This window comes from Niallia sp. M35 (assembly GCF_050971705.1).
GTDB lineage: Bacteria > Bacillota > Bacilli > Bacillales > Cytobacillaceae > Niallia > Niallia circulans_A.
In genome coordinates this window covers 288,358-346,028 of the sequence record NZ_JBPCEP010000001.1, presented here as the reverse complement: position 1 = coordinate 346,028, position 57,671 = coordinate 288,358, and the positions used below count along the sequence as shown (strand labels likewise).

52 protein-coding genes, 1 pseudogene and 1 riboswitch (2 of these 54 only partly in view) are annotated in these 57,671 nt (G+C 34.5%); of the genes and pseudogenes, 15 read left to right on the top strand and 38 right to left on the bottom strand.

The window, feature by feature from the left end; genetic code table 11:
* The 8 genes from NiCM35_RS01635 to NiCM35_RS01600 form a co-directional block, all read right to left on the bottom strand.
* Positions 1–978: the 5' portion of a BlaR1 family beta-lactam sensor/signal transducer gene (locus NiCM35_RS01635; protein ID WP_433778381.1), read on the bottom strand. Its footprint begins 813 nt before the window's first position; only the first 978 of its 1,791 coding nucleotides appear in the window; the start codon lies at positions 976–978; its stop codon lies beyond the left edge, outside the window.
* A complete protein-coding gene (locus NiCM35_RS01630) occupies positions 978–1,367 on the bottom strand; it encodes a BlaI/MecI/CopY family transcriptional regulator (protein WP_095329304.1) in 390 nt (129 codons plus the stop codon). Before NiCM35_RS01630 ends, NiCM35_RS01635 begins: the two co-directional genes overlap by 1 nt.
* A 65-nt stretch (positions 1,368–1,432) precedes the next feature.
* The gene (gene pbp4, locus NiCM35_RS01625; protein ID WP_433778379.1) at positions 1,433–3,469 is read right to left on the bottom strand and encodes a penicillin-binding protein PBP4(5); all 2,037 of its coding nucleotides are present in this window, start codon (positions 3,467–3,469) and stop codon (positions 1,433–1,435) included.
* 70 nt (positions 3,470–3,539) lie between these two features.
* Positions 3,540–5,645: a peptidoglycan D,D-transpeptidase FtsI family protein gene (locus NiCM35_RS01620; protein WP_433778377.1), complete on the bottom strand. Its 2,106-nt coding sequence runs from the start codon at positions 5,643–5,645 to the stop codon at positions 3,540–3,542.
* Positions 5,646–6,268: 623 nt separating this feature from the next.
* On the bottom strand, positions 6,269–6,910 hold the full coding sequence (locus NiCM35_RS01615) for a DUF1349 domain-containing protein (protein WP_123257527.1): 642 nt from the start codon (positions 6,908–6,910) through the stop codon (positions 6,269–6,271).
* Between the two features lie 161 nt (positions 6,911–7,071).
* The gene (locus NiCM35_RS01610) at positions 7,072–7,806 is read right to left on the bottom strand and encodes an SDR family NAD(P)-dependent oxidoreductase (RefSeq protein WP_341122808.1); all 735 of its coding nucleotides are present in this window, start codon (positions 7,804–7,806) and stop codon (positions 7,072–7,074) included.
* Between the two features lie 291 nt (positions 7,807–8,097).
* The gene (gad, locus tag NiCM35_RS01605; protein ID WP_433778375.1) at positions 8,098–9,567 is read right to left on the bottom strand and encodes a glutamate decarboxylase; all 1,470 of its coding nucleotides are present in this window, start codon (positions 9,565–9,567) and stop codon (positions 8,098–8,100) included.
* Positions 9,568–10,063: 496 nt separating this feature from the next.
* Positions 10,064–10,762 carry an aspartate/glutamate racemase family protein gene (locus NiCM35_RS01600; protein WP_433778373.1) on the bottom strand — a complete coding sequence of 233 codons (699 nt, stop codon included), beginning with the start codon at positions 10,760–10,762 and terminating at the stop codon, positions 10,064–10,066.
* A gap of 318 nt (positions 10,763–11,080) precedes the next feature.
* Between NiCM35_RS01600 and ppsA the strand changes: the two genes are divergently transcribed.
* A complete protein-coding gene (ppsA, locus tag NiCM35_RS01595) occupies positions 11,081–13,684 on the top strand; it encodes a phosphoenolpyruvate synthase (protein WP_433778371.1) in 2,604 nt (867 codons plus the stop codon).
* 422 nt (positions 13,685–14,106) lie between these two features.
* Here ppsA and NiCM35_RS01590 read toward each other — a convergent pair whose 3' ends face one another.
* Positions 14,107–15,129, bottom strand: coding sequence for a C45 family autoproteolytic acyltransferase/hydrolase (locus NiCM35_RS01590; protein ID WP_433778369.1), 1,023 nt, complete (start codon positions 15,127–15,129; stop codon positions 14,107–14,109).
* Positions 15,130–15,354: 225 nt separating this feature from the next.
* Between NiCM35_RS01590 and NiCM35_RS01585 the strand changes: the two genes are divergently transcribed.
* On the top strand, positions 15,355–15,945 hold the full coding sequence (locus NiCM35_RS01585; RefSeq protein WP_123259551.1) for a DUF1349 domain-containing protein: 591 nt from the start codon (positions 15,355–15,357) through the stop codon (positions 15,943–15,945).
* A gap of 337 nt (positions 15,946–16,282) precedes the next feature.
* Positions 16,283–16,765, top strand: coding sequence for a hypothetical protein (locus tag NiCM35_RS01580; protein ID WP_123257520.1), 483 nt, complete (start codon positions 16,283–16,285; stop codon positions 16,763–16,765).
* A 275-nt stretch (positions 16,766–17,040) separates the two neighbouring features.
* Here the strand turns inward: NiCM35_RS01580 and NiCM35_RS01575 are convergent, their stop codons facing one another.
* The gene (locus NiCM35_RS01575) at positions 17,041–17,724 is read right to left on the bottom strand and encodes an ArsR/SmtB family transcription factor (protein WP_123259552.1); all 684 of its coding nucleotides are present in this window, start codon (positions 17,722–17,724) and stop codon (positions 17,041–17,043) included.
* A 91-nt stretch (positions 17,725–17,815) separates the two neighbouring features.
* On the opposite strand from NiCM35_RS01575, the gene NiCM35_RS01570 reads away from it, so the two are divergent.
* Positions 17,816–18,292 carry a DinB family protein gene (locus NiCM35_RS01570; RefSeq protein WP_433778365.1) on the top strand — a complete coding sequence of 159 codons (477 nt, stop codon included), beginning with the start codon at positions 17,816–17,818 and terminating at the stop codon, positions 18,290–18,292.
* Positions 18,293–18,621: 329 nt separating this feature from the next.
* On the opposite strand, the gene NiCM35_RS01565 is transcribed toward NiCM35_RS01570, so the two are convergent.
* A complete protein-coding gene (locus NiCM35_RS01565; protein ID WP_123257516.1) occupies positions 18,622–18,744 on the bottom strand; it encodes a hypothetical protein in 123 nt (40 codons plus the stop codon).
* A gap of 104 nt (positions 18,745–18,848) precedes the next feature.
* Positions 18,849–18,994: riboswitch (cyclic di-AMP (ydaO/yuaA leader) on the top strand.
* Between the two features lie 148 nt (positions 18,995–19,142).
* On the opposite strand from NiCM35_RS01565, the gene NiCM35_RS01560 reads away from it, so the two are divergent.
* Positions 19,143–20,969 carry an APC family permease gene (locus tag NiCM35_RS01560; RefSeq protein WP_123257515.1) on the top strand — a complete coding sequence of 609 codons (1,827 nt, stop codon included), beginning with the start codon at positions 19,143–19,145 and terminating at the stop codon, positions 20,967–20,969.
* Positions 20,970–21,361: 392 nt separating this feature from the next.
* Here the strand turns inward: NiCM35_RS01560 and NiCM35_RS01555 are convergent, their stop codons facing one another.
* The 8 genes and pseudogenes from NiCM35_RS01555 to NiCM35_RS01520 form a co-directional block, all read right to left on the bottom strand.
* The gene (locus NiCM35_RS01555; RefSeq protein ID WP_123257513.1) at positions 21,362–21,802 is read right to left on the bottom strand and encodes an NUDIX hydrolase; all 441 of its coding nucleotides are present in this window, start codon (positions 21,800–21,802) and stop codon (positions 21,362–21,364) included.
* A 180-nt stretch (positions 21,803–21,982) separates the two neighbouring features.
* Positions 21,983–22,858: a MerR family transcriptional regulator gene (locus NiCM35_RS01550; RefSeq protein ID WP_123257511.1), complete on the bottom strand. Its 876-nt coding sequence runs from the start codon at positions 22,856–22,858 to the stop codon at positions 21,983–21,985.
* 61 nt (positions 22,859–22,919) lie between these two features.
* Positions 22,920–23,156: a YbaK/EbsC family protein gene (locus NiCM35_RS01545; protein WP_433778472.1), complete on the bottom strand. Its 237-nt coding sequence runs from the start codon at positions 23,154–23,156 to the stop codon at positions 22,920–22,922.
* 2 nt (positions 23,157–23,158) lie between these two features.
* The gene (locus tag NiCM35_RS01540) at positions 23,159–23,368 is read right to left on the bottom strand and encodes a hypothetical protein (RefSeq protein WP_433778361.1); all 210 of its coding nucleotides are present in this window, start codon (positions 23,366–23,368) and stop codon (positions 23,159–23,161) included.
* Positions 23,369–23,665: 297 nt separating this feature from the next.
* Positions 23,666–23,737, bottom strand: a pseudogene (locus tag NiCM35_RS01535) (YjcZ family sporulation protein); the annotation flags it as partial.
* Positions 23,738–24,014: 277 nt separating this feature from the next.
* Positions 24,015–24,869, bottom strand: a complete 855-nt coding sequence (locus NiCM35_RS01530; protein WP_433778359.1) for a protein-glutamine gamma-glutamyltransferase — start codon at positions 24,867–24,869, stop codon at positions 24,015–24,017.
* A gap of 222 nt (positions 24,870–25,091) precedes the next feature.
* Positions 25,092–25,541, bottom strand: a complete 450-nt coding sequence (locus NiCM35_RS01525) for a collagen-like protein (protein WP_249878688.1) — start codon at positions 25,539–25,541, stop codon at positions 25,092–25,094.
* A gap of 210 nt (positions 25,542–25,751) precedes the next feature.
* Positions 25,752–26,192: a cell wall hydrolase gene (locus NiCM35_RS01520; protein ID WP_123257508.1), complete on the bottom strand. Its 441-nt coding sequence runs from the start codon at positions 26,190–26,192 to the stop codon at positions 25,752–25,754.
* Between the two features lie 294 nt (positions 26,193–26,486).
* On the opposite strand from NiCM35_RS01520, the gene NiCM35_RS01515 reads away from it, so the two are divergent.
* Both NiCM35_RS01515 and NiCM35_RS01510 read left to right on the top strand, forming a co-directional pair.
* Complete coding sequence (locus NiCM35_RS01515; RefSeq protein WP_433778357.1) at positions 26,487–27,011, top strand: TetR/AcrR family transcriptional regulator; 525 nt, start codon at positions 26,487–26,489, stop codon at positions 27,009–27,011.
* A 70-nt stretch (positions 27,012–27,081) separates the two neighbouring features.
* Positions 27,082–28,038, top strand: coding sequence for an NAD-dependent epimerase/dehydratase family protein (locus tag NiCM35_RS01510; protein ID WP_123257507.1), 957 nt, complete (start codon positions 27,082–27,084; stop codon positions 28,036–28,038).
* A gap of 266 nt (positions 28,039–28,304) precedes the next feature.
* Here NiCM35_RS01510 and NiCM35_RS01505 read toward each other — a convergent pair whose 3' ends face one another.
* The 6 genes from NiCM35_RS01505 to NiCM35_RS01480 all read right to left on the bottom strand — a co-directional run bounded on the left by NiCM35_RS01505 (position 28,305) and on the right by NiCM35_RS01480 (position 32,407).
* Complete coding sequence (locus NiCM35_RS01505) at positions 28,305–28,499, bottom strand: DUF5661 family protein (RefSeq protein WP_275068612.1); 195 nt, start codon at positions 28,497–28,499, stop codon at positions 28,305–28,307.
* 32 nt (positions 28,500–28,531) lie between these two features.
* Positions 28,532–29,407 carry a helix-turn-helix transcriptional regulator gene (locus tag NiCM35_RS01500; RefSeq protein WP_433778354.1) on the bottom strand — a complete coding sequence of 292 codons (876 nt, stop codon included), beginning with the start codon at positions 29,405–29,407 and terminating at the stop codon, positions 28,532–28,534.
* Positions 29,408–29,982: 575 nt separating this feature from the next.
* The gene (locus NiCM35_RS01495) at positions 29,983–30,498 is read right to left on the bottom strand and encodes a DinB family protein (RefSeq protein ID WP_206427984.1); all 516 of its coding nucleotides are present in this window, start codon (positions 30,496–30,498) and stop codon (positions 29,983–29,985) included.
* A gap of 133 nt (positions 30,499–30,631) precedes the next feature.
* Positions 30,632–30,988, bottom strand: coding sequence for a YunG family protein (locus NiCM35_RS01490; RefSeq protein WP_433778352.1), 357 nt, complete (start codon positions 30,986–30,988; stop codon positions 30,632–30,634).
* Positions 30,989–31,099: 111 nt separating this feature from the next.
* On the bottom strand, positions 31,100–31,441 hold the full coding sequence (locus NiCM35_RS01485; RefSeq protein ID WP_123257498.1) for a cupin domain-containing protein: 342 nt from the start codon (positions 31,439–31,441) through the stop codon (positions 31,100–31,102).
* Positions 31,442–31,516: 75 nt separating this feature from the next.
* A complete protein-coding gene (locus tag NiCM35_RS01480) occupies positions 31,517–32,407 on the bottom strand; it encodes a LysR family transcriptional regulator (RefSeq protein WP_433778350.1) in 891 nt (296 codons plus the stop codon).
* Positions 32,408–32,564: 157 nt separating this feature from the next.
* Here NiCM35_RS01480 and thrC point away from each other — a divergent pair, with 157 nt between their 5' ends.
* The 3 genes from thrC (at position 32,565) to NiCM35_RS01465 (ending at position 36,246) form a co-directional block, all read left to right on the top strand.
* Positions 32,565–33,839: a threonine synthase gene (gene thrC, locus NiCM35_RS01475; RefSeq protein ID WP_433778470.1), complete on the top strand. Its 1,275-nt coding sequence runs from the start codon at positions 32,565–32,567 to the stop codon at positions 33,837–33,839.
* Positions 33,840–34,051: 212 nt separating this feature from the next.
* Positions 34,052–34,978, top strand: a complete 927-nt coding sequence (locus tag NiCM35_RS01470; RefSeq protein WP_433778348.1) for a bifunctional helix-turn-helix transcriptional regulator/GNAT family N-acetyltransferase — start codon at positions 34,052–34,054, stop codon at positions 34,976–34,978.
* 23 nt (positions 34,979–35,001) lie between these two features.
* A complete protein-coding gene (locus NiCM35_RS01465; protein ID WP_433778347.1) occupies positions 35,002–36,246 on the top strand; it encodes an MFS transporter in 1,245 nt (414 codons plus the stop codon).
* 107 nt (positions 36,247–36,353) lie between these two features.
* Here NiCM35_RS01465 and murI read toward each other — a convergent pair whose 3' ends face one another.
* Entirely contained in the window at positions 36,354–37,139 is a 786-nt protein-coding gene (gene murI, locus NiCM35_RS01460) for a glutamate racemase (RefSeq protein WP_123257494.1), read from the bottom strand.
* Between the two features lie 254 nt (positions 37,140–37,393).
* A complete protein-coding gene (locus NiCM35_RS01455) occupies positions 37,394–39,124 on the bottom strand; it encodes an ABC transporter ATP-binding protein (RefSeq protein WP_095329273.1) in 1,731 nt (576 codons plus the stop codon).
* 135 nt (positions 39,125–39,259) lie between these two features.
* On the opposite strand from NiCM35_RS01455, the gene NiCM35_RS01450 reads away from it, so the two are divergent.
* The 3 genes from NiCM35_RS01450 to NiCM35_RS01440 are packed head-to-tail and all read left to right on the top strand — an operon-like array spanning position 39,260 to position 44,081.
* A complete protein-coding gene (locus tag NiCM35_RS01450) occupies positions 39,260–40,720 on the top strand; it encodes an ABC transporter permease (protein ID WP_433778344.1) in 1,461 nt (486 codons plus the stop codon).
* 13 nt (positions 40,721–40,733) lie between these two features.
* Positions 40,734–42,248, top strand: coding sequence for an ABC transporter permease (locus NiCM35_RS01445; RefSeq protein WP_095329271.1), 1,515 nt, complete (start codon positions 40,734–40,736; stop codon positions 42,246–42,248).
* 30 nt (positions 42,249–42,278) lie between these two features.
* Positions 42,279–44,081, top strand: coding sequence for an ABC transporter substrate-binding protein (locus NiCM35_RS01440; protein ID WP_433778342.1), 1,803 nt, complete (start codon positions 42,279–42,281; stop codon positions 44,079–44,081).
* Positions 44,082–44,320: 239 nt separating this feature from the next.
* Here the strand turns inward: NiCM35_RS01440 and psiE are convergent, their stop codons facing one another.
* Complete coding sequence (gene psiE / locus NiCM35_RS01435) at positions 44,321–44,749, bottom strand: phosphate-starvation-inducible protein PsiE (RefSeq protein ID WP_249878698.1); 429 nt, start codon at positions 44,747–44,749, stop codon at positions 44,321–44,323.
* A 454-nt stretch (positions 44,750–45,203) separates the two neighbouring features.
* Between psiE and NiCM35_RS01430 the strand changes: the two genes are divergently transcribed.
* On the top strand, positions 45,204–45,797 hold the full coding sequence (locus tag NiCM35_RS01430) for a DedA family protein (RefSeq protein WP_164463791.1): 594 nt from the start codon (positions 45,204–45,206) through the stop codon (positions 45,795–45,797).
* Positions 45,798–45,998: 201 nt separating this feature from the next.
* Positions 45,999–46,139 carry a hypothetical protein gene (locus tag NiCM35_RS01425; RefSeq protein WP_433778339.1) on the top strand — a complete coding sequence of 47 codons (141 nt, stop codon included), beginning with the start codon at positions 45,999–46,001 and terminating at the stop codon, positions 46,137–46,139.
* A gap of 91 nt (positions 46,140–46,230) precedes the next feature.
* Here the strand turns inward: NiCM35_RS01425 and NiCM35_RS01420 are convergent, their stop codons facing one another.
* The 10 genes from NiCM35_RS01420 to NiCM35_RS01375 all read right to left on the bottom strand — a co-directional run.
* Complete coding sequence (locus tag NiCM35_RS01420) at positions 46,231–47,037, bottom strand: EcsC family protein (protein WP_433778337.1); 807 nt, start codon at positions 47,035–47,037, stop codon at positions 46,231–46,233.
* Between the two features lie 969 nt (positions 47,038–48,006).
* The gene (locus tag NiCM35_RS01415; RefSeq protein ID WP_095329266.1) at positions 48,007–48,177 is read right to left on the bottom strand and encodes a sporulation protein Cse60; all 171 of its coding nucleotides are present in this window, start codon (positions 48,175–48,177) and stop codon (positions 48,007–48,009) included.
* A 645-nt stretch (positions 48,178–48,822) separates the two neighbouring features.
* On the bottom strand, positions 48,823–51,441 hold the full coding sequence (locus NiCM35_RS01410) for a glycosylhydrolase-like jelly roll fold domain-containing protein (protein WP_433778334.1): 2,619 nt from the start codon (positions 51,439–51,441) through the stop codon (positions 48,823–48,825).
* A 199-nt stretch (positions 51,442–51,640) separates the two neighbouring features.
* Complete coding sequence (locus NiCM35_RS01405; RefSeq protein ID WP_433778332.1) at positions 51,641–52,927, bottom strand: PTS sugar transporter subunit IIC; 1,287 nt, start codon at positions 52,925–52,927, stop codon at positions 51,641–51,643.
* 77 nt (positions 52,928–53,004) lie between these two features.
* On the bottom strand, positions 53,005–53,307 hold the full coding sequence (locus tag NiCM35_RS01400; RefSeq protein ID WP_095329263.1) for a PTS sugar transporter subunit IIB: 303 nt from the start codon (positions 53,305–53,307) through the stop codon (positions 53,005–53,007).
* A gap of 73 nt (positions 53,308–53,380) precedes the next feature.
* Positions 53,381–53,692, bottom strand: a complete 312-nt coding sequence (locus NiCM35_RS01395; protein ID WP_095329262.1) for a PTS sugar transporter subunit IIB — start codon at positions 53,690–53,692, stop codon at positions 53,381–53,383.
* Between the two features lie 14 nt (positions 53,693–53,706).
* Entirely contained in the window at positions 53,707–53,997 is a 291-nt protein-coding gene (locus NiCM35_RS01390) for a PTS sugar transporter subunit IIA (RefSeq protein WP_433778467.1), read from the bottom strand.
* A 181-nt stretch (positions 53,998–54,178) separates the two neighbouring features.
* Complete coding sequence (locus NiCM35_RS01385) at positions 54,179–56,095, bottom strand: BglG family transcription antiterminator (protein WP_095329260.1); 1,917 nt, start codon at positions 56,093–56,095, stop codon at positions 54,179–54,181.
* A gap of 403 nt (positions 56,096–56,498) precedes the next feature.
* Positions 56,499–56,831: a hypothetical protein gene (locus tag NiCM35_RS01380; protein WP_095329259.1), complete on the bottom strand. Its 333-nt coding sequence runs from the start codon at positions 56,829–56,831 to the stop codon at positions 56,499–56,501.
* A 377-nt stretch (positions 56,832–57,208) separates the two neighbouring features.
* Positions 57,209–57,671: the 3' portion of a hypothetical protein gene (locus NiCM35_RS01375; RefSeq protein WP_141231329.1), read on the bottom strand. Its footprint extends 26 nt past the window's final position; 463 of the gene's 489 nt are visible here — the last part of the coding sequence; its start codon lies beyond the right edge, outside the window; its stop codon occupies positions 57,209–57,211.

The window sequence follows — 57,671 nt, the reverse complement described above, 5'->3', positions numbered from 1 at the left end:
AATAACTTTACTCTTCCATTTTAGTAATGGAGAATCCACTCTATAGTTAGCTATACTCTGAATTCGTCGTTTAAGTTGTTCTTTCGTTCCTCCTATTCCAGTGGAAAACTGTTTATATGGTCGGTTAAACTTTTTATCCGCAAAATGAATGATTGTATAGCCATATTCGGTGTATCTACTTTCATCCAAAAGACTTAGAACAGAAGCATCACATGCTAACTCTCGATCGATTCGCATTTTTTTTAAAGCCAGCCATACTAATGGATTAAACCAATAAATAATTTGAACTAACCACATTAGGTAATTAACGAAACTATCTTTACTTTTTTGATGGCATAATTCATGTAAAAAGACATATTTTATTTTACTTAACGAGAATTCTTCTTTTGTTTTTTGGGGTAAAAATACATATGGCTTCCACAATCCTAATGTAATAGGAGAGTTAATAAGCGCGGTCTCCCGTAAAATTATTTTTCTTTTTACCCCGACAATCTCCTTGCACTCTTCTAACAATTCATTTATATTTTGATCTTTAATGCTCGTAGATGACTTTTTAATTTGCCTAATTTGATAAATTGCATAAATGGCACTCGCAATGAAAACCATGATGCCAATGATCCAAATTACAAAAAAGAACTGTTGAAAAAATTCTGTATTTGTTTTATTCACAGAAATAGAGAAATCATTCAAAAAATCATGATTGGATGTCTGTGAAATGTCCAAACCACTGAACGTTTGATTGCCCCTAGTTATCTCTTTCTCGTTGAATAGTAAGTTTTGCATATATTGAAATATTTCTTGAAACCGTAAAAAATCCCATGGAATCACGCAAGTAATTATTGGAGCAAAAAGAAAATACCAAATTTTATAATGTGATTGCTGGGATAACTGGTTGTAAAATACTCTTTTGCTTAACAGAATTATTAAAATAAGGAGGGATACAACAAGCGTACTTAATAATAACCGGGTTACAACCATTATTTTTCCCCTTCTTTCTTATCCCTCTCAGCTAAGATGCTCTTTAGTTCTGAAATGTCTTCCTTTGATAGCTGTTCATTTTCAATAAAATTTAATACCATTGAGTTTAATGTACCACCAAAAAATTGTTTCAGGAAAGATTTACTTTTCTGTTCCACATATTCGTTCTCTTTAACAAGTGATGTATAAATAAATGCTCTGCCATCTTTTCTTGTTTGTAATACTTTTTTCTTCACTAGACGTACAAGCATTGTATGAATTGTATTCGGCTTCCAATCGCTATTTTTTAATACTTTCTCCACGATTTCAGGAGTGGAAATCGGTTCATAGTTCCAGACTACCTTCATCACTTCATATTCAGCTTCAGAAATTTGCGGAATTTCCTTCATCATGACCCTCCTGCTTTTACATTTGTAGTATTTATTATAGCAGGTTGACCCAAATTATTAAAGCATCAGAAGGACTGAAAATATTCATACAACTCATCAATGAATGATTTATTTAATTGAGTAGCCGAACCACCTTTTGAATAGTGTTCCACTAATGAAAGTAAAAGAAACTGATCATTCCCTGTATCAAAAGCTAGTAAAAAGCTATTTTCATCCCCTTTCTCTCCTTGGTTCATCTTTAATTCAGCGGTACCCGTTTTGGCTGCTAACTGATACTGTTGATTATAGAGTAGATGAGCCGTTCCATTTGGGTTGCTCACAACAGCTTCTAAAAAGGTTCTCATTTCATTTGCTGTTGAAGGGGTAATCGCTGATTTAGTTTTTGGCCTGCTATTGTCTTCTAGCAATCTCGGATAAACGATTTTTCCTTCGTTTTGGAAAACAGAATACATGGCAGCTTGTTGAATAGGTGAAAGTAATAATTCTCCTTGTCCATATCCTGTATCAGCAAGAAGGATATCTGAATTAAATGTCCTGTGATTTGAAATTTGCGCTGGATTCATTGCGATTGGTAAATCTAATTCCTCGCCAAAGATAAATTTATCCAGCCCATTTCGAAACGTTTTTTCTCCCAGTTCTAACGTTTCTTGAGCAAAATAAATATTATCGGAATAAATAAGTGCCTTTCTCATATCGACATGTTGTACATTAGAAACACGAGTAACGGAATACCCTCCCCAAGATTTATCCTTTTGCCAACTAAACCCATTTATTATTCTTCGCTTTTCTGGATATGTCACACCCGCATCAATCCCGATACTAGCTGTAATCGTTTTAAAAGTGGAGCCTGGAGCATAAGCTGAAGCAAACCTTGAAAGAAATGGCTTGTTTTCATCCTTAGCATATTTATCATATTCATTCTGTGATATGCCACGAACCATTTTGTTCGGATCGTATGAAGGAGAGCTAACTACAGCATAAAGACCACCTTCTTTCGGATTCATGACTACAGTAGAACCTGGATTTTCTTTCAAATGATTGTATGCCTCCATTTGAATATAAGCATCAATGGTTAGTTTAATATCTTTTCCATCTATTTTTTCAGCTTTTTGAATTGTTTGCTTGGTTTTGCCATTTTCATCGACAATCAGAATTTCTCCACCATCTATCCCACGCAGCTCTTTATCAAGAGCTCTTTCTAATCCGGCTTTCCCTATCATGTCTCCTTCTTTCAAATCAGAATTTTTATCTAAATCTTCCCTTGTTACTTCTCCGATATAACCAATTAAATGTGCCGCAGCTTCTTTTAAAGGGTAATAACGGAGGTTCGTATTTTGATAGGAAATCCCAGGTATGACTTCCGCATTATTGGCTTCGATAATTTTAAGAGGAACAAATAGGTTATCCTTTACCCATCCTTGTTTCAGTTTTTGTTGAATCTCTTCTATAGATATATTTAATTGTTTGCTAATGTTTTGCAGTCGCTTCGTTTTTTCATTTCCTTTGAGTAAGTCTTTCGGAACAATCCCTGCCTCCTTAAAGTTTTCATTCACGGCAATGCCATTGCCAAGGCGATCTTTAATTTCTCCACGTTCTGCTCTCCATTGATGAAAAGCTACCTTATCTTTTCCCTCCATATTAGGAAAAATTAATGAAGGGTCCCATTTTATCAAATACTGATCTCCTGATTTGATAATCCTTGCTTGGTAATTAATTTTATCTAATCTACCTAAAGGAGTTGTTAAGCTTAATTGATAGGTTAACTCTTGCTCATTGCGATTAATTCTTTTTAGGTCCATATTGGATGCGTGAATCCCATCAATATTAATTCCATTAAATATATGATCATATTTGTCGATCACTTCCTTCAACGTATAACCTAATGAGTCGTATGAGTCTTTTTCGAGAACTTCTCCTAATTTTTCATACTCTTTGTTCACTAATATTTGAATAAAGGCATTAGCAGCTTTTTGTCCTTGGCTATTCTCACTATTATTCGTAATCATATATAGACTTAAACTGATAATCCCAGCTAAAGAGATCAATATCAATATGATATAGGGTCTGATTCTTCTCTTTTTTCTTTCTACTCTGCTACTCAACTCTCTTCCCCTCATTTCCTTGCACTTAATTACTACATTTGTAGTAATTAAGGTAAATTAAACACAATAATTATTCAGAATCATACCGCTTTTCCTTTAGTTCAAAGTAAGCTTTAAACACATCATTCGCTATTTCTAAATTAACATGTGATTGGTCTGTTCGTAACCAAGGGACAGTGACAGAAACAGCAATTTCCGGGTGATCATAAGGTGCATACCCTCCAAATGTAATATTCCAGAGCATTAGGCCTTGGCTATGTGGTAACGGGCCATTATATAACGCCTGTGCAGTCCCTGTTTTCCCAGCAATCTTATATTCTTTGTTCTTTATTCCATATCCGGTTCCAAGTGGCTCATTCACTACTTGCTTAAAGCCAAGCTGCACACGTTTAATCCACTCTTCCTTCATGTCAATTTTATTGTACACCTTTGGTTCCATTTCCTGAATAATAGGTCCCAATTCATTTGCTTGGTTAGGTTCACGTACTTCCTTGGCAATATGCGGCTGGATTCGATATCCCCCATTTGCAATAGTGGAAATATATTGGACAATTTGCAATGGAGTATATGTATCGTACTGCCCAATCGCATAGTCTAATACTTTTCCGGATTCAGGAGGAATTTGACCGCCACCATAACCACTGTGTTCACCAGGTAAATCAATTCCTGTTCTTACTCCTAGCCCAAATTGAGAGAAATTGTATCTGAATGTTTCAATCGCAGACACTTTATCAATACTTAATAGTCCATTGGGAATATAGGTTTGCTGTCCACCTAATTTCATGGCCGTTAAAAACATATATCCATTAGAAGATCGTTTCAATGCATAAAGATCATTAATTGGACCGAATCCTGTCTTATTCCAAGATTTTTTTGCATTCGTTCCTAAAAATTTTAAAGGTCGATCATTAAGTACCTCACCTGGAACAATTGCACCTGTTTGATAACCCGTTAATACAGTAGCTCCTTTCACAACTGATCCCATTTCATATGAGGTCGTTATATTTCCTAATGCAAAATCATTTACTTCCGTTTTACCTGTTTTTTTATTTTGCTCAAATTGTTTTCCCGCCATGGAAAGAACTTCACCGGAATACGGATTCATAACAGTAACAAATGTTCGATCGAGATAAGGCTCACCAATTCTAGCTTTACCTATTTTTTCTGCAATTATCTTTTCAATCTCCCGCTGTAAATCGATATCAATTGAAAGGATTAAATCATCACCTCGTTTTCCTTCTTGCACAACTTCAGACTCTAATATATTTCCGTTTTTATCGATTATGTTTTTGATTTTTTCTTTCTGCCCTTGCAATACATCCTCATATTGATTTTCAATATAACTTTTTCCTACTCGATCATTTCTGCTATAGCCTCTTGCTAAATAATAATCAATAGAATCTTTAGGCAAGCCTTCTTTAGAAGAGGAGACTTTACCAATGACTGAGTCTAAAGTTTCATTCCCTTCTGTATCTTTATAAAGATTATAGCGATCCCAATCTATCGTTGTATCAACACCAGGCAGGGAATCTAAATTTTCACTAATCATTGCAACTTCTTTAGTTGTAGCATCTTTTTTGATAATCTGTGGTGTTAACGGATATCCGCTACTCATTTCACGATAAATAGCTAATACTTCTAGTTCTTGCTTAGTAAATGAGTTTACTTCTTTACTTGTTATACGGTCTAAGGTTAGCTGATAAATTTTTGTATCGTAATGTTCATCATGTTTAAGCTTTTTCTTGTCAGCTACAGTAATTTTCGCTTCTGCTTCATTTGGGTGTTTTATCATCCAGTAATCTTTTTTATCTCTTTCTGTTATTGCTTTTAAATCCTCTTTAGAATCCTTTTTAATAAATATCGCTAGCTTTTCTGCAATTTTTAACATTTCTTCAGTTTTACTATTTTGTGCTCTTGTGAACGTTATGGCGTTAGACGGCTTATTCCCTACAATTAACTTCCCATTTCGATCTAATATTTCCCCACGCGGCATAGCAATTTTTACAGTTACATTCTCCTTTCTGTCAACTTCCCGCTTATAGTCCTCTCCATTTACTATTTGCACAATTCCAAGCCTTAAAATAAGAAGCGAGAACAGCAAAAAAACAATTAAAAATAATATATTTATTCGGAAGGAGGAAACAAATGGCTTTGTCCTCTCTTTTTTTTTCTTCAACGGCAGCCTCCCTTTCATAACAATGAATATACGTATTTTGACATTTGTTCTTCCATATTGGATATAGATTCTCTTTTCTCTAAATACTACATTTGTAGTTTTTAAAACTAAAAAAATTATTTAAAATAATTCGTTAGTCATTTAATGATCATAAAATTCTATAATTAGCTTATTTTCTATATTTAGATTTTTTAAAATTACATTCATCACTTCCCATCTTTTACATTTGTAGTATTTACTATAACATGACTCTTCAAATGATTAAAGTACTTTAATCTATAAAATTTTCGTTAGCTGTATGCTTATTATTTGAAAGGAATTAAGTCTGTTCATCCACATGGACAGCATTTAAACGACATTTAGCTCTTTAAGCTCAGTATCCACTTGTTGATGTAAAGCCGCATTGGTTTTATCTATTTTCAAGAAGAATTTCTCTTTTCTATCCTACAATAACTCCGTTTTACTATTCTAGATTGCTTTAAATCATCCTTCTTGCGCTATACTACACCCCGTTCGTACAAGAACAAAAAAGAAGCATTATCCCTTATTGGATTAATGCGCCATAGTAATTCTTTTATCTAATCTAAATAAAACACTTATACTTTATAGTAAATATCGTTGACTTACAAATATGCCGTTGCTGGGTCATTATTTAGCTCTTCAATTGTTATAAAATCAAAACGAACTTCTTGTTCTCTTCCTTGAGGACTGCAAGCATAGACTCCTGCTAAAATAGTTGAATTTTCTGCCACATCTAAGTGGGCAATTCTAATTTGGTTCCATACTTCCCCGTCCCATGAAAAATCCACATAACAATTTTGTCCAATTTTGGATATACGGTAATATATTTGAACTTCTTCACAGTCTACATATTGAGTAGACCAATCGGAATAGCCCTTATTAGTGACAACTGCACCCAGCTTGCTTAACCCATCTGGAATGTACTCTAGAGAAGTTTTCACCCATACCTCTTCCGAAAATCGAATCATCAGTCCAGCTTGGTCATATTTAGATTTTGGAATAGCTTTAACTCTTGTTGTCATTCTGAAATTCTTGTTAGTTTTGGTAAAGAGAAAATGGCCATTATCTACTTCAAAACCGTAGTGAGTTTTTTGCCAATAATCGGTTTCTTGATCTGTTTCTAAAACAAGTTGGGAAGATTTCGTGTCTATAAACCATTTCTTTGGTTCACAACGCCACTCCAGATTTTCATTCAAACTCTTATCTGCAAAATCCTCATATAATATCCAATTTTTATGCTTCAATGATTCCCCTCCTAAATAAAATCGAATCTTATAATTACATAAATCAAATTTTATTAATTCTTAACTATATTAGGTTCTCTTTTGCCTATAACTTACAATACTCCTATAACTGCCATTCCCTTATTTGTTTAGCAAAGACTACAAAAGCATAATATTATATTTTATCTTAAATATCCTCCATTATTAATATCAAATGTGGCACCAGTATAATGTTTAGCTTTATCTGATAATAAAAAAACAACCGTATTAGCCACATCTTCCGGTAAGACAGGCTTATCAATAAGCTGGTGGCTTAGATATGCCTCTTTTCTCCAATTCGGTATTGTATCCATCATAGATGTATCTACCATCGTGGGTGCAACGGCATTAACTCGAATATACGGTGAGAAATTCATGGCACAGCTTTTAGTTAACCCTATTATGGCAGCTTTGGAGAGCCCGTAAATTGCATCTGAACTGCCTTCCATGCCTGACACGGAAGACATATTTACGATTACTCCATTTGACTTGCTTTCCATCAATTTCTTACCAAACATTTGCGAAAAATAAATAAATCCCTTTACATTTACATCTAAAACTTTATCAATTTCATTTACTTGATAATCCAAGATATTTTTAGCTAAATAAATTCCTGCATTATTGACCAAACCATCTATATCAGAATGCTCTTTATCAATATATACAAAAAATTTATGAACCTCTTCATAGTTACTTATATCCAAATGATACGTATGTAGATCATAGCAGTCACCCATTGACTGTTTCAAGCTATGCAAGGAGTGTTTATTAATATCGCAAGCAATGACGGAAGCACCTTCATTTAAACATTTTCTGACGCTTTCCTTTCCAATCCCAGAGGCTGCACCTGTTATTATAACTTTTCTATTTTCGAGCATTTTTTAACACTCCTTTCTTTCAATATTTTTATTAACTAATATTTCATTGTAATTATTACTATCATAAACTATTTGGTTATTAAGATATACTATAAGGGTCGATTAGAAACCTTTCTTTCCAAGTGAATCATCTATGTTTATGTTTTATAAGCTGTCAAATGCATATTCCCCTGATTGACGTAATCTCCATAAAAAATCCCTCCAATAAACTTCTGCTTGGAGGGATCTATCTAAGTATATTAATTTCATTAATAGTTAGCTGAACTTAAGAACAATGGGACCTATTCCCTTTTAGTGATGAAACCCATTATTAGACTTTGAATCATGTGGCATGGGTCCGTCTAGAGAATCTAAAAAAGCAACAGCTTGTTTGAGATTCATCATAAACAAATGCGCGAGATCCATGGAAAATCCATTGCGAACCACAATGCGCATTATCGTCACTTCTTCCATATCTGGAGGCAATGGATAGGCGGGTACTTGCCAGCCGAACACGCGTAATTGTCGCGATAAATCATAAAGATTCCAGTTCAATGTATAACCATCTTTGAGTCGCCAAGCAAAAACTGGAATATCCGAACCATCAGATAAAAGTTCGAACGGTCCCATCTTTTGAATAGCCTCACTTAGAAAAAGAGCGACTTTCTGAGAAGCCCTTTGAACTTCATAGTAGCCACTTTTCCCTAAACGCAGGTAATTATAATATTGAAGGAGCACCTGTGCGCCAGGACGAGAGAAATTTAAGGCGAAAGTCGGCATGTTCCCACCTAAATAAGAGACACGAAAGATGAGATCCTCAGGGAGATCTGCAGCTTCCCGCCAAATTATCCAGCCAAGCCCAGGGTATACTAACCCATATTTATGTCCAGATACATTGATTGATTTCACTCTTGGCAATTGAAAATCCCAAACTAAATCTGGTTGAAGAAACGGCGCTATAAATCCTCCAGAAGCCGCATCTACATGAATGGGAATGTCAATACCCGTTCTTTTTTGTAAATCATCCAACGCTTTTGCAATAGCAGCAACCGGTTCGTAAAGCCCTCTATAGGTCTCACCGAGGATTGGAACCACACCAATTGTATTTTCATCCACTGCGGCGAGGACCCCTTGAGGATCTAATAAGGGATGATCAGGGTTAACCTTCACATAACGTGGTTCAACCTCCCAATAGTTCGCGAATTTTTCCCAAACAACTTGAACAGCAGAACTAAATACAATATTGGGACGCTCCACCGATTTCCCTTTGCTTTTGCGTATGTTCTGCCAGCGTCTCTTTAACGCAAGCCCTGCGAGCATACAGGCTTCCGATGAACCAGTTGTAGAAACACCCATCGTCGTAAGTGGGTTGGGCGAATGCCAGAGGTTGGCTAAAATGCGGACACATCGCTCCTCAATTTCGGCTGTCTGTGGATATTCATCTTTGTCAATCATATTCTTATCGAATGATTTAGTATATAAGTGCTCTGCAGCTGGTTCCATCCATGTGCTAACAAATGTGGCAAGATTTAAGCGAGCATTGCCATCAAGTGCAATTTCATCATGGACGATTTGATAGGCTATTTCTGGTAACATGCCTTTATCAGCCATGTGGAAACGCGGAACGTCCGATTCCCCTTCACGGGCAAATAAAGGATTTACCGATAATTCATGCGGCAGCTCCATTTGCATGTGACGAGGTAGACTTTGTGAATTATCTGAAATCATCTCTTTTTCTTCGTATGTATCATTTTGAAGTTCTGCTTTTCGATGGTGTGGCATAGATGTCCCCCCCTTAAATAAAATGGTTTAACCATTATATTATTTACTAAAAAGCATTTTTTTTATTCTAATTAACGGCACTTCCACCACCCAGAAAGAATTATGGACGTAATACACTCAAATTAATAACAAAACAGGCCTTTAAGTGCTATTTATTTAAGAAACCACTTCTACTAAACTGCACCTTCTATCAAAAGTAAGGTTTTACTTACTAAAGGAATGCTCACGAAGTTACACAGGAGTCTTCTTCTTTTTACATGAAGTACATGTTATTCCTTTTTAAACTGAAATAAAAAACGTCTAATTCCTTATATATCAGGTTTTAGACGTTTTTTATTATAAATCTTTGAAGCATTACATTAATATGTATTATATAAACGCACTCTATTTATGATCATAAAATAAAGATGTCTATTTAATAGAACTTCCTATACTCCCCTCCGTGCAACTATTTATCCTCTAAATAAACCACCCTATAGTTGAACACGAATATCACCTATTTAAAGGCTAAATATCTTTCTACTAAACTTTTAGCAAGAATTTTTGATGAATCGAAGAAATTTAAAGAAGTATAAGATCCACAAAAATATAGATCAGTACATACACAAACTACATCTGTTACACCATTTTCCGTAAGATCCAGTTCTATATTTTTCCATTGTTGAATAAGCTCTTCCATTTTGCGATTCTGTTTAACATCATAAATTAATTGATCAACCTGGCTTTGAATACGTTCTGTCCAATAAATATCTTTATTATTATTATGTAGGTAAGGCTGGTATAGCTGATTTTCTACTGTACTTCTGGTACCAATTAAACCAACTTTTGAACTTTGGACACCAATAGCGTTTATTGTTTCTTGGATAATATTAAGAATAGGTACATTGGTCATCTTTGTCATATCTTCATAAAATTGATGGACTACATTACAAGGAACAGCAATAAAATCGCAATTAGCTTCTGTTAAAGATTGTATTCCTATTTGTAAAGTTTTCACCATATCTTCTTTAATAATAGGTTCTTTTGGATGAAAGGGTGTAGGTAATGAATAAATAATCATATGGGGAAAATCAATGTCATTTTTTGCACCATATTGTCGTTCGCATTCATCTAAAACCGACTCAATAAATGGAGCAGTAGAACGTGGACCCATCCCCGCCAAAATACCGATTCTACAAAATTTATTGCTTAGCATTATGAATCTCCTCCTTATTTCTTGTCCATTATATATCATGAGATAGCGTTTTTTCATACACCTATTGTTCAATTAAAATACGATACTTCATTATTAAGTATCGCACAGTGTGTATGATAAAGGCTTAATATCTCCTATTAAATATTAGAACATAAGTTAAATAAGAAATGACATGAATTAGTTATTGTAAAGCTAGATTTTATTTTTATAGTACCCTCTATATTAATTATACCATACAAAAAATGGTTATTATAGACTATTTATTCTCCTTTATTACTGCTAAAATCAATAGAACATTAATGGTTAGGAGAGATGCGAATGAGTTCTTTGGTCCTCGATCTGAAAGAAGTTGGAAAAACAGAATATATGCTCGTTGGTGGAAAGGGAGTTAATTTAGGAGAATTATCAAAAATTCATGGAATACAAGTACCGGATGGATTTTGTGTTACAACAGCAGGCTATCAAAAAAGCATCGAACATAACGAAACATTTCAAACATTAGTAGAAAATCTTACATGCTTAAAAATAGAAAATCAAAAGCAAATAAGTGAGATTTCTAGGAAAATTCGGCAAATCATCATGGCAACGGATATTCCCTCCGATGTTGTTAGTGAAGTTGTCACCTATCTCGCCCGTTTTGGCGAGAAACATGCATATGCAGTACGTTCTAGTGCAACTGCTGAGGATTTGCCGCATGCTTCTTTTGCCGGCCAGCAAGACACTTATTTAAATATCATCGGCAAAGAAGCCATCTTGGAGCATATTAAGAAATGTTGGGCTTCTCTATTTACAGATCGCGCTGTAATCTACCGAATGCAAAATAGCTTCGACCATCAGCAAGTTTATTTATCTGTCATTATTCAAAGGATGGTTTTTCCACAGGCTTCTGGGGTTTTATTTACAGCTGATCCCCTTACCTCCAACCGAAAAACACTATCGATTGATGCCAGTTTTGGACTTGGAGAAGCGCTAGTCTCTGGCTTGGTATCAGCCGATAATTATAAGATTCAAGAAAATGAAATTGTCCATAAAAAGATCGCTGCCAAAAAGTTGGCTGTAACTGCTGTTAAAGACGGCGGAACAAAGTCGCAAGCGATTAATCCTGAGCAGCAAAAGACACAATCACTGACTGATAAGCAAATCTTGCAACTGGCACGCATCGGAAGAAAGATTGAAGATTATTTTGGCTGTCCTCAAGATATTGAGTGGTGTTTAGTTGATGATAAATTTTATATGGTTCAGAGTCGTCCCATTACCACGCTTTTCCCAATTCCGGAGGCAAATGATCAAGAAAACCATGTCTATATCTCTGTCGGTCATCAGCAAATGATGACTGATGCAATTAAACCACTTGGATTGTCTTTTTTTCTGTTAACGACAAACGCACCTATGCGTAAAGCGGGTGGAAGGTTGTTTGTTGATGTCACCCAGCAGCTTGCTTCACCTGCTAGCAGAAACATGTTATTAAATGGCATGGGACAGCACGATCCACTCCTAAAAGATGCACTCATGACCATCTTGGAGCGGGAAGATTTTATAGAGCGATTACCTGATAATGATCAAGCTCCGAGTCAGAGAAGAGGCAGTACGGCTAGGCAGGCACAATTAGAAAATAATAATCCATCCATCGTTGCTTATTTCATAAAGCGTAGCCAAATATCCATTGAAGAGTTAAAACATAACATTAAAACTAAATCAGGATCAGCGTTATTTGATTTTATTCTGGAAGATATTCAGGAATTAAAGAGGATATTATTTGATCCGCAAAGCACTGCTGTATTTATGGCTGCTATGAATGCAGCAACATGGCTCAATGAGAAGATGAACGAATGGCTGGGAGAAAAAAACGCGGCGGACACCATTTCCCAATCTGTCTCGAATAATATTACTTCAGAAATGGGTTTAGCTCTCTTGGATGTCGCAGATGTGATTCGACCTTTTCCAAAAGTAATTGATTATTTGCAAAGTGTAAAAGATGATAACTTTTTGAATGAAATGCTCAAGTTACATGGTGGTCAGGAAGCAAGCGATGCCATAAGGGCATTTCTCAACAAATACGGAATGCGATGTGCTGGAGAAATTGATATTACGAGACCACGTTGGAGTGAAAAACCACTTACACTTATTCCCATGATTCTTGGTAATATCAAAAACTTTGAACCCCATGCTAGTCAGCAGTTATTTGAACAAGGGCTTCATGAAGCTATGCAAAAAGAAAAAGAGTTATTGGAGCGTTTAAAACAATTACCGGATGGTGAACAAAAAGCAAACGAAACAAAACAGATGATTGACCTAATCCGAAATTTCATCGGTTATCGTGAATATCCGAAATTCGGTATGATCAGCCGTTACTTCATTTACAAGCAGGCTATATTGAATGAAGCTACCCAGCTCGTGCAAGCGGGAGTTATTCATGAAAAAGAAGATATATTCTATCTCACATTCGAAGAACTCCATAATGTAGTACGCACAAATAAGCTGGATTATCAAATTATCAGCAAGAGAAAAGAAGATTACAACATATATGAAAAGCTGTCTCCCCCACGTGTGATAACATCTGATGGCGAAATCATTGAAGGTAAGTATAAACGTGAAAATCTGCCAGAAGAAGCAATTGCAGGTCTACCTGTTTCTTCAGGAATTATGGAGGGCCGCGCTCGCGTTATCTTAAACTTGGAAGACGCAGATTTAGAAGATGGAGATATACTAGTCACCACCTTTACTGATCCTAGCTGGACACCATTGTTTGTATCAATAAAGGGTCTCATCACCGAAGTTGGTGGACTTATGACGCATGGAGCCGTTATTGCACGGGAGTACGGATTACCAGCTGTGGTTGGAGTAGAAAATGCCACGAAACTAATAAAAGACGGACAAAGGATCAGGGTGAATGGGACAGAAGGATATGTAGAAATACTATAATTCATTACCTTTAAATCATAATATCAAGTATTCAAACTAGGAGAATGCTTGATATTATGGCTCTTTACTATCTATGGTAAGAACCTCGTTAATTGGACATATAACGGGATAGCAACTGATGATTATTATTAAAGTATGTTAAAATAGATAAGTTTTTCCAAAGAAAGAAGCCATCTTATTTAATCTCTATTCACAATGGCTTCTTTTGATTTTAAGGTGAAATCGTTTTATGTTGTGTTTTCGGTCAAACTTTATCTTTATGCTCCCTTTCATTCAATACATAAACTGCCCCGATAGTTATATAAGACCACTTTCTTTTTTTAAAATAGAACAATCGTAACTTCTAAATAAAAGTTAATCCTAAAAACGTCTAATCCCTTATATACCAATGTTTTAGACGTTTATTAATAAAAGTAATTAAACTAATTAATGGTCTCGATATAACCTGTCATCTTTTTGCTGACAAGATCTTCTCCATTTGTCCAATTATGAAAATTAAAATCGAGAACGTCCCTTCCTTGCGCTAGAGAAGTAAGAATTCTTGATTCTTGGAAAGAGTAGGAAAATGTGTGTAGTGTTCCGAATAGTTGGTCATAATTCCGAAAAAATAAAGGAGAACTTTTCTTTGCAAAAATGCTAAACATCTCTTGCTGTGTCCGTTTCTTCCCTTGAAATGATTGTAAATAATTATTTCTTTTGACGGAACCATCAATAGCTAATCTGTTTTTATCTTGGAGTTCCGAAGTTTGAAAATGATTAACACATGATAAGAGCTTCTCATCCTTTCTAATGCACACTTTTTCTGGAGTAGCTTCTATCACCGCGATGTTTCCTTTTTTATCTCCCACCGAAAAATTATAGCAGGCTGAATGAGGGATTTCTTTTAGCAGAGCAGATGCATCATCGACCGAAGAACAAGTATCCAAGGCCATCCGTAATGCAGCCCATGGGGAAACACCCTTTTTATAGCCACTATAACTTACAAAATGAAACCCCATTACTAGCCCTTCCTCATTTACTCCATCATGTCTCCCTAAAATTTGCAAATTATATCCTGCGGTGGCCAGCGCATCCTCCGCTTGGATACAACTAAAAATACCATCGTATAGATCAGGGGAAAAATCGTAGTTGCGAACATATGTTTCATCTGTAAGAATAGCCGTGCATCCCATCGCATCTATCTTGGGAACTTGATAACCGCTGAACATAGATGCAGCTCTGATAGACGAAATCCCCAGCCCCTGTGCCAACCCTTCTAATTCTTCTAAAAGATGTGGAGCATAAGCGGAATAGATGGAGTGCATATTTTTATAATCAATGTCCTGTTCGAAAACCTCACTCCACATCTTAACAATAGAACGATCCAATATTCTCTCTGCTGTTTTTAAACCAATATGAAAAGAACGATCCCTAATTTGAATTATATCCACCTCAAAATTAATCATGAAATCCTCTCCATTCTTGTTTCTAAATCTGACTATACTTAAAAGGAAAGATAATTTCCTGTCTTTTTATGCTCTTTTTGGACTGTTATGAAATACATTTTTTATCCAATAGGACCTCTATGTAAAAATGTTGTTATTTATTGGAAGTCACTTTTAGTCTATAATATTAGACGAGGAGGTAATATGATGGATTACAAATAGCTCTATTTTTAAAGGAGGGAAAACATGTTAAATTTCACCTGGATTAACGAAAGCACTATCGTGGAAGAAGACGGCAGAATAAAAATATACGCTCCACAAGAAACTGATTTTTTCTGTAACAATGGCGCAATTGGAGCAGAAGGTATCACACCTCAATCATTGTGCAACGCGCCATTTTATTATACAGAGGTAGCAGGAGATTTTATCATGAAAGTAAAAGTTTCTCATGATTTTAAGGACACTTATGATTCTGCTTCCATAATGGTGATGAAGGATATGACTTATTGGGCAAAGGCATGTTTTGAATTAACTGATTTTGATACCCATGCAGTTGTAAGCGTTGTAACGAAGGAAGAGTCAGATGATGCGAACGGTTGCAATATTGATGGTAATGCTGTATGGCTACAAGTTTGTAGAAGTGGACATTCTTTTGCATTCCATTATTCCATAGATGGGGAAAATTATTATATGATGAGATTTTTCAGCTTGCCTGTTGATGAGATTGTAAAGGTCGGACTATTAGCACAAGCTCCCTTAGGAAGTGGCGGAATGAGAATTTATGAAAACTTGAGCATTGAAAAGAAGACTGTAAAGAATATTCGTATGGGTAAATAGCTAATTCCAGATATCTTCTTCGATTGGTGTAACAATCAATCGATTTTTTTTACGTTCCTCGCCTTTGAATCTCCATAATGTTTCTCAATCATCCTCTAACGAATAACACTTCAATATCCACTCTCCTTTTCTTTAAGAACAGTCTATAGTTAGTTAGTGATTTATTAGAATTATTTTCGTTCTTCTCGTAAATCCTTATCTTATCAGTTGAAACATTTATAAAAGCTAGAGAATGCACTTTATTAATTGTAGAAATCTCATTAGAAATATAGGGATATTTTTATGAATAATAAATAATCTTAAAAAGAATCCTATAAAAAACAGGGAGGATTCTCGGATGTCAATACAACTACAACGGTTATTCAATATCTTAATGCTTGTTCTGTCATGGTTCTCGTTAACGCTTATAGGCTTTCGAGATATAAAAAGATTTTTTCCAGCAACACTACTAATCGGTGTCATCGAAATTTTAACAGCACGAATTGGGAAAAAACGTAGGTGGTGGGTTTTCTATAATAAACCAAATTCATACAAGTTTAACGAATTTCCATTCAATTTAGGGCCATTTATCTTTATCTCTTTGTGGACGCTTAAGCTGGCATATGGGAATTTCAAAAAATATCTTTTAATCAATGCAATTGTAAACGCCTTGTTTGCATTCCCTTTCTCATCACTCGCAAAGAACATAAAATATTATTCATTGGTTCGATTTAATCATGCTCAATTTTTTATGTATTTCTTTGTAAAAGCACCATTGTTATATTTTCTTCAATATTATTTTGAAAATAGAAAACAGCTCAAGCTGAATAAACAGCGGTAAACTTCTATCCATTCCCTTCATGCTGTTATTTCATGGATACAGCAAAAGTCTCCCATTAACATTAATGAGAGGCTTTTTAATTTAAACGAATCACTTTTTATACTTTTAGTTTCAATTGTGATCCTACAAATGGTATGAAAATAAAAGAATTCTACCATTTTTTTAAGCAGAGCTTTTATCCTTTCTTTCCGCCTTATTGTATCTATTAGAAATCATCTAAATGCTCCATAACTACTTTATTTGTATATATCACCAAACAAAAAAGGCTAGATAAATTATATTTCGATACCTAGGATGCTATATAATTTTTCTTTTCCTTCAATGGTAATTTTCACTGCTCGATCAGGCAGCTTTTCAATCCAATTAAGTTCTAATAACTTTAATAAAACTGCATGACCTAATGCCCCTGCTAGATGATAACGCCTTTCGCTCCAGTCCAGACACTTTCTAGCGAAATGTCTTCTTCTATTTCTCAAAGTGTCAAGATCAATTCCAAAATCACGAAAAAACGTTTCTCCCTCTTCCGTTATACTAAAATTATCCTGATCCTCGATCATATATCCTTTTACAATAAAGGCTTCCGTTAACTTTACACCAAGTCTCCCTGCCAAATGATCATAACAAGTTCGAGCGATTTTAATCTTTTCTGCTCGTGACGAATCTTTTAATGAACGAATGCGCACAGGTGGAGCTATAACGATCAATGTCTCTATTGCTTTAGCAACATCGGTGTTTGCCAGACTATAATAACGGTGTCTGCCATGTTTTTCTACACGGATCAGTTTTCCTTCAACCATTTTAGAAAGATGGCTACTTGCTGTTTGTAAGGTAACGTTTGCCTTTCTTGCTAGTTCATTTGCTGGAAGTCCATCAAGTCCAAGAAGGGCCTCCAACATAGCCGCTCTTGAAGAATCAGCCATTAGTTTTGCAACATATGAAAAATCCGGGCTAATAGCCATGACCATCCTCCCTTTACATCGATAGTTCGATTATAACCGAAGTTTTTATATGCTACTATTTTAAATATCAATTTGAAAGGAGATTCAAATAATGGGTAAAACAGATTTATTAATCTTAAATTTTAAAGAGGTACGTCGTAGAAGTATAAAAGTTTGGAAAGCAATACCTCCTCAGCTGCTAAATTGGAAGCCAGATGAAAAAGCCCTTTCTTGTGCAGAAATGATTAGACATGTTGTTGAAGGAGAGTATCTTTATCATCAAATGCTTATTAACAAAGGCAGTATCGAATCTAATTTTTTTCACAATCCGTTCGATCAAAAGGAATTCACAACCGTTGAGGAAGAATTAAAATTCTCCCAACCCTATCGTGAGGAATTTTTGACATATATTGAATCAATTAGTAATTACGAGCTGGAAAATGGAATGATTGACCGTTCAGATATTGGTTATATTAGAACACTTGAGGATATGCTCTTGCGTATTGCTTATCATGAATCGGTACATACAGGACAGTTATTGGGTTATATGAGGACAATGGGGATTGAACGACCGCAAATTTGGGATTAATATTCCGTTTTTTTATATTGTTATTTGATATCTATGGTAAATATAGAAAAACAGAAACAAGCTAGTTTTAGAGAATTAAAGTTTGTAAGTATTAAAAAATTATTCATTCCGACATAAGCGCGATAGAAAACAACTAATTTACTGATATGGATACGGTGTTGAACCAGACTTTGTTCGTAAATTTTTTGCCGGATACGCGCTTATTATTATTCTTTTCCTTATTTCTCAAATATACAGGTGATTTTTTCTTGATGTTTTTCCTATAAAATAATTCAAATCATCCTTTTAGTAAAAAAGTCTGTAATACCTTTTATTTCTTTTTAAAGCCATTACCCCTCCGACTCATCATCTTTACTTTCTTCCTCTTCCGGATCTCCATTAAGTCGATTAATTTCTTTTGCTAATTGATCTAAAAATTCATCTGAAATAATAAATTTGTTTTCTTTGTTCATAAAATTGCTCCTTTATTAATTAGCTTTTCCAACTTCACAATTATTACACAAAATAACTATTTACATTTCCCAAGTACGAGAGTAAGATAATATCGTTGTTTCAAATTTCTAGATCGCTGAAACCATACGGTACGGGGGAACCATTCTTTACTGGGCGTTTATTATGACCATGGGGTGAATCCTTTTTTAGGTAGGGCTACTCAAGGCCCGAATCCGACAGCTAACCTCGTAAGCGTTAATATGAGAAGGAAGGTGGAACTTGTGACACAAGAAAATTAACGTGCCTACAAGTCTATTAATAATGGCTTGTAGGCTTTTTGTTTTAAAAATAAATAGATGTGCAGCGACATTATTCAAAGTAAACATTAATAACATATACACTCAGGCGGTGAATTCCCTTGTTAGGTTCCATTAAAAGATTATTAATTGGACGTCCATTGAAATCCTATGAACTAGGTGAACAAAAACTCAACAAAACAAAAGCTTTAGCGATTTTATCTTCCGATGCGTTATCTTCGGTTGCATATGGTCCTGAACAAATTTTAATCGTTTTAATAACAATAAGTGCGACTGCTTTTTGGTATTCTATACCGATCGCGATAGGAGTATTAATTCTTTTAAGCGCCCTTATCTTATCCTATAGACAAATCATCTTTGCCTACCCAAATGGCGGCGGTGCTTACATGGTGTCCAAAAGCAATTTAGGGGTAACTCCTGGTTTAATTGCTGGAGGTTCCTTGTTAGTAGATTATATCTTAACGGTTGCAGTAAGTGTCTCCGCTGGTACAGATGCCATTACATCTGCTTTTCCTGCTTTACATGGTTATAACGCAGAGATTGCCATTGCATTTGTACTTCTTCTCACTGTTTTGAATTTGAGAGGAGTGACGGAATCTGCTTCTATATTAGCCTATCCCGTTTATTTATTTGTCTTAGCATTATTTATTCTAATTGGTGTTGGTATCTATAATATATTAACCGGAAATGTTTCATCTGAATTGCATACGCCAATCGGTACTCCTGTAGCGGGAATCAGCTTATTTATTATATTAAAAGCATTTGCTTCAGGAAGCTCTGCTTTAACAGGAGTCGAAGCAATTTCAAATGCGATTCCTAATTTCAAAAAACCAGCGCCTAACAATGCTGCTAAAACACTAGTCATGATGGGAGCTTTACTAGCGGTATTATTTGCAGGGATTGTTACTCTCGCCTATTTTTACGGAATCACACCGAAAGCAGAAGTGACCGTTGTTTCTCAAATTGCTGAGGGAGTCTTTGGGCGTAATTTTATGTATTTCTTTATTCAAGTAACTACAGCCTTGATTTTAATTCTTGCTGCTAATACTGGATATTCTGCTTTTCCTTTACTTGCAGTTAATCTTGCAAAAGATAAATTTGTTCCTAGGATGTTTCTCATTAGAGGAGACCGTCTAGGTTATTCCAATGGGATAATCATTCTTGGTCTAGCTTCCATCCTATTAATATTAGTATTTAACGCAAAAACAGAGCATTTAATTCCACTCTATGCTGTAGGTGTTTTCCTCCCATTCACTTTGTCTCAAAGTGGTATGATGGTTAAATGGCTTAGAGAAAAACCAAAAGGCTGGGTACCGAAATTTATTATTAATACCATTGGTGCAGCGATCAGTTTCATCGTTACAATGGTATTCTTTATAACAAAATTCTCGCAAATATGGTCGATTTTAATTTTCTTGCCTATCATCGTGTTTATCTTTTATAAAATAAATAAGCACTATTTAGCAGTTGGTGATCAGCTTAGACTTACTACTTCTGAACCGCCACTGACTATTCAGGGAAATGTGATGATTGTACCAATAGCAGGAATGACACATGTCGTGGAAAATACGTTAAATTACGTTAAATCACTTAAACCCGAACAAATTATTGCTGTTTATGTTTCTTTTGAGAGAGAAGAAGAAAAAGTATTCGAAGCGAAATGGAATAAATGGCAGCCCGAAATTAGGCTTGTGACACTTCATTCATATTATCGAAGTATTATTAACCCGCTTAGAAAATTTGTTGATACAATTGAACATAAAGCAAAAGAAGGAAACTATCAGGTAACAGTGGTGATTCCGCAATTTATACCGAAGAAAGGCTGGCACAATATCCTTCATAATCAATCTAGTTTATTGATTAGAACATTTTTATTGTACCGAAGAAATGTTGTAATAACAACCGTACCTTATCATTTAAAAAAATAAAATAGCAAAATTGTCCCTATTCAAGCTACAAGAGAGTGGGACATAAGTATTTCAACCAAATCTAACCCCGAACAATTATACGTACACACTAAAAAAAATTCGTATAATTGTTTGTGTTTTTTTATTATTTTAAGAAAGAAGGTATGTGGTAATCACCCGCAGCCTGAATACACTTCGCTTTCCATGGGGCGAGCGCCAAGCCTCCTCGTTCTTGCCGAGGAGGCTTAGGTTGCTCCCCGCGGAAAGGGAGTGTCTGTAACGCAATGGAACGAATTGGATTCCCCACTAAATTAGAGATTGTTCGTCTTTATCCATTATTTATTTTGCTTTGTCCCACCCTTTTTTTATTAATATATAGACTGAAAAAAATCCTTTAATTCAGCCGAAAGAGATTAACCAACTCTGCTTAAGGCCTGATACACTGCCCAATAACGATGTTCGTGAAAAAGCTGGCCTTTCACACTACCAATATCTATCCACTTAATAAAGTGGTCATTTTCGATAGATTCTTGTATTGTTTCTAACAGTTTCGCCATGTAAAAATATCCTTCGTTTATTAATGGTTCATTCTTACTCGATTGAAAATATCTCTTTGCATCACCGATAAAAGTACCTATGGATATTCTATATCCCGTTTCTTCCAGCATTTCTCTTTCTAGACATTCTTGATAACTTTCATCATTTTCTATTCCGCAACCAGGTAAAAAATAATGCCCTCTGGAATTCTGCACAGTTAATATCTTATCCCTCGCGTCATTAAAAATAACAGCATACACACCCTTTCTTATTTGATAATCAAGTCCATCAACTTTTTCTCCAAAAACCCTGTACACTTTCTCTCCCCCTCGCGCTATTAGAAATCTCTAAAAATAACAAAGAATTTATGTCACTTTGGGCTGGTCAAAGCCCAAGATTAGCTAAACAACAATCTGCAAAAATATTAATCCAAAAACATAATGGCAGAAGCAGAAAAAATAATATCCACTATGTGCTAAGGAGCAAATTCGCTCTTTTTATTCTTTCAAGCTATCTAATGCTGGATACTGTAACAATAATTTTTCATTTGCTGATTCCAGTTGCTTACAATATGCTGCATAAGAAGCACTCAGCTTTTTCATAGCAGGAATGAATACATCATCATAACCACTTGTATGATTAAACGCTTTAAAAATTTGTTGAATCTTATAAATCGGAGAATTTTTATATTCCTCAGATTGTTTGTACTCTAAGTATCGCTCTATAAATTCCTTTCTTTCCGTTAAAAACTTATCAGGGTTTTCAATAGACTGTTTTGTTTGTGCGAGCATATCCTGCATACTTTCTGTGTCCATATTGTTTGTACTTTCCATTAAGAATAATTGTAAGTCCTCCGCTAACTGAGGTGGCGGAACATTATCTAAAAACGCAATGATCTCTTCATATGCCGCTTGCTGCACGGCAGTAGTAATAGGCTCTTTTAAAAATCGTGCAAAATGCAGACAAATAAATCGACCGTAGTAATCTGGAAAAGCCTCTAATATCTTTTCCGTTACAGTTTCATGCTGTTCTATCATTCTCAGCTTCTTACTTATTACTGTATAATCTTTACAAATGCGGAGTTCGTTCAGTAAGGATTTTTTCTCTTGTTCTCTCTGTAACGTCAATTCTTTTTGGATGGATATCCTCTGTAATGTGTTGTTTGTCTTATCAACAAGCACGGACCTAATTTCTTCTGTACTCAGCCCCAGTTTCCGAAGAACATAAATTTTCTTTAAACATTCAATATCCTTTTCGCTAAAATCCCGATAGCCATTTTCTAACGTATTTGGAATGATTAATTTTTGTTCGATGTAATACTCAATCGCTTTTTTCGTTAAATTTGTTATCTGACTTGCTTCACTTATTAACATACTACCACCTCTCAACTAAAGCTTAAGCTAACCCCTAAGGTGTTAGTCAATCATTCATTTTTCATGATTCTAATATTGCCACTACATGATTTAATTCCTGCAAGGCTTGGGGTTCGATTTTTAATGTGCATGTAGCTTTTCCTGTACCTCCATAGACAAAATCATATTTAAAATGACTCTTATCAAGGACACAAGGCAAATCTAAACCGACCATCGGAACACTACCAACCTCAAATCCCGTCACCGTTTTAACTTCCTTTGGAGATGCTAATTTTACTTTGCTACAGTCTAATAGAATTGCTATTTTTTCAAATCAAGTTTGTCACGCTTACCCGACACGATAAAAACAAAGTATCCTTTATCTGTTTTCAAAATGAACGTGGGAGCAGTCTGTCCTGCCTCAATCCCAAAATAATTCATGCCATCTTCTCTAGAAAGAATCGGTTTTTGATGATGGACGATTTCATACCTAAATTCAGTTCTTTCTAAAACCCCTTCTAATTCATTCACATGAGCACCTCCAATTACGGCTTTACTATATCATTATTCTACTGAGGTTGAAAGGAACAAAAAAAGCACTCCTTATTTGTAAGAAGGAATGCACACCACTTCATATATATGTTCTGTTTTTTGGGTCTGGCCAAGTGCTCCTGCCCTTGTCTCTTTCGATTTAGCAGTTCTTCTCCTTAATGGCAAGGAACAAAGACGATTGTTACCATTAATCAGCACCGCTTATCAAGTAAGTGTCACTACCTTACTTTTTAGGGAAATGCTTTACTATAGCTTATAAAATTAGCGCCATGGTAATTAGAAGCAAATAAATGCTCCTACAATAATCAATAGGATAAACAATACAACAATTAAAACAAAGTCATTCTTTGGACAATCTGGTGCGCAATAACCGTAGGCGGGTGCTGTAAAAGCTGGTGCTGTATAGGTAGGGAAAGATGGCGCACTCGGAAAAAATTCAGGTGATACATTCGGCTGAGGTGCAGCATTTGCACCAAAAGTTGGAGGTGCATTTACGTTTGCGTACATTTTCATTCATCCTTTCTTTGAGTAAGGCTATCCCTACATCATACTCTCAAAAATGAAAATGGAGCCCGTCTATTGAAAAATGGGTATGTACCCAGCCACCATGCAGAATAAAAACAAATTATCCTTTGTACATATATCCAAGCTGCACTAGATAGTTCTGATACCTTAGAGTTGAAATAGAACTGCGGTTATGATGAACAACAGGTAGTTGTCGTTTGAACGTAGTGCTTCTTGTCTGCTGCTGTGTCAATCTGGATAAATGGGTAAATGATGGTCTCGTTACCAAACTTGACAGAAAGGCAGATCGATTACTTGCTGGTATTCTTATTTCATTAAGATTTTGAATAATTTCCTGATCAGTTCTTATGGAAAAGCCATGTCCGAAAAATCTCCCATCATCCAGAAGTATAGCATTTAGCCCTCTAAACCATGGTGCCGCCAAGTCAAAATCGGGATTTTCAAAGTAGACAATGTCACCTGGCAAAAAACTATTAGAATTGAACGTAACAAGGCCGAGGTCTGTGTCAACATGCCAGCTGTATAGATAAAGATTTCGAAAATGAGTATCGAATGCACGTTTTCCAATCGTCTGTAGTGTAGCATGGTAAATGATAATAACAGCAGCAGTTGCACATTCAAATGCATACAGCGAACTGTTCGAATAAATATCCATAATGGCATCAGAAGGCATCACATCCGGTCTCAGTAAGAACCCCCCAGCCGATGTTAGTTGCCAGTAAGCAGGGTTGCACCGAGATTGCTCGAAAACAGTAAACTGTGCCTCCGTTTCATTCATTGCTCTTGCACTATTAATGATATTTTTGCGCATTGTCAATTCGAATTGCAATTCCGCTAAAGAAGAATATGAATAGATGTTATGATCATCTTGCATGTACTGCAAAATACTTCTTTCGATTTGATCCAATGGCCAATTTTCTTGAAGCTGAAAGGTTGTTCCTGCTATTTGTATCATTTGCTCCTCCATTCACTACTTTTTCTTACTGGGTATAATTTAAGATATTCTCCTTTCCTCTTAAAAATGTACTTAATTCTCATTGGCTATTTGAAGCAAATAACTGCCAGCTATTTTTCTTCCCTATTTTTTTGCTGTTAGCAATCTCAAAGTATAGATAGCAATATATGATTAAACAAAACAAAAGGCAATGCTTGGAAGCATCGCCCTAAAAAAAATTATTTAAAAACATGTAAACGAAACAATTCTCCTTGTATCAATACCAAAAATCATCCAAAATCTACCGTTCCATCTAAAACCAGCTACAGATCTTGGTCCTGTGAAAACTGGGAAGAACCAAAAGCCATCTCCATTACTTAGCCATATAAAAGTATTTCGAAACATACATAATCTAATAGCACCTGGATCAATCGCAAATGGTGAAGCCATTGCTTGCTGCGGAATAAATGGTGGAGGAGGTGCTGTTGGAGCTTGTGAAGGTTGTAATCCAGGGATACCTGTTGGTCCTCCGAATCCTGGTCCTGGGAAACCAGGTATTCCTCCTTGACCTCCAACTCCAGGCCCTGGTATACCTGGAGTTCCAATAGGTCCTGGAGCTATTGGGAATAGAAAATTCAGTCTCTCTGATTGTTGATAAGCATTTGTAGTAGGGTATACTTCTTGATTATACATACAAACATAACCACCTTATATTTTATCAATGTCTAAAGTATTGTATGTTTTCCTGATTTATAGGTAGCTTATCCGTTGTATAAATGACTGCCCATTTTCTTCAATTACTAGTTTGCCAGCTTAAAATATGGGGTATATTTTTATTTTCCTCTATAAAAAAAGCCAAAAATATGCAAATAACATGCATGTTTTCAGCTTATTTGTAAATATTCATCCTCTATAAACACTTTCACAAGTTCCGGCCTTTGGTTCATAAAAACAATGTTGTTTAAATTGACCAGTAAACGGCTGATCATACCATGTAGTTGGACATGGACCAGATGGATTAAAGTACCATAAAGCAAATTTTGCTGGATGATCTCTCCAGTATTTCACATTTTGAAGCGCTAACCGTCTTTCTGATTCTCTTGCTCTTTGATAAAAGACATTTCCTTTTTGAACGGCTTCAAAAGAGTAATTACCTCCTTGAACATGAAAAATGACTTGTTCAACGGTCCGTAAATCTTTAAAATCTAAACAATCTCCAACAACACGGTTAACAATCACATTTCCGACATAGAGCATTCCTTGGTTTCCTTCACCTTCCGCTTCTGCTCTCATCATTCTTGCCATTAAATCAATATCTGCATCCCTGTATGCTATTCTTGCCATTTTTTCACCTCCAAAATATTTTATGAGAAAACAATACTTTATAGACCTTGATAAGTAAATATCGGCTTCCCCTATTAGCTGGGAAAGGTTTCTGTAGGTCACAGTTATAATGTACTGTTTTTTATTTCTTTTTATTGCCTGACACACCCCCTCTTAAAGTTGATTTTTTCAACTAAGAATAGGTCATGTCTAACTGATTTTATATCTTTACTGTTTATGCTTGATTTTTTTCCAACTATACATTATATTTTATTTAGTAATTGATCAATCACTAAATAAAAGGATGGGAATTTATTGAAAGAAAAACAAAATAGAAGTAATCGCCGAGATGAAATTTTATCTGCTGCCATCGAAGTGTTTGCACAAGAAGGATATTATCGGGCAACAACAATGAAGGTTGCTAATAAAGCGGAGATTTCTCAGCCTTATATATTCCGTTTTTTTTCTTCAAAAGAACTATTACTAGAAGAAGCTTTAAAATTATCATGGTCTAGAATTCAAGCTGCTTTTACACAAGTTATTCAAGCTGCTTCTGCAGAAAATCTAGAAAAGGAACTTATTCAGGCTTATGAAGGAATTATGAGGAATTATGAAAATGAAATCTTGCTACAAATGCAGGCTCAAACAATAAGAGAAACTAATATAGTTACACTTATGCAAGAGGAGTTTTTAAAGGTACATTCTATCGTATATACGGCCTTTCAAACAGCTGCTGTCTCTAACCCCTCTGAAAAAACTTTATTATTTTTAGCCCGTGGAATGTTGTGTAACATATCACTAGCTTTAAATTTGCCAAAATTAATGGAAATAGACGACTAACTATCGTCTATTTTATTAAAATTTAGTTATTGATCAATCACTAAATAAAATAGAGAGGCTGGAACTTATTATGAAAAATGTTATTGTATTAGGTGCAACTGGCGGTACTGGAGCTGCCATTACAGAGGAATTACTAAATAGAGGAATTAAAACAATAGCTTTTGGTAGATCGATGGAAAAACTTCGTAGCTTAAAAGAAAAATTGAGTAATAGCAATTTATTGACATTGAAAGCAGGAAATGCCTTTGACTATAACAGTATTTATGAGGCTGCTAAAGATGTTGACGTAATTTTTCAATGTGCAGCTGTTCCATATGAGGAAATGCATCGTTCTCAAATTCCTTTAGGAGAAGGTGTCATGACTGCTGCAAATAAACTTAGCAAAAAAATCGTATTTATTGATGGAATATATCCCTATGGAAAAGCAATAACCCCGTTAGTCGATGAGGAACATCCAAAAAATCCCCATACAAAGAAGGGGAAAATTAAACTTGAATTAGAAAAACTAATTTTCAGTAATGAGTGGACAAAGGCCGAACCAATGATTATTAGACTTCCAGATTATTATGGACCTACAGCAAATTTCAACTCCTATTTGGGGATGACGTTGGTAAATATAGCAAAAGGAAAAATATCTGCTTATATTGGTTCTCTTTCTATTCCAAGGGAGTATGTATATCTACCCGATGCAGCAAAAATGATTATAGAACTTGCTATGAATAATGATGCATATGGTCAAAACTGGAATATCCCAGGAAAGATTATAACCGGAAAAAGACTCATCCAGATAGCCCAATCTTCAGCAGGAAAATCAGCTCCGGTAATCCCCTTAACAAGATACATGTTAAAACTGATTGGAATATTCAGCCCCGTCATGAAAGAGATGGTTGAAATGTCTTATTTAACAGAAACTCCTGTTTACTTAGATGGCAGCAAGTATCAAAAGACAATTGGTTCCTTAATCCAAACTTCATTTGAAGTAGGTTTAGCCGAAACAATTCGCTCCATTCAAAAAGACACGCAGTGAGCTAAATAATATATTCAGATATTGAGAGATTAGGACATAATTATTTTAGCTTCTAAATTATTTCAACGAAAGACTAAAGAAGGATTCTCATAATCTTTCAGATTTTTCAAGGCGGTTTCAAGAAAGTTTATTTCTAATACCAACAGCGTGAATACACTTATCTTACTACTAAATCAATGCTAAACCCTCGTGTAGTTCACGCTGTTGCCCTGATACCAATAGGAATCTTGTCTTCAAGATGCTTTATTTTTTTGAACTAATTAATTTTATGAACGATTTTTCATCTTTACAATTTGGCTATTTCGTTCTGCAATATAAGCCCCGGCTTTATCCTTTATTCCAAATGCTTTCGCTTCCTCTTCCAGTGCCTTTAATTTTTTGTAGTAATCAGGGAACTCATTAAGATGAGTTAATACAATCTTTCCAGTAATAATAGGCCGATCAGCCGTAACGTAGAAAATAGCAGTAAATCAATAACTAATAGAAAAAATCATCAGCCTTCATTAAAATCTAAATTAATTGGCTCTAGTGGTAAAGTATCTCGTATCAGCATATTAGTCGATGGCACAGAAAGATTTACTTCTTCAAATTTAAAACCATCAGCCCATACTTTACCTGTTCCTGTTAGCAAGACTCCGAAATGGATCGATTTACTTTCTTTTGGAACATCTAAAACTATCGTATAAAAATTCCAATCTGTTGTACCTTCTATCGATCGATCGTCCATATTATCAAATTGGATTACATCGCTTAAAGCATTATCTACTCGACACCAAACTCCACACTTTCTAACTTCTTCTGTCTTTATAAAGCAAGACATTTTAATACGTTTTCCTTTCCAATTATCTGCAGAAAAACTTTGCATCATTGTTCCAAATTGTGCTTCTCCTATATCTGCTTTTGAAATTAACAAGCCTGATTTCGTACCTGTATGAAATACTTGTTCATCTGTTCTCATTTCATATAATGCTGGGTTTGAACCGCTTAAATTCCATCCTTTAATTATTGTATGATCACTCATCACTTTTTCCTCCATTCCTTGAAGTATTCGCATTACTCTGCGGTATTTTCCTGGCGGCATTGTATATAGCTCTTTAAAAGAACGTGTGAAAGCTTCTTGTGACTGAAAATGTAATTTAAACGCAATGTCAATTAGTGAATCATCTGAATATAATAATTGCATTGCTGCAGTTGCCAGTCTTCGTTTTCGAATATATTCACTTATCGTCAATCCAGTTTCCTCTTTAAAGATCCGTGATAAATGAAATTTTGAATAACCGATTTTTGATGCATAATCCTCTAAATGCCAATCTTCTAACAAATAGTCTTCTAGAAAACAAATTACATCTTGAGCTACTTTGCGATACACCTTACTCACCTCACTTATAATATTAGAGGATAGCCGATTATATTTTTTGATATTATTTGCTAGCTTTATTATGTTTTAATCCGGTAGAGATTTTCTCTTGTGGATAAGTTGGTTTATAATTAAACGATTGTTCCTATTATACTGGTTTCAAGTCGAATAAGAAAAAGGGAACAAGTAACTGTAAGGTTCTTGGGAGTAATATTCCAACCAAATAAAAAAAGAACAATTATACGAAGAATTTTCGCATAACTGTTCGGTTATTTTATTTTAAGAAAGAAAGCTGGTGGTAATCCCTGCAGATTGGATACACTTCGCTTTTATAGGTTTTAAAGTTTTAAGACACGGTCTCCCTTCACCTGCAGGCTCTAAAAAAGCTTCCAATGAATCCATGTGTATTCTGTCTGCTCCATTTTTCCTAATAACAATGTTTAAAGGTTGGAAAAATATAGGAATATCGAAACGAATTTGTTTCACTACTAAATTAGAGTTTGTTTTCTTTACCCATTATCCATTTTGTTTTCCACCCTATTCTATTGACATCCACTATTATTATCTCTTTATGGAACATAAACCTTTTAATTGTATGTACTAAACCATTTGCGCAATTGATTAATATGAGCTTGATGATATCTGTTATGATCTGCCAGATGCCAAATTCCCCATTGAATAGTTGCATCGTTTCCATCCTCATATTCCACTGTTTGAAGTAAATCTTTATCCGTTAGCTGGCAGCATAAAGATTTAAGCAATGATAAAACATAATCATATTCGTTTAGAAGTTCATCTAATGAAATATCTGTAACTTGCGGTAATTGATTATTTTTATCTAACATTGGTCCATATCTATCTTCAAGTTCTTTGGGAATTAGCTTTCCTCTTATTCGGTAGACCCAATTTAAGTCAACATACATTAAATGTCTCAGTAATTGCGCCGTACTATTGTCATTTTTACTAGGACCTTTGTATTCTAGCTCCTCTTGATCCATACCAGCCACAATCGATTTGAGTCTTTGATAATTATTTTCTACCATGGAATATAGCATTCCGACAATTGGATCCATTTGCGAATCGCCCTTTAAATCTAATAGCATATTAATTCCCCTCTTCATTTACCAATATAATCCACAATTATATTTCCTATAAAATTTTTCCTATGAAACTGACATACTTCGTTGTACACCATAAGAAAATGCTATCCAAACTCTAAAGGAAAGCATCATTAATTCAAGTAATATCCAAGTTTTTCAAAACTCTTTGTTTTAAATAATTATACTGTTTCTCATTTGTATCCATATATGCTTCTTCTCTGTTTGAAGGAAAATCCATGTATACGATAGCTTCTCTAAATTGAGATGCTGTAAAATCGCATCGTTTTCCATTCAAAACATTATAAAAATGCCATCCATCAGGAAGTTTAGTTTTTTTAATTTCTCCACCTAATATATCATTTACTACTAATGTGGTTACACCACAATGTCCCTTTGCTGGATTGTCCGCACTCCATTTTGAACTTGATTCTAAAGACCAAGATTTATACAGAGCTTCTTCTATCTGTTTTATTTTTAATGAGTTATTCTCCATATAATTCAGTTCCCCCTGTTACAAAAGCATATTTTTCCTGATTACTATTTTTTAGCAATCCTACTCTAACAAAATAACATGACTTCTTCTTAAATTCATTCATAGGCTTTTTTAATCCACTAAAACCCTATCCCCTTTACTTGTTGGTTGAGAAGTCACCAAAAACTCTACTTCATTATTTGATTTATTAAACATTTGGTGTGGAACTAAAGGTGGAACCTCTATTCCCTCTTGTGGATTCAAAGCTATTTCTTTGCCATCTACTTCAATCATAGCTATTCCTGATAAGACGTAGAAAAACTGGCGTGCGTGTTGATGATAATGTCTTACTTCTGATGTATGAGCAGGCATACGTTCATGAATTATACTCAAATCTTGGCTCTTCACTAAATGCCATCCATCACAATTATCTCCCCATAGGTAATGTTCCGCATTGCTTTTGCTTTTTTTCATTCTTTTTCTCTCTCCCTTGTATTAATAACACAACCTCACCCAGCTTTTTTACCATTATTCCTCTCTAACTACGAGTTAATTATTCTCGTCATTCATAACCATTTCAATGAAATGATGGGCAGGCATTGAAAGTTCATCTTCTCTTCTCCTGCAGATAGAGATAGGGTTTTTTAACTCAACCCCTTCTACATTCACTTTTGCTAAATCTCCACGAGCAATATATTCTTTAACTTCTAGAGATGAGACAAAAGTAATCCCATAACCTTCCATGACAACCCTAATCGCTTCATTTAATCCATTAATTTGTAAGCCGACGGTTGGTTGATTAATGCTGTTTATTGTACATAGCGAAACCAACTTTTCCCGCGCAGAACTGCCCTTTTCTCTAAATATAAATGGCTCGCACATAACTTGTCCTAATGTAACCTTTTTTGCAGCAAACTTATGGTGTTTGTGCACTACAAACCACATTTCATCCTCAAATAATTCGCTTGTGTTTAGAAATGGATGGGACTCTCTTTTCCCACCAATGAAAGCTATTTCTGCCTGATAATTAATTATTTGATCCATCGCTTTAAGCGAATTAGTAGTAGTTAATTCTACTTCAACCTCAGGATATCTTCGCTTATATTTTGCAAGCCATTTAGGCAACAGGAAATTTGCTGGAAGATAGGTTGCAACAATACGCAGCTTTCCAATCGAACCATTTTTATATTGGTCAAGATATGCTTCCATTTCTCCTTCAAGGGAAAATACTCTTTTAGTGTGTTTGGCAAGTTCTATTCCTACTTCCGTTAATAAAATCCCTCTTCCTTTCGGTGCTAATAAAGTCATCCCTATCTCTTGTTCTAATTTTTTTATTTGCGCTGTTACAGCGGGTTGACTTATATTCAGCTCCTCTGCAGCGCGAGTAACATTTCCTTTTTCAGCCACGATGTGAAATAGCTTCAATGCGTGAAGATTCATATTACACCTCTAGATTCATAGATAAAAGTTATCAATGTCAAATAAATATATATTAGATTTATTTATTATTTCCTTTTATTCTAAAATTACAAAAACTAATTCGCAATAAAAATTTTCTTTTAAAGAGGTGAATGGGATCTAGAAGATACCCAAAATGATGAAATTTATATGTATTGACTGTAAGAAAGAATTTACTTCAAGTGAATTTTCCTATCATTGTTCATGCGGAGGTCTACTTGATATCGTGCATGATTTCCAACATTACGATGCTGATTTTTTAAAGCACTTATTTAAAGAACGACTTTCAGAACGGATGACACCTTATGCGAGTGGAGTATGGAGATACAAAGAGTTAATCTTTCCTGAGTTGCCTGATAACTTTATTGTCACAAAATATGAAGGGAATACAGGATTATATGCTTCAGAATTACTACAAACTTATACAGGGCTTAAACAAGTTTTTGTCAAGGCACAAAGTGAGAACCCTAGTGGTTCATTTAAGGATAACGGCATGACTGTTGCTGTTTCTCATGGAAACTCCTTAGGGTATAAGAAGTTCACTTGTACGTCGACCGGAAATACTTCTTCTTCTTTAGCGATGTACGCATCCATTGCTAGCGCAGATTCTTATGTGTTCGTCCCAGATAAAGATATCTCTTTAAATAAAGTCCTGCAGACAGTTTCTTATGGTGCAAAAGTGTTTAGTTTTCCAGGGACTTATGACGACGGCATTCAATTTTTAGAAAAATATAGCCGTGAGCTTGAATTATATGTTTGTAATTCTATCAATCCATTTAGAATTGAAGGACAAAAGAGTATTATTTATGAAATCGCACAGTATTTAAACTGGGAATTACCTGAATGGATAATCGTTCCTGGTGGTGCTTTAAGCAATGCAACAGCATTAGGAAAAGGCTTATCTGATTTATATACGCTGGGATTAATTAAGAAAATGCCGCGAGTGGCAGTTGTTCAAGCAGAAGGCGCTAGCCCATTTCATAAAATGGTATCCCAACAAAAAAAGGAACTTATTCCTGAGCCTGTTCCATACACTCGCGCTTCTGCGTTGAATATCGGTAATCCACCAAGCTGGAAAAAAGCATTGCATACTCTATTCCAAACACAGGGAGTTACTATATCTGTAACAGATGAGGAAATTCTTGATGCTAAAGCTATGATTGATAAAAGCGGAATTGGCTGTGAGCCTGCTTCAGCAGCAACCATTGCCGGACTGCGCAATTTAGTTTCTAAACAGGTAATTGATAAAGAAGAATCCGCCTTATGTATTCTGACTGGAAATATTCTCAAAGACACGGATGTTTTAAAGTACTACCATCACGTGGAAAATACCAATGCCACCTATAAAAATAACATTCACCATACTAATCTATCACTGAGCAGCATAAGTAATAGCATGAAAAGTGAAAAATGAAAGTCGAAAGAACTTGACGGCTGATCGAAAACTTATTAGTCTCCCTTTAACAAAAACGTTCCTATCCCAGCAGGAACGTTTTTTCCTACTTTACATGCAAACTAACCTATTTATCTTTTAAAAAATAACGCTCAATAAATAGTTGACTTCAGCAAGTATTTTGACTAGAATAAGAAAATAATGACATTATACTATTAATTGAGGTGTTAAAAATGATAGATGTGCAGAGTAAGTTTGGGTTTGAATTCAGAAAATTCAATAGGTTTTACACAGATGTGTTGGGCTTTCTAAATGAACATATTTATAATAGCCCTTTTTCATTAACAGAAACTCGTATTCTCTTTGAAATTTATAACACAGAAAATTGTACAGCCAAAAATATTCAAGAAAGATTAGATTTAGATGGCGGTTATGTAAGTAGAATTATCAAAAAATTCGAAAAAGAGAAAATGGTTTATAAGCAAAAGTGTAAAGATGATGGCCGTAATCATCTTTTATATGTTACCAGTCATGGGGAATTGATTTACAAAGAGTTGGAGAAAAAAGCTAATCAGCAAGTAGAATACATACGTGAATCTTTGAATTCTGAGCAGCAGCAAAAGCTAATAGCCTCCATGTGTACAATCCAAGAAATTCTTTCTGCCTCATTTAACGAAAAAAACGAGGAGACCGTTTCTATTAGAAGTTATTATACTTTAGAAGATATTAACAACATGATTAAACATCAATGGTTATTTTATAATCAACTCCATAAATGGGATAACAGTTTTTTAGCCTATCTGGAGGAGACATTTCGTGCTGATATCGAAAGAATCTGGATTGCAGAAATAAATCGCGAATTTGCAGGCTGTATTGGCTTAGTGAATGATGGCAATAACATAGGACAGTTAAGATGGTTCTTAGTAAATCCATCCTTTCACAAAAAAGGAATCGGTACTCAACTTATTAACGCTCTTATCCAATATTGTAAAGAACATGATTATGAGCAAATTTTTCTTTGGACTGTTAGTGAAATGGTTACAGCTAGACCACTATATAAAAAATTTGGGTTTGAAATAACGGAAATACAAGAGGAAAAATCTTTGTGGGGAGCCGATTTAATAGAAGAACGCTGGGATTTAGATCTAAGAAAAAGCTAATTACTATTATTTGAGGGGTAAATATGAAAAGAACATTTCATTACGCATGGATTATTGTTTTTGTTACATTTTTGACTTTTCTAGCCGTCCAAGGTGTTCGTCTTTCATTTGGAGCTTTTGTTGAGCCGTGGGAAACAGAATTTTCCATGAATAGAGGAACCATTTCACTTATCTCCACGTTGAGTTTTGTCATCTATGGACTGTCTCAACCACTTATTGGGAGACTAGTAGATAAATTGGGGGCTCGGCTCATTTTATCTTTTAGCACTTTCTTAGTAGGTATAAGTATTTTTCTCACGGCTTTTGTAACACATCCCTGGCAGTTATTCTTTCTCTATGGAATTATGGTTTCTCTCGGTGTGGGAGGAGCCTCTAATGTAGCTGCAACAGTAGTTGTAACCAATTGGTTTAATGAAAAACGTGGACTAGCGTTTGGAATTATGGAGGCTGGCTTTGGTGCGGGACAAATGCTTCTCGTCCCTGGATCCCTTTTGCTGATCCACTTACTAAATTGGAAAATGACCGTTGTTATCTTAGGCGCCTTTTTAGTGCTTTTTGTCTTTCCTATCGTCCTTTTATTTTTACGAAATCATCCTAAAGAGAAAGGGTTAGTTCCTATTGGCGGCGAAATTGCCGAAGACGATTCAGTTCCAAAAAAGACTCTAGATACAAACACTTCCATATGGAATGTCTTTCTAAGAAGACAGTTTTGGTTTTTAATTTTACCTTTTGCGATCTGTGGTTTTACTACCACAGGATTAATGGATACACATCTTATACCATTTTCGCATGATCATGGTTTTTCAACAAGTGTTACTAGTGCTGCCGTAAGTATACTGGCTGGGTTTAATATTATTGGTATCTTACTATCAGGTATAATTGCTGACCGCTGGAGCAGTCGCAAAATGTTATTCCTTTTATATGGAATAAGGGCATTATCTATTGCGATTCTCTTGTCTAGTCACAATTCCACTTTATTACTTATTTTTGCAGTAATCTTTGGATTGGTCGACTTTGCTACTGTTGCTCCAACGCAATTGCTGGCAACGCAGTATTTTGAGGAATATTCCATTGGATTCATTTTAGGGTGGCTATTTCTTAGTCATCAAATAGGATCAGCATTGGGCGCTTATTTACCAGGCTTCTTTTATAATGAAACAGGTAGTTATACTATTTCTTTTTATTTTTCCATTATAATCCTAGTAGGAGCAGCCATCTTAAACATATTCCTCCCTGAACCTAATAAAATTACGCAAAAAGAAAACTAGCAAAAATAACTACAAGATTAAAGGTAAGCCGAATAAACAGGCTTACCTCTCTATTTACCTTACCCTATTATGTTGACTAAATTAATAAAGACAACCTTCGAAATGCATCAAGATATTACTTTATCTAATATTCCTAATAATTTTTTATACTTTGCTAATGTTTCTTGAGCTTCTATCTTAATATCTGATTGGAAAAATGTAATATCGCCAGTTCCCTCTATATTAATTAGATTCTTTTCTTCAAGAGTTCTTTTCAGGTTCTTTGCCGTTCCAATACTTCCAGAAATGATATTCGTATTCCCAGGGAATATTGCTCTTAGGCTGTTTTCGAAATATGGGAAATGGGTACATCCAAGCACTATTGTTCCATATTTCCTAAGATCAAACGAAGCCAATTGTTCTTCTAAATAAGGGATTACTTTCTCTTCCCTGAATTCAAAGTTCTCAGCAAATTGGACAAGACCTGGAAGAGCTAAACTATCCACAATATCATGCTGGTCCAAACTTCTGACAAGATTATGAAACTTTTCTTCCTTTAGAGTCAAATTAGTTGCCAATACTAATACCTTTTTTTGTTTCCCTTCACAGCTTTGAATTGCTGGTTTTACTGCAGGTTCAATTCCCAAAATAGGAAAATCATATTTCTGGCGAAGATCGTCTACAGCGATACTAGTTGCCGTATTACAGGCAATCACTAATGCTTTAATACCTTGATCAGCTAAAAAATCTGCTGCACTAAAAATATAATCTCGTACTTCTTCTTTTGATTTTTCACCATACGGAACATGTAAGGTATCTGCATAAAATATGTAATCTTCATTTGGAAGCAACCGCACTGCTTGGTGAAGAACACTCATTCCACCAATCCCAGAATCAAAAAATCCTATTCTCACTACTTTTCAACCTTCTTCTAAAGAATTTATATCACTTATTAAGAATACCATTTTTTCTAAATGTTTTTAAGTTCTATCTTTTGTTTAGGTAAACTGTCCTTTATAGTTAGAAGAGTTTGCGAAATTATAATGTAACAAAAACGTCTATTACCTTTATGGATTATTTTTTTTAATCAAAATTATGAAAGCTATCTAATGAATTAGGAGTACCTCAAGTGTATAATATTATGAATTTTCCTATCAGAGCAGCAATGCTAAACAGGCATCGCTACCCAATGTCCAGTTGAGACCTCTTTAAGTTGTGTATTCTCCACCTCATATTTTATTTGTGGATTATCTATTGGATTCATTATCTTCTTATTTTTCTCTATCTTAGGGTCAGGGATTGGGATGGCGGAAAGTAATGCCTTTGTATAATCGTGTAAAGGATTGGAATAAAGTTCTTCGCTTTCGGCAATTTCTACTATTTTCCCCGCATACATGACGGCAACTCTGTCACAAATATGTTTCACCATAGCTAAGTCATGAGCAATAAATAAATACGTAAGACCCAGTTTTTGTTGCAGTTCTTCTAGAAGCTTTACTATCTGTGCTTGAATAGATACATCCAACGCAGATAACGGTTCATCACAAACGATGAAAGATGGCTCCACTGCCAGTGCTCTTGCAATGCCAATTCTTTGCCTTTGTCCGCCTGAAAATTCATGTGGATAACGGTAAGCGTGACTTGCTTCCAATCCTACCAGTTCTAATAACTCTTCTACCCTTTTTAAACGGAGATGAGGATCTTTATATAGCTGATGGATATCTAGCGCCTGGCCAATAATATCAAGCACTTTAAACCTTGGATTAAGACTTGCATAAGGATCTTGAAAAATAATTTGCATATGACGTCGAAGCATTTTCAACTCTTTCTTAGTTAGTCGATTAACAGGAATTCCCTGAAATAGGGTTTCGCCGCTAGTTGGCTCATGCAAGCGTAAAATCGATCTTCCTGTCGTTGATTTACCAGATCCTGATTCTCCTACAAGCCCTAATGTTTCACCAGCCTGGATATGAAAACTAATGTCATCTACTGCTTTTACTATCTTCCCCTTGCCAAGATCAAAATGCTTGTTTAATGAATTAACCTCAAGGATTGGGTGAACAAGGGCTTCTGAAGTTATACTGACTTTTCGTTTCACCTTCTTTTTCTCATCAAGTCTTGGTAAAGCATTTAACAGCTTTTTTGTATAGACATGCTTTGGCTGCTCAAATATGTCCTCTGTTGTGCCAGTCTCTACTATTTCTCCTTCTTTCATCACTACTACACGATCACACATTCCTGCCACTACACCGAGATCGTGTGTAATTAGAATGATAGAAGTGCCAAATCGTTGCTGCATCTCCTTCATTAAAGCAAGAATTTGAGCCTGAATAGTAACATCTAATGCCGTAGTTGGCTCATCTGCAATAAGTAAAGTTGGACGGCAAGCCAATGCCATTGCGATTACTACTCTTTGCCTCATTCCACCTGAAAATTCATGTGGATACTGATTAAATCTTTCTTCGGGATGCCTTATGCCAACAAGCCGCAGTAATTCCATCGCCTGATTTTTCGCTTCTGATTTTGACAGACGTTGATGCTTAGAAATCCCTTCTGCAATTTGCTTCCCAACTTTAATCGTAGGATTTAAAGAAGTCATTGGATCTTGAAATATCATTCCAATATCCTTCCCGCGAATTCCTTCCATTTCCTTTTCCGTTTTTTCTGCTAGATTTTCTCCCAAAAATGTTATATCGCCACTTTTCAAGTGAGATGACGGGGATGGTAGTAGTCGCATAATAGAACGAGCTGTTACGCTCTTTCCACTACCGGACTCCCCAACTATACCTAATGTCTCTCCTTTTTTAATATCAAAACTAACTCCCCTTACCGCTTCAAGCTCTTGTTCATTTGAAGTAAATGAGACTCTCAGATTATCAACCTTTAATACTACTTCCATAATCTCCCCCACTATCTTTTTTCTTATTTCTCTTTTTCTTTCAAACTATGTATTGATTTTTCTGATATCTACAAATAAAATATACTATACAGGTCGGAATAATGCAATTTAAAGAAAAAGGGGGGAAACAATATTTTGGAACCTGTTCATGTAAAAAGCAGCAAAGTCAAAAATCGTACTAGATCAGTCCGTACTCGTGTACAAGAAAGCTTTATTAAGCTTGAAAAAAGACCTGTTTATCGCTGGGCAATCTATATTTTGGGCTTGCCTGTCACACTCTTCGCCTTGTTCCTGTATTTGTTCAAGAAACAGAATGATCCTTCAAAAAAATTTATAGAAGAAATAGAAGAGCAATTACGTAAAGAGGGGCATTGGGAAAGCTTACATAAAAAATTTCGCTTACAACTAGAAAAGAAGATACAATTTTTCAATCAAGCACATACACCCTCTAAACTAGATAAAGAAGCGAGAAAATGGGCAAATGAGCAATTTCAAACGGACATAATGGAAAGAAGCAAGGAAAAAATGCTTGCGTTAGGAAACAAGAAGGTAACCTTTTCAGAAACCTTCCTAGCTTTCATTACAAACAAAAAGATAATTTCCCTTTTGTTTTTACCTGGTTTACTGATGTATGTATTTTTGCTGATCTGTATCAATCCCTATCTAAAGTTCATCCTAGAGCGATTAATAATGAGCATTTTCGTCATTTTTGGCGTAACACTTCTTGTCTTTACTATTTTATATTTTTCACCATTTGATCCGGCAGTTAATATCCTTGGGGAAACAGCAACGAAAGATCAGATTGCCAACTTTAATCATATCTATGGTCTTGATCAGTCTTATTTTCACCAATTGATACAAGCCTTTAAAGGAATTTTCACCTTTGATTTAGGTAATTCCTACACAGGAAATGAGGAAGTCGTAAACAGTATTGCAAGAAAGTTTCCAATCACATTTACACTTGCTTTTATATCGCTTATTATGGCAATCCTTATTGCGATTCCTATAGGCATTATTTCAGCAACTAAACCTAACTCTATTTTTGATTATAGTTTTATGTTTATTGCTTTAATCGGTTTATCTATTCCAAATTTTTGGCAAGGGTTAATCTTTATTCTTAATTTTTCGATTAAATTAAAATGGTTTCCAGCTACATACGTACCTGATAATTGGATTTCCATTATCATGCCTGCAGTCGTTCTTGGAACAGGTCTTACTGCTTCTATTGCCAGGATGATGCGTTCTTCTACACTTGAAATCATTAATGAAGATTACATTATTACGGCAAAGGCAAAGGGCTTAAGTAAGTCAACTGTAATATGGAGGCACGCTGTCACTAATGCCATGATTCCCGTCATTACTGTTATCGGTCTATTGTTTGGCGGAATGCTTGGTGGAGCAGCTGTGACAGAGAAAGTTTTTAATATTAACGGAATAGGAAGCTTTATTGTTGACAAGCAATTTATACCTGATATTCCGAGCATTTTGGGGGGAGTGGTTTATATTGCCATAACGATTTCCCTAGTAAATTTATTAATTGACGTATTGTATGCATTCTTTGACCCACGTATACGTACGAAAATGAAACAATATTAAAGCAGGTGTTACGATGTCCAATAATACGGTAGATACACCACATTACCGAAGAAAACAAGCACAGAAAGTATCTTTAGAATATTCACAAGCAGTTTTTTCCTTAATCGTTTCTCTTATTCTGACCGTCATTTTCTTAATCAATGGCTTTGATTATTCATCGGCTGCGATTAAGCCATTTTTCTTTAGTGCATTTGCTGCCTATCTATTCGTATCGATTATACAGGTATTGATTACATGGAAGATTAAACAAAACCTGAAGCAGTTTGGCTCTATTCAAAAATCAACAAGAAAATGGGGATATATTCAGTTATTAAGTGTACTGTTTGGAAATGTATTTACTGCTTCATCTGGACTTTTACTGATTAAAGAAAAAAAATCAATTGACTATATATTTGCTGTTTACATGCTATTAACACAGTTTTTCGTGATTGCTGTTTCTGCTTTAAATTTGTTTAAACCATATGTAGCAGACACGTTTTTACTAGGCATGTATATTCTCATTGCGATTTCTTTTTTTTATCTTTACGTCTTTTATTTTCTATCCAAAAAAGACAGAAGTACTTTAAACGCTACAAAAATTATCGTACTTTCAATAATCTTGTTCCTTACTGGACTATCAGGGAACTTATTTGCCCTTTTTTTAGGAATAAATTTCTTGCGTGATTTAAGAAAAGAAAAACTGTCTGGGAAAGCTGGATGGAATACAACGTGGAGGAAAATAACCAACAATGCTTCTGCCATGCTTGGCCTATTCTTTATTATTTTTCTGTTTGCCTTATCTATATGCAGTTATCTAACATTCGATAAAGATATGGCAATGGAGAATAATTACGCTGCCATCCTTCAGACACCCAGTCTTGCCTATCCTTTAGGTACAGATGATTTTGGTAGAGACCTTTTTTCTAGAATTATTTTCGGAGCAAGAATTTCATTAACTGTAGGGTTTCTTTCTACTATTATTCCATTATTTATCGGTGGGTTCTTAGGTGCCTTAGCTGGTTATTATGGTAATCGAGCAGATAACGTAATCATGAGGCTATTGGATATATTGTATGCTATTCCTGGTATTTTACTTGCAATTGTCATTATTGCCGCATTCGGTTCGAATACAATCACCCTCATTATCGCTTTAAGTGTTGGCTCTATCCCAACATATGCGCGAACGATGAGAGCAAATATTCTCATGATTACGAATCTCGAATATATTGAATCTGCAAGAGCATTGGGAGCAAATAATTTTACCATCTTGTTTAGGCACGCAGTTCCAAACTCGCTTGCACCGATGATTGTTAAGTCAACTCTTACTATCGGCAGTGCTGTGATAGCTACAAGCAGTTTAAGCTATCTTGGATTAGGGGTTGAACCGCATATTCCAGAATGGGGGAATATTCTAAAAATCGGAAGTGCCTATCTTGAATCCCATTCCTATCTTGCCATTTATCCTGGATTATGCATCATAGCCTTAGTCCTTTCCTTCAATTTTTTGGGAGACGGTCTTCGAGATGCATTAGATCCTAAGTTAGATTAATTAAAACATATTATTTAGGGGGAATTTTGCATGAAAAAGAGTTTATTAGCCTTTTTGCTTGTCTTTGTTTTAGTCGCGGCAGGATGTGTCAATACGAAATCAAGTGTTGAGGAAGACAAAGGGAATGATGGGAAAACAAGTGCCAAACCTACTATTGAAATCTTGGGCAGCAGCACAAGTGAGTCTGACATCAATATTTTAAGAGATCAATTAATAAAAAATGGATTTGACGTTAAATTAAATCTTCAACCAGACTATGCGAGCTTCAAAGCACAACAAGATGCTGGAAATTATGATGTTGCGGTATCTAGCTGGACGACTGTAACAGGTAACCCAGATTATGCAGTACGCTCCCTCTTTAAAACAGGCGGAGATTATAGTATTTTAGCAGATGAAGAAATTGATACTTTAATTGATAAGGCAAGTACGCAATCATCGGATGAATATAAAGAAACATATAAGGAATTAGAACAAAAACTAGTATTTGATAAAGCTTATATCGCTCCTTTATACATTTCTTATAAAGCCCAAGGAGTAAATAAAGAAGTCTTGAATCCAGCAACTGTTCGACTTGCAAAATCTAGAGCAATCGCTTGGGAAACAATTGACTTTAAAGATACTTCCAAAAGAAATACAGATCCATTAATTGTTCAACAAGCTATTTCTACACTAACTTCTCTTGATCCGATTAAAGGAAATGATGGATCTATTAATACATTAAATACAAATATGTATGTCCGTTTAATTAATTTAACAGATGATGACCAAGTCACTGCGGAAGGATCTCTTTCTCATAATTACAGTATCGCTGATGGAAATTCTGAATATTACTTCTTACTAAGAGATGATATTAATTTTGCACAAATCAAAGACAAGAAAGCTGTTGATACTGGAGAAAGAGTTGGTGCAGACGATGTTATCTTCTCGCTTGACCGCGCCAAGGACAAAAATTCTGTTCCGGATCACCGTACTTACAGCCTTCATGAACATATTAAAACAACGGAGCTTGTGACAGATTTAGCAGAATTAAATGCGAAAGAAGCTGGAAGCGGCACAACCATAAAAGCCGCACTAGAAAAAAATCTTGACAAGGAAATTACAGAATTAGTCTCTGATAAAAAAGATGCAAATAATAAGGAAGGCAAGTATCAAGTAGTTAAAGTCATTACTACTGAGCCATTCCCACAAGTTTTAAATTATTTAGCCCATCAATCGGCAGGTATCGTTTCTAAGAAACAAGTAGAAAGCATTAATACGTATGATGTAGCTTCCTTTGACATCAATAAAGACATTCCTTATGGGGATCAAAATACAGTAACTGAAGGCGACAAATATAATAATACATTATTTGCTAGCGGCCCCTATATTCTTTCTTATAAAAATGATTACGAAGCAGTATTCTTAAAGAATCCAGCATACCAAAAAGGTACCGATGTTGAGCCGAAAATTTCTACTGTTCAAGTACGCTTTATAGCAGATGCTGATAGCGCCCTTTCTTCTTTACGAAATGGTGAAATTCACCTTTTCAATGGAGTACCTGAAACGAAATATAATTTAGTGGAAGAAGATAGCAAGCTTACTCTGCAACGTCAAGAAAGTAACGCTGTAACCTACTTATTATTCAATACGAAAAATAGAGAAGTAGCGAATAGTGATGATTTAAGAAAAGCAGTATTGTATTCTATTAATCAAGACGACTTTATTAACTATTATCAAGGCAATAAAATTAAAGCAGTTTCGACCGTAAGTCCATTAGTAGAGACTGGCAATGAGTTAAACGCTGATGCTGATAAAGTAAAAGAATATTTAAAAAAGTACCACGAAGGAAAATAACTATTCCTCTCTCTATCCTATCTTGTAGTTAGGATAGAGAGAGTTTCCCATCAATCCTAACTTCTATTCTATGGATATTCTTATAAATAACTTCAGATAGTGTTCTCTCCTATTTATGAGTAAAAATGCTGACCCTAACCTTTTTGCAAAGGTATTGTGGTTCAAAAAGGCTTAGCCTATCTATATCCATCACTATTTATTGGTAAAAGATCTCTTCTTTTCTTCTTTCAAAAGTATTACTAATAATCCCTCTTGAGAATTCTTAAATTCGTTAATAATAATGAAATAATCAAAATAAGAATAGCCAATGCCCACCAGAAGGCATTAATGGGCGCATCATGCTCCACAATAATTAATCTTACTATAGCTGTAATACCAATATAAATGAGATAGCGTAATGGAAAATGAAAATGCGAATCAAAATACTTGATTATTAAAGCTATAAATTCAAAGTATAAGAAGAAAGTTAGCAGTTCCTCAGTAAATAAATAATAATCTCTTTCATCCTCTGTTACAAAAGCGACATATGAAAAGATAAACCATGTTTCTTTTATAAGAAGAAAACTCAATGTTATCCCTATAAGAAACAAACAGCTATTCAATAATGCTTGTAAAAATATAGGCAGTTGCGTAAAAAACTTGATTAGATTTGCTCTTATACTTTGCATCCATCTAGCTCCTTTTATTAGGTATGTTATCTATTTAATATGAGCCATATTTGTATTATTAACCATTAAAAAGGAGGCTTTTTAATACTTCATTTACATCATCTTTTCCATTCCAAATCTATGCTCCTGAACAGGCTATCGCTAATATAAATCCCCTTTCTTAATGACGTATTTTGCTGTAAATCTTTCCTTTCACCATACTTCTGTCTTCGAGACCTTTCGTCAAAACTATATTTTTCGACATATAACAATAGCAATTTTGAGATAACTGTTCCTCACTCTTCTTTGCTATGCTAAATCCTATTCGACAGGTTTACAATTGTATAGTATAATTTTCCTTTATTGGTATTAAAGCAATAATACTTAACCTATAACGTAAAGGACTTTCTTTCACCTTACATATAAAGATGTAGTCTGAATTCTGCGTTAACAAAAATAATAGGAGGAGATTTCCATAGAAGACTTGATTTTACAAATGATAGAGGCCTTTAAAGGACTTTCTTATTTTGGTATTATGCTTGCATTAACTTTTGAATTTGTTCCAGCAGAACTGGTACTACCGTTAGCTGGCTATTGGGTATATGAAGGAGATATGAATTTATATATGGCTATTTTTGCGGGTTCGATCGGCGGTGTATTGGGACCACTCACTTTATATGCATTAGGCCGCTATGGCGGAAGAGCTGCCATTATGAAGTTCAAAAATTTTTTTCTTTTAAAGGATGAGCATATTACTAAATCAGATCAATTTTTTGAAAAATATGGTGGAAGTATCGCCTTTTTAGGACGATTCATTCCGTTAGTCCGAACGGCTATTTCGATTCCTTGTGGAATGGCCAAAATGAATATATGGAAATTTATCATTTATACTTATTTAGCCATGCTTCCCATTACAGCGATGTATGTCTATTTAGGTTATAAATTAGGACCTCAATGGAAAAAAGCGGGCGAAGTATTTGGTCAATATACGAACTATTTATTAATCCCTATCGCAATATTTATTATTATTTTTCTGTTTACTAAACGGAAAAAAGTAAAGGTACAATAGTTGAAAAAGGACTAGCTCCAGCATGTATTTAAACCATACTGAAGCTAGTTTCTTTTTTTCCTGTAATAATAGATTAAGTGAATAGTAGCAATACTTCTATGTCCCCCTCGCTATCGAGATTACTGCTAAAATCGGAAATGGAAAATTTACCTGTGATTGGATTTTTATTTTTACCCATCCTATTAAATGGAGGTGGTAAAGATGAAAAAAGAAATTCCAGTTGAGTTTACGGAAAAAGTTCTCGATCAGCGAAATGATCTTACTGGTCCAGATGGTTCAGGAAAAGCATCCTATCCAAAAAGGCCAAAGCATGTATCCATCCAGGAATCGAAAAGAAAATAATTTAAAAGCTGCCCTCTAGTTCCATCAAGGGGGCTCTTCTTTTGCCCTTTCCTCCCTTATCATATGGTTGGATTTCTAACTGTTCAACTATTTATCCAATTCTTTCCAATATTCTTCGTTTTTGATAAAGCATATTAGCAACTTCCCCTACCTCTTTTATGGCTGCTTTATTCATATAGGCACCAAAAATCATTCCCGCTACTGGTATCATTTGAAAAAGTTTTTTCCATCCGAAATTATCTCGATAAGAAGCAAATACCTCTCTCCACCCTTGTAGCTGTGCGAAACCTTCCTCCTTAGAGGCATTGGTCAATTCATTTAAAATGGCTCTTTTTCCAACTATATCAGAAGAAGTAAATTGCATACATTTAATCATAAATATTCGCTCTTCCTTATTTGAAGGGTCATAACCATATGCTACTGCTACTTCTTGGATGGTTTTCAACGTAATTCCAAAGATAAGGGGGATATCAACAGCTAGTGTAAAAATACCGCCAAAACCAGTTGTAGCCCCTTGAATTCGGGCATTTTTCGCACGATTTTTGATAAAGGTTTCTGCTGTCTGTTCCATAGAATCAATCGGAAAATGTTTTATATCTTCCAATTTCACATCTTCCGTTAACGATAATTCTTTTTTAACTTTATACAATGTTTTCTCATTATCCACAAGATACTGTCCGCCATTATCAATATATACGGCAATTTCATCTAATAGTATATGTATTTTCTCTTGGATGTATGTCGGTGTCAATTTATCCAAGAGCACAAATGGAAGTCTTCCGATTTTTTCCCAAAAGAACAAACCTTTTTGATTTTTCTCCCATTTTTCAATATTCTTTAATTTCTTTCTAAGCAGCTTTTGATTTTCCATTGCTTTATTTTTGTTTAACAATTCCATTTGTTTCTCCCATTTTTCGAATTATTTTTAAATGCATAATGAATTGAAATGACGAGATTTGATTTCACTCGATTTTTAAGATAATCATTTATACGAGTTTTCATATAAAAAAGATTCATTAAAAAGAGAGTTATTCTACTCGATGCTCATGCTCTCTTTTATCTTACTAGGGAGTGTGTTGTTCACTGTACACTGTATGAATCAATAATGCTAACGCATATAGGGAATGGCCTACATATAAAAATAATGCCTATTATTACATAGGAACATATTATCCTCATCTTTTAAAAGCTATTTTTTATTTATTTAAATAAACACTTATGCAAAATAAACAATAAAAAGCCTTGCAATTATTAAGCAGGCCTGTTATGCAAGTATTCTAAATCATTCACATTGCTTTTGTGCAAGGCGATCATCCAATTCTAATTAACTTCCTTTTCCTCTTCTTTGGTATTCTCTATTCCGTAATCACTTCAATATCTATATTCTCTTGAAAAATCATCAGTAAAATGCTCTAAATAGGTTACTGCTTTGGCAGATTCACCCAGCACTTTTACCTCTTTGACAGTTGTATTTCCTGTTGGCATCGTAAGCGTAACAGATTATCCCTAATAGATGCTCTATTAAAATATTATCATCACCTTTCCATTCGATTTAGGGATAGCGGTAATGCATTGTATTGCAACTCTCCTCCGTTCTTCTTTAGAATTATAATTTATGCTTTCGGTAATTTCACTTGGAAGTGGTTTTCTGCACTTCTATATCTCTATTAGTTAAATTACTTAACGTATAGCGGCTCTCTTCTTCACTCCAAACATTCCTCTTAAGTCCTCTTTTAAATTTGGTTATTTTTACAAGAAAATTAAATAAAATATAGGCATTATTATTGATGCTAAAAAGGCAGAATAACACTTCCCAACTTTTCTCCGACAAGAAAAGCATCCCAGACAGGATGCATTCTTCGTAAACTTATGCTTTATATAATATAACGGCTGTATAAATTCCCTCTTCTGTTATAGGGTCATTGTTCACAGCGAACTTAATATCCATTACTTCATGATTTTCCAATTCCTTTAACGCTTTATTTAAATGTTTCTCGAATTTTTTATTTTTCTCCGAAATAACTTTTGTTTGAATCATAAGGTTGTACCTGCCTTTTCCTAATTATTTTATTATTAATTGAACAATCTCTTTAAGTAATTTTTATATCCATAGATGTTTTATATTTTGTTCCCTTTCAGCCGAACATCCAACTATTATTGCCACCATGGCAATTAACAAAATAGAAAGGCATTTACGGAAAAAATATAGTGAATTAACTCCCTCCTTTCTAGAGAAATACGTTTTGAATAATTAAAAAGTTTCAATTAAAAGAAAAGGACTTTACTAAAAATTGATTTTGCTGGATTTGGTATAGAACTATTTTTAAAGATAATAAAGAAAAGTTTTCTCAATTATCTATACAAACATCATTAATCACCTTTTAAAAGATTTATGATTTTGTGTTTTAAAATTGTAATCCAATAATTTTAAAAACAAAATAAAATGGCTACATCAGATATAGAAAAACTGAAATAGCCATTAATTAATTACCATAGAAGATTTTTTTGTCCTCGCCTATCGATCATTTCACCTTTTCCACTGTTTAGTAGCCCTTCGGTAATAGAAAGAGTACCATCCCGCGGCCGCGGGTTAGCAGACATTTCTTTAAAGAAGCATCATCATCTTTAAATCAGCCTAACAAACTAAATAATACCTGTATTAGGCTATTAAATTTCTTTTCTACTAACTATAATTACCTTTATACTCAATCACTTTTACAGGCCCTAATAAACCTGATGGCTTCATAGGTATAAATTGAGAAAAAAAGTCCTGTTCTTGCTTTCCTAAATTATCCACCACTACGATTTCTAAATGATTTATTCCTTTCTGTAGATAATCCGTTATTTCAAAACTATATGGAGTACATATTTTTATTCCAACCAATTCTCCATTCAGTTTTACCTCAGCAATTTCATTTACTATTCCTAAATCTAATATAAATCTATCACCTGTTAGATCGATACTATTAAATGTAGAAGTATACTTAAAATTACCTGAAAAATTTTCCAAACCAGGAAGTTTATTTATATTAATCAAATTATTTAATTCCTGCAAATTACCAAATGTGGGGTATTCTAAGGCGGTACAAAATTCAACTTTCCACTTTAATTGGAGGATAGTCTCTTTTCCCTCCAATTGATTTACATTTTTAGTTATCATCCCCTCAAACTTATTATTATCTACAAGTATCAATGATTCATTAGGTTGTAACTGTATCGGTATTTGTTTTTTTCCTTCTTTATTAAATTGATCATATGACAATAACTCGTTATTAAATCCATCATATTTTAAGAGTACTTTCTCCGAATTAAGTTCAGCTACTGTATTGATTTCTTGATAAGGATCTTCATTAAAAAACATATAAAGGTTCCCATCTATATGCTCATAATGGTAATATCTTAAGTACGGTTGGTATTCACTAACTATCAGTTCCGTTCCTTTTATTTTCAATTCCTCTCCTAATGATTCTAAATTAACCTTATTGGTTCCACTAAAAAAGCTTTCATCCAACCTTTGGTTTTTTTCGCTATATAATGGATAATTATTTACAAAATATATACTTATTCCATTCTTAGACATCGCTTCTACTTTCTCCATAAATGATAAAGGTAACGATTCTGCATAGGGAATAATCAATGTATGAAATTCGTTATTGTTAATAAGGAATTCGTTATTCGTAATTTTACTCTCCATAACATAATCAATTGGAATAATGTCAAAATCTATTTGATGTTGCATCAATACACGAGCAGGTTCTTGAAACAGCATATAGTTACCAAGCCACTCAGCTTCCGCATGATAAAGAATACCTACTTTCGCAATATGTTTCCCACCATTAAACAAATGACTTATCCTATTTATATAATTATTTAAAATATACATATATCTAAATTCTGGATCATGTCCATTAGCATAAAAATGTGGTGGACAATCGGGATCAGGAAATGTTTTAGGACTAAATGCATGAGGTATAAAGTGATTAACTCCTCTAACTAGCATGTGATCGACAATAAACTTCATTAATGAAAGTCCTTCCGCCCAGCCATATGCTCCAAACACTTCACATATCGTTCTGCCCCCTTTTTTTCTATCAAGCTGACCAAGTGAGGCTCCCATTTTAGCTAGAGCATAATGAAAGAATTCACCATCCCACCCCATTTTTGTTATGGACTTATTAATATTTTTATCCATTCCTGGCATTATTTGATTAAGAACAACATCAATTCCAGACATATCTTGTGGTTTAATCGCACGAAAAAAGTGTCCAGCTCCATATCCTAGTCGTGCATGTGAATTATTATCTTCTATTAAATGACCAATATATTCCACATTTCTTTTCTGACACCATTCCGCTAATACTCCTGTAAAATTATTACTATATTCTTTAGAAACAATATCCATATACTTCAACCGAACTTCTTTTTCTTTACCATCAGACTCAATTGGTTCCAGTAAAGGTAGAAATACATAATCATCTAAGAAAAATTCTTCTAACATACCTTCTCTCCAAGGATAGACCATCTCCTTTCTTCCAATAGATCCTTCCGCTCCATGCATGTTACCAAATCTCGGTTCATCCGAAAAAAAACCTGCAAACGTTTTGCCAAATTCTGATTTATAGCGTTTGTAATGAGGTTGATAAACCTCATCAATTAATATTTGAGTAGCTTGTGATTCCAATGGGTTTAAATACCCTTCTGTTTGCGGCTCTCCCCCATCTATTGTTTCCATCAACACAAAAATGCGCCATTGACCCTCAGGTATACTCCAATTTAAAATTCCATTAATTTCAAAGTTCGTGATATCAATAAAACTGGTGGAATCAAAACTACTATTACCTGTTCTCTTTGCAGCTATTATTTTTAATAGCTTATCAGGTATATATTCTTTCTCTTTTGAAAATAACTGTTTTGTATTGCCACGATTAACTAATATAGTGGCATCCTCTAATGGTCCTACAAAGTCTAACTGATGGATTTTTAAATATTTTTTTATATATTGAGGATAATCATTTTTCACTCTTCCATTCGCATATCCTGTAGGAAAATGAGAATCATCTAATAACCAAACCTTCATTCCCAGCTTTTTCGCTTCTTCCATCAGTGTATCCATGTTTTCCCACCAACTCTCACCAAGAAAATCAGGATGTGGCCTAGATTCAACAATGAATGCTTTAATCCCTGATTCATATATTTTTTTTACATAATCTCTTAAAATGTCATTATCTTCTCCGTGAAGCCAAAAAAAAGGTAATATGTAATTATCATTTTTATTATCTAATACCTCTTTCACTCTCTTCATCACTATCTCTCCCTACCATTTCTTTCTAATATACAACTTAGCTGTGATATCCACTTTAATTAGGGAGGAGCAACCAAGTATCCCTTCTTCTCACAAGCTACTTGATTACTCATCTTCCTCTTACTTATTCTTATTTGATTGTAATTTACCTAGTATCCCACTAAAAAAATGTTAATATTCATAATGTTCAGTCTTATTATCAAACAGAAATTTTTACATCATTACTTTTCATTTCTTCCTCTACCGCCTTTTTATCCAATACCTTAAAGAATGGAAAGTAAATTAAAGTAGACACGATTGTAGCAATCAACTGAAAAACTGCATATTTCCATCCGCCCATCATTAATCCTTGAATAATAAGCGGAGTTCCTCCAGGACCGCCTGCACCGGTAGGCATTGGTAAAATTCCCATGGAGGTAAGTATATACCCAATTATAATGAATAAAACAGGGGTAAATACAAACGGTATGAATAAAATTGGGTTTAACATCATCGGAAATCCAAAAACAACAGGTTCATTAATATTGAAAAGAGATGGTATAGTTGCAACCTTACCAAATATTTTATAACGAGACGATTTTGCAAACAATAATACACAAATTACTAAGCCGATTGTAGCTCCTGCACCACCAGGGGAGGAAACTGCATTAATCCAATTGTATGTGATAATATTAGGTCCTACCTGCCCTGCTGCAACCGCTGCCATATTCTCGGCATCTGCTGCTATCCAAACTGGCATTATGACAGATACAACAGCAATGCCATGAATTCCTAAGAACCAGCATAACCCAGTCAACACATAAATAATAATACCAGCCCATATACTTGTACCGATTACACTTAATGGTGAACCGATTAAAGTATAAACTGCATTATGAAAGTTCTCAAACTCAGTATGTGAAAGTCCTAGTGTTATCGCCCCAAAAAGGAGACCAATGAGAACAGAAGGTATAATGCCATTAAACGACTTTGCAACAAATTCTGGAACACTGTCTGGTAATTTTACGATTAAGCCTTTATCTGATAATTTTATATAAATAATGGCGGATACTATTGCACAAAACATAGCTACAAAAATTCCCTTTGCTCCCAACCATTCTAAAGGTAAATTTGTTATAGCCATAAATCCTTCACCAGTCGTGGTTAATGGTGTTACTAATAAAAAAGCTAATAATCCCAGTAATCCTCCTGTAAATGAGTCATAATCCGAAAAATTACCTACATAAGTATATGCGATACTAAATGCAGCATACAATGCAAGAAGATTAATAGTAATATTTGATAAGGTCGTGAAAATTCCTCCTAAACCACTCGTAGTTAAAAATGATTGATATGCTTCAATAGGTAAATTTTGAAATATAGTTGCAAATGATCCTAATATCAAAACACTCATTAAGCTCATTAAGCCTTTAGAAATGGATTGGATAATTCTATTATTATTTATCCAGTTAGAAGCAGGACCAAGTATTTTTTCTAAATTATTCATTCTACTACTCCCCCTAATAGATCATTCTTCTTTTCAATGAAGAGATTACGAATTAATATTATTTACTTATCAAAATCCTAATCTCCTAACACATTTTTGACATATTCCATGATTTTCTTTCCATTAACCATTCCATAATCAGTCGCATTAATAGCTTCAACTGGACAGTGTTGAAACTTTTGAACGATAGTATTAAGCTGATAACGAACTTGAGGACCAAGTAAGATAAAATCTGCATCGTTTGCAACATTAACCGCTTCTGACAATGCATATGCATCAATCGTACATTTATAATTCATTTTTTCTGCTTCTTGTCGCATATTTCTAGTTAAAATGCTTGTTGACATACCTGCAGAACATAGTAAAATTATTTTTCTCATATATAATCCCCCAAATATTTTTAATAAATATACTTAACTCATAAAGTATCTAAGCAAACGTAACTTTAGATAACTATTTATTAATCAGACTTAAAGCCCACTCTAAAACTTTTTTTCCATCCATCATTCCATAGTCTACTGTATTAATTACTTTTACAGGAATTCCTTTCACACCACCATATTCTTTTATAAAACTATCTTCTTTATAGGAGACTTGGGGGCCTAAAAGTAAAATATCAGTATCTCTAATATTTTTTTTCACCTCCCCTTGTCCCGTTGCACAAATTATTATTTCTTCGTTTTTTTCTTTAGCTGCTTGTTCCATTTTTCTAACAAGCAAGCTTGTTGACATTCCTGCTGCGCAGACGAGTAAGATTTTTTTCATAATTTCTCCCCTTTCTATAAGTTTATCGTTTTCTTAGTTAGTTCAATAATTTCAATTGATAAGTCTCTAACTGTCATGGCATTCATTAAGTGATCCTGTGCATGAACCATTAACAAAGATACCTCTGAGCTTTCTCCTCTTGCCTCTGCTTGAATTAAATCTGTTTGGATTCTATGGGCTTTATTTAACTCTTCCCTTGCTTCTTCCATTAATTTTTCTGCTTCTTCAAAATGGGCATTTTTAGCTTCTACTATTGCCCTCATGGCACAACTTCTAGCATTTCCTCCGCAAATGATAATTCCCATAATAATCTCTTGATTTTCCAAGTTGTCACCTTCTTTTTCATATTTAATTCCTTAACTAAACTATAATTTTAAAACGCTTCCAATTAAAGTTTATGTTTTTCCATTACTAGTGGAAAGAAATTGGCCTTTTAATCATATATAATTAATCAAAACTAAATATCATCCTACCAAGTTAAATTGGTTACATCTCTTTTATTAATTTCATTATGGTGCAGGAATCTAGAGCATTGATAATTTTTTGAACAATATCACGATCGTCAATAAATCGAAATAGTGTATCATACATCGGTTTCAACTCTTCTTTGTTATCATCCGCTACATGAAGAAGACAGACCAACTGCACCTTATGTTTTCCCCAATCAATTGGCTTTTCTAATGTCGCGATTGTCCAAAATGTATGCGGGGACTTTGCCTCTAATGGATGAGGAATTGCAACCAGATTACCATAGCTTGTTGAAGCTACCTGTTCTCTGTCCATTATCGTTTCAACAATCCCTTCCTCAGTCATCTTTTTTTTAATAAGTTCCTCTCCAAGATAGGTTATTATTTCTTCAGGTGTTTTGCATGATAGATGTGCGTATATTAATTCTTCAACTAAATACTTATTTATAATTGATTCTTGAGTATCCCCAATCATTTGTTCAACCTCTGTTAGTTCACTAGTCCCTAGGAGTGTACTTACTACTACGTGAGGAATCTTGATGGTGCTTGGCAATTGAACAGTACTGACTATAAAATCAATATCATCTTCTTCGTACATAGAAAGGTTATATAATTCGGTTGTACCAATTATTGATATTTTATTACCAAACTTTGCACGCATCTTATAAAGTAATAATTGCGAACTACCATGTCCAGTGGTACAAACAATTAGACATCTTTTTGGTTTTATTTTTAATTTAGATCTTTCAATTGCTGCACCAAAATGAAGTGCAATGTAACCAATCTCATTTTCATTAATGACAATATCGAAGTCCTCCTCAATTACCTTTCCTGCTATAATAGCAGCCTCAAATGCGATTGGATAGTTAACTTTTATTGCCTCTAACATTGGATTATATATATTCATCTGATATTTAACCCGATGAAGTGCAGGCTTAAGATGTAGGCTAATAGCAACTAGTAGCTCCTTATCATTGCCAATGTTGAGACTCATTTGTTCCTCAACATTGCTTATCATACGTTTAACAGTTTCTATGATATTGTAATTAAAACTATTTAATAGTTCTGGCTGGTTTTTATTTAATAACAATCTGTTTCCTAATAAGTGCATAGTTACATACACTATTTCTCCTCTTGGAAACTCCAGATTCAGCATTTTCTCCATGCTTTTGATAATTCTTTTTGACACGATATATTCCTTTTTATTTTGGATATTCTCTTCAACTTCATTTAAACTGTCCACGTACTGCTTACTTTTTATTCGTTGGCAGGCAATAGCAATATGTACTACTAAATTATGTAAGGCTATATCAGATAAGTTAAGATCAAATGCTTTTAGTTCTCTTAGCGCTGTCTCTCGAATTAATTCCATACTATCTTCTGGCAATAGCCATGACTGTCTTTTTAACTTTTCTTCTATAATAGAAGGTCTGCGGAATAATAGCTCTGAAATTGCAAATCTAATATTTCTTTCTGAACCTGCAAGTCTCAATCCATACTTTGCTTTTTGAGCAAGCTTCAAATTGAATTGCTGTAAAATAACTTTTACATCCTTTAAATCATTTTTTAATGTTGATTTACTAACAAATAATTCATCTGCCAAATCCTCTACTTTAAAATAATTTTGTCTTAATAGAAACTTTTTCAATAAATAGTGAACCCTATCTTCTGGTTCAACTGGGACATTTTTTTCAAACTCAATAAATTGAGAAATAAATTGTTTGAATTTGCATTCATCACAAACCTCAAGTTGATAACCACGGCTTCTAACAGAAACGATATTCGCTCCTGCATTCATTAACTGATTGTCAATTTCTCTTAAATCATTACGAATTGTTCGAGAGCTAACTTGAATTATAGAGGCTATTTGTTCACCACTAATTGGCTTCTTTTCTGAAATCAGCGCTTTTAAAATCTGTTGTTGTCTCGCATTCATAGATTCTCCTCCCCTCATAAGTATTCTTCATTTAATTATAAAGCGTTTTCACAAATGCTGGGGTACAAAGATTTTCCATTATGTTAGGAAAATTTTTGTTAAGGATGAAAAAGTAGTTTTTTAGCTAATAATCCAAGATGATATATTTTGGGCTTATTTTGAACCTTCTAAACTCCAACTCTAGTTTAACCATTTAATAAGAAGTGCTAACCATAATAGAATTTAAGATTCATATTTACATAAAACCCTAAAATAATTTAGAAAAGCTGAAATATTTGGCATAAAAATGCCCTGCTCAATAAGCAGGGAGAAAGTGAGGGAAGAAACTGATCATTCCTTCCCCACTTTATAACGAGCAATTATTGTATCTCCATATTCATAATTATTTGTTATAAACTCAATTTTACCACCAAAGAGGGAAAAATGGACCGAATCTTCTTATTCCAAAGAATGGGAATGCAAAAAGTCCAAATCTTCTGAACGGAAATATTAATCGACTATCTTCGCTTTGATTATGACCCGTTACCAATAAGTATACGTTTTCATCATCATAACTATGGAGAATCCCTTGGTGAACTTCACCATCTCTTGTTTCTATTTGAATAAATTCAAATAAGTGCTTGTGACATTTCGGATGAAATTTGTGTTTATAATGATCATGATCCTTTTTATGATGATGATGGTGATGTTCATGATGACTTGAAGATGATTCCATTATATCTCTATTATTTTCCACGGCATTAGCCTCCCCATTTAAATTCACTGTAGTTTATGCACAAGTGAAAATAAGGTTCGACTTTAAGTTTGACCATTTTATAGGAATTTTGAACCGTATTGCATATCATCTGTTTTTTCTCTTTTGTAAGAAGAATACGAGTAGTGCCATTAAATACTTATTGTCAATGAAGCAATCTGTTAAAACTATTTCTCATAATTATTCCGCAACAATCACATTAAATTCTTTAGATATTTCCTAGCCTTAAACACCTTTTTTTCTCAACTAAAGGTCCCCTTATAGTTTGGGAACCCTTAATAACATCGGAAACCACTTAAGAACCCACAAATAATAATACCCTACTCCAAAGAATAGGGCTTATCATCACAATACTAGATTCAGCTGACTTTTATATCTTTTATTAACCTATAGTGGAAAGGTAAGAAAAAGTAATAAATGATTATATATACAGGTATGCTATAAAGCAAATTCCATCCTTTATATTCCATGAATCCTGATATATGGCATGTCCACTCAATGAACAAAGACAATAATGCAAATAATAGTGTTCGTTTCATACGTTTATCTCTGTGCAATTTATTTAGAAACCATATTGCTAATGACGATGGAATAAGTGCGTATGTTAGCAGCTCCCCAATTCCAGTAGATTCCCCTCTCCCAAAATCTACCCAATCTAAATATATTGCAAATACACTATTGGCAATCCAGGTAATAGCACTAATTACGCCATAAGTACAATAAATTTGTAGCCCATTCATTTTTTCCTTTGGCATAAATAATACCATAATTAATAATAATACTGCCCAAACAATAGGAACCCAAATCCCTTTAGCATGAATG

What these genes read in the sequence shown, in the direction of transcription:
- NiCM35_RS01630 (WP_095329304.1), bottom strand. Translation starts at nt 1,367, where the DNA reads ATGAAGGAAATTCCGCAAATTTCTGAAGCTGAATATGAAGTGATGAAG.
- NiCM35_RS01610 (WP_341122808.1), bottom strand. Translation starts at nt 7,806, where the DNA reads ATGCTCGAAAATAGAAAAGTTATAATAACAGGTGCAGCCTCTGGGATT.
- gad (WP_433778375.1), bottom strand. Translation starts at nt 9,567, where the DNA reads ATGCCACACCATCGAAAAGCAGAACTTCAAAATGATACATACGAAGAA.
- NiCM35_RS01600 (WP_433778373.1), bottom strand. Translation starts at nt 10,762, where the DNA reads ATGCTAAGCAATAAATTTTGTAGAATCGGTATTTTGGCGGGGATGGGT.
- ppsA (WP_433778371.1), top strand. Translation starts at nt 11,081, where the DNA reads ATGAGTTCTTTGGTCCTCGATCTGAAAGAAGTTGGAAAAACAGAATAT.
- NiCM35_RS01590 (WP_433778369.1), bottom strand. Translation starts at nt 15,129, where the DNA reads ATGATTAATTTTGAGGTGGATATAATTCAAATTAGGGATCGTTCTTTT.
- NiCM35_RS01585 (WP_123259551.1), top strand. Translation starts at nt 15,355, where the DNA reads ATGTTAAATTTCACCTGGATTAACGAAAGCACTATCGTGGAAGAAGAC.
- NiCM35_RS01580 (WP_123257520.1), top strand. Translation starts at nt 16,283, where the DNA reads ATGTCAATACAACTACAACGGTTATTCAATATCTTAATGCTTGTTCTG.
- NiCM35_RS01575 (WP_123259552.1), bottom strand. Translation starts at nt 17,724, where the DNA reads ATGGCTATTAGCCCGGATTTTTCATATGTTGCAAAACTAATGGCTGAT.
- NiCM35_RS01570 (WP_433778365.1), top strand. Translation starts at nt 17,816, where the DNA reads ATGGGTAAAACAGATTTATTAATCTTAAATTTTAAAGAGGTACGTCGT.
- NiCM35_RS01565 (WP_123257516.1), bottom strand. Translation starts at nt 18,744, where the DNA reads ATGAACAAAGAAAACAAATTTATTATTTCAGATGAATTTTTAGATCAA.
- NiCM35_RS01550 (WP_123257511.1), bottom strand. Translation starts at nt 22,858, where the DNA reads ATGTTAATAAGTGAAGCAAGTCAGATAACAAATTTAACGAAAAAAGCG.
- NiCM35_RS01530 (WP_433778359.1), bottom strand. Translation starts at nt 24,869, where the DNA reads ATGATACAAATAGCAGGAACAACCTTTCAGCTTCAAGAAAATTGGCCA.
- NiCM35_RS01525 (WP_249878688.1), bottom strand. Translation starts at nt 25,541, where the DNA reads ATGTATAATCAAGAAGTATACCCTACTACAAATGCTTATCAACAATCA.
- NiCM35_RS01520 (WP_123257508.1), bottom strand. Translation starts at nt 26,192, where the DNA reads ATGGCAAGAATAGCATACAGGGATGCAGATATTGATTTAATGGCAAGA.
- NiCM35_RS01510 (WP_123257507.1), top strand. Translation starts at nt 27,082, where the DNA reads ATGAAAAATGTTATTGTATTAGGTGCAACTGGCGGTACTGGAGCTGCC.
- NiCM35_RS01495 (WP_206427984.1), bottom strand. Translation starts at nt 30,498, where the DNA reads ATGCTATTAGATTTAAAGGGCGATTCGCAAATGGATCCAATTGTCGGA.
- NiCM35_RS01490 (WP_433778352.1), bottom strand. Translation starts at nt 30,988, where the DNA reads ATGGAGAATAACTCATTAAAAATAAAACAGATAGAAGAAGCTCTGTAT.
- NiCM35_RS01485 (WP_123257498.1), bottom strand. Translation starts at nt 31,441, where the DNA reads ATGAAAAAAAGCAAAAGCAATGCGGAACATTACCTATGGGGAGATAAT.
- NiCM35_RS01480 (WP_433778350.1), bottom strand. Translation starts at nt 32,407, where the DNA reads ATGAATCTTCACGCATTGAAGCTATTTCACATCGTGGCTGAAAAAGGA.
- thrC (WP_433778470.1), top strand. Translation starts at nt 32,565, where the DNA reads ATGAAATTTATATGTATTGACTGTAAGAAAGAATTTACTTCAAGTGAA.
- NiCM35_RS01470 (WP_433778348.1), top strand. Translation starts at nt 34,052, where the DNA reads ATGATAGATGTGCAGAGTAAGTTTGGGTTTGAATTCAGAAAATTCAAT.
- NiCM35_RS01465 (WP_433778347.1), top strand. Translation starts at nt 35,002, where the DNA reads ATGAAAAGAACATTTCATTACGCATGGATTATTGTTTTTGTTACATTT.
- NiCM35_RS01455 (WP_095329273.1), bottom strand. Translation starts at nt 39,124, where the DNA reads ATGGAAGTAGTATTAAAGGTTGATAATCTGAGAGTCTCATTTACTTCA.
- NiCM35_RS01445 (WP_095329271.1), top strand. Translation starts at nt 40,734, where the DNA reads ATGTCCAATAATACGGTAGATACACCACATTACCGAAGAAAACAAGCA.
- NiCM35_RS01440 (WP_433778342.1), top strand. Translation starts at nt 42,279, where the DNA reads ATGAAAAAGAGTTTATTAGCCTTTTTGCTTGTCTTTGTTTTAGTCGCG.
- psiE (WP_249878698.1), bottom strand. Translation starts at nt 44,749, where the DNA reads ATGCAAAGTATAAGAGCAAATCTAATCAAGTTTTTTACGCAACTGCCT.
- NiCM35_RS01425 (WP_433778339.1), top strand. Translation starts at nt 45,999, where the DNA reads ATGAAAAAAGAAATTCCAGTTGAGTTTACGGAAAAAGTTCTCGATCAG.
- NiCM35_RS01420 (WP_433778337.1), bottom strand. Translation starts at nt 47,037, where the DNA reads ATGGAATTGTTAAACAAAAATAAAGCAATGGAAAATCAAAAGCTGCTT.
- NiCM35_RS01415 (WP_095329266.1), bottom strand. Translation starts at nt 48,177, where the DNA reads ATGATTCAAACAAAAGTTATTTCGGAGAAAAATAAAAAATTCGAGAAA.
- NiCM35_RS01410 (WP_433778334.1), bottom strand. Translation starts at nt 51,441, where the DNA reads ATGAAGAGAGTGAAAGAGGTATTAGATAATAAAAATGATAATTACATA.
- NiCM35_RS01405 (WP_433778332.1), bottom strand. Translation starts at nt 52,927, where the DNA reads ATGAATAATTTAGAAAAAATACTTGGTCCTGCTTCTAACTGGATAAAT.
- NiCM35_RS01400 (WP_095329263.1), bottom strand. Translation starts at nt 53,307, where the DNA reads ATGAGAAAAATAATTTTACTATGTTCTGCAGGTATGTCAACAAGCATT.
- NiCM35_RS01395 (WP_095329262.1), bottom strand. Translation starts at nt 53,692, where the DNA reads ATGAAAAAAATCTTACTCGTCTGCGCAGCAGGAATGTCAACAAGCTTG.
- NiCM35_RS01390 (WP_433778467.1), bottom strand. Translation starts at nt 53,997, where the DNA reads ATGGGAATTATCATTTGCGGAGGAAATGCTAGAAGTTGTGCCATGAGG.
- NiCM35_RS01385 (WP_095329260.1), bottom strand. Translation starts at nt 56,095, where the DNA reads ATGAATGCGAGACAACAACAGATTTTAAAAGCGCTGATTTCAGAAAAG.